Origin of the sequence: Streptomyces sp. NPDC021100 (assembly GCF_044333095.1) — a bacterium.
In the GTDB taxonomy this organism is placed as follows: domain Bacteria; phylum Actinomycetota; class Actinomycetes; order Streptomycetales; family Streptomycetaceae; genus Streptomyces.
Window position 1 is genome coordinate 1 of record NZ_JBIRQH010000016.1, and the last position, 53993, is coordinate 53993.

The 53993-nt window shown below is 71.8% G+C and carries 58 protein-coding genes and 2 pseudogenes (1 of these 60 running past the window's edge); 30 read left to right on the top strand and 30 right to left on the bottom strand.

Translation table 11 applies throughout. The features are described from left to right. On the bottom strand, window positions 1-1091 hold a 1091-nt coding region (locus ACH4PU_RS25350; protein ID WP_398276324.1), incomplete at its 3' end, for an FtsK/SpoIIIE domain-containing protein. Window positions 1092-1093: 2 nt separating this feature from the next. Further along, on the bottom strand, window positions 1094-1423 hold the full coding sequence (locus ACH4PU_RS25355) for a hypothetical protein (protein ID WP_398276327.1): 330 nt from the start codon (window positions 1421-1423) through the stop codon (window positions 1094-1096). Window positions 1424-1748: 325 nt separating this feature from the next. Between ACH4PU_RS25355 and ACH4PU_RS25360 the strand changes: the two genes are divergently transcribed. Next, window positions 1749-2876 carry an XRE family transcriptional regulator gene (locus tag ACH4PU_RS25360; RefSeq protein ID WP_398276330.1) on the top strand — a complete coding sequence of 376 codons (1128 nt, stop codon included), beginning with the start codon at window positions 1749-1751 and terminating at the stop codon, window positions 2874-2876. Here the strand turns inward: ACH4PU_RS25360 and ACH4PU_RS25365 are convergent. After that, the gene (locus ACH4PU_RS25365) at window positions 2860-3654 is read right to left on the bottom strand and encodes an NUDIX domain-containing protein (RefSeq protein WP_398276333.1); all 795 of its coding nucleotides are present in this window, start codon (window positions 3652-3654) and stop codon (window positions 2860-2862) included. The genes ACH4PU_RS25360 and ACH4PU_RS25365 overlap by 17 nt on opposite strands. 93 nt (window positions 3655-3747) lie before the next feature. Then, window positions 3748-4668, bottom strand: coding sequence for a nuclease-related domain-containing protein (locus ACH4PU_RS25370; protein WP_398276336.1), 921 nt, complete (start codon window positions 4666-4668; stop codon window positions 3748-3750). A 780-nt stretch (window positions 4669-5448) separates the two neighbouring features. Between ACH4PU_RS25370 and ACH4PU_RS25375 the strand changes: the two are divergent. Next, window positions 5449-6318, top strand: a pseudogene (locus ACH4PU_RS25375) (IS5 family transposase). 21 nt (window positions 6319-6339) lie between these two features. On the opposite strand, the gene ACH4PU_RS25380 reads toward ACH4PU_RS25375, so the two are convergent. Further along, window positions 6340-6636 (bottom strand): barstar family protein, encoded by a 297-nt coding sequence (locus ACH4PU_RS25380; protein WP_398276339.1) that lies wholly within the window; start codon window positions 6634-6636, stop codon window positions 6340-6342. Between the two features lie 551 nt (window positions 6637-7187). Here ACH4PU_RS25380 and ACH4PU_RS25385 point away from each other — a divergent pair. Continuing rightward, window positions 7188-7994: a DUF6602 domain-containing protein gene (locus ACH4PU_RS25385; protein ID WP_398276342.1), complete on the top strand. Its 807-nt coding sequence runs from the start codon at window positions 7188-7190 to the stop codon at window positions 7992-7994. 82 nt (window positions 7995-8076) lie between these two features. Here the strand turns inward: ACH4PU_RS25385 and ACH4PU_RS25390 are convergent, their stop codons facing one another. Continuing rightward, window positions 8077-9186, bottom strand: coding sequence for a hypothetical protein (locus ACH4PU_RS25390; RefSeq protein ID WP_398276345.1), 1110 nt, complete (start codon window positions 9184-9186; stop codon window positions 8077-8079). A gap of 397 nt (window positions 9187-9583) precedes the next feature. Beyond that, window positions 9584-10423, bottom strand: coding sequence for a S1 family peptidase (locus ACH4PU_RS25395; protein ID WP_398276347.1), 840 nt, complete (start codon window positions 10421-10423; stop codon window positions 9584-9586). Between the two features lie 216 nt (window positions 10424-10639). On the opposite strand from ACH4PU_RS25395, the gene ACH4PU_RS25400 reads away from it, so the two are divergent. Continuing rightward, complete coding sequence (locus ACH4PU_RS25400) at window positions 10640-10828, top strand: hypothetical protein (RefSeq protein WP_398276349.1); 189 nt, start codon at window positions 10640-10642, stop codon at window positions 10826-10828. Between the two features lie 198 nt (window positions 10829-11026). Further along, window positions 11027-11155, top strand: coding sequence for a hypothetical protein (locus tag ACH4PU_RS25405; protein WP_398276352.1), 129 nt, complete (start codon window positions 11027-11029; stop codon window positions 11153-11155). On the opposite strand, the gene ACH4PU_RS25410 is transcribed toward ACH4PU_RS25405, so the two are convergent. Further along, complete coding sequence (locus ACH4PU_RS25410) at window positions 11152-11775, bottom strand: DUF6058 family natural product biosynthesis protein (protein ID WP_398276355.1); 624 nt, start codon at window positions 11773-11775, stop codon at window positions 11152-11154. The genes ACH4PU_RS25405 and ACH4PU_RS25410 overlap by 4 nt on opposite strands. A gap of 405 nt (window positions 11776-12180) precedes the next feature. On the opposite strand from ACH4PU_RS25410, the gene ACH4PU_RS25415 reads away from it, so the two are divergent. From ACH4PU_RS25415 to ACH4PU_RS25445, 7 genes are all read left to right on the top strand, one after another. Beyond that, the gene (locus ACH4PU_RS25415) at window positions 12181-12351 is read left to right on the top strand and encodes a hypothetical protein (RefSeq protein ID WP_398276358.1); all 171 of its coding nucleotides are present in this window, start codon (window positions 12181-12183) and stop codon (window positions 12349-12351) included. Window positions 12352-12389: 38 nt separating this feature from the next. Next, window positions 12390-13088, top strand: coding sequence for a hypothetical protein (locus ACH4PU_RS25420; RefSeq protein WP_398276361.1), 699 nt, complete (start codon window positions 12390-12392; stop codon window positions 13086-13088). Between the two features lie 108 nt (window positions 13089-13196). After that, complete coding sequence (locus tag ACH4PU_RS25425) at window positions 13197-13379, top strand: hypothetical protein (RefSeq protein ID WP_398276364.1); 183 nt, start codon at window positions 13197-13199, stop codon at window positions 13377-13379. Between the two features lie 192 nt (window positions 13380-13571). Continuing rightward, window positions 13572-13796 carry a hypothetical protein gene (locus ACH4PU_RS25430; protein WP_398276367.1) on the top strand — a complete coding sequence of 75 codons (225 nt, stop codon included), beginning with the start codon at window positions 13572-13574 and terminating at the stop codon, window positions 13794-13796. A 257-nt stretch (window positions 13797-14053) separates the two neighbouring features. Continuing rightward, the gene (locus ACH4PU_RS25435) at window positions 14054-14698 is read left to right on the top strand and encodes a hypothetical protein (RefSeq protein WP_398276370.1); all 645 of its coding nucleotides are present in this window, start codon (window positions 14054-14056) and stop codon (window positions 14696-14698) included. Then, a complete protein-coding gene (locus ACH4PU_RS25440) occupies window positions 14698-15108 on the top strand; it encodes a hypothetical protein (protein WP_398276373.1) in 411 nt (136 codons plus the stop codon). The genes ACH4PU_RS25435 and ACH4PU_RS25440 overlap by 1 nt, the downstream gene beginning before the upstream one ends. A gap of 86 nt (window positions 15109-15194) precedes the next feature. Continuing rightward, entirely contained in the window at window positions 15195-16373 is a 1179-nt protein-coding gene (locus ACH4PU_RS25445) for a hypothetical protein (protein WP_398276376.1), read from the top strand. A gap of 75 nt (window positions 16374-16448) precedes the next feature. Here ACH4PU_RS25445 and ACH4PU_RS25450 read toward each other — a convergent pair whose 3' ends face one another. After that, complete coding sequence (locus tag ACH4PU_RS25450; protein ID WP_398276379.1) at window positions 16449-16772, bottom strand: hypothetical protein; 324 nt, start codon at window positions 16770-16772, stop codon at window positions 16449-16451. A 128-nt stretch (window positions 16773-16900) separates the two neighbouring features. Here ACH4PU_RS25450 and ACH4PU_RS25455 point away from each other — a divergent pair, with 128 nt between their 5' ends. Continuing rightward, window positions 16901-17611, top strand: a complete 711-nt coding sequence (locus tag ACH4PU_RS25455; protein ID WP_398276382.1) for a histidine phosphatase family protein — start codon at window positions 16901-16903, stop codon at window positions 17609-17611. A 105-nt stretch (window positions 17612-17716) separates the two neighbouring features. Here the strand turns inward: ACH4PU_RS25455 and ACH4PU_RS25460 are convergent, their stop codons facing one another. Continuing rightward, a complete protein-coding gene (locus ACH4PU_RS25460; RefSeq protein WP_398276385.1) occupies window positions 17717-18946 on the bottom strand; it encodes a serine hydrolase domain-containing protein in 1230 nt (409 codons plus the stop codon). 275 nt (window positions 18947-19221) lie between these two features. Between ACH4PU_RS25460 and ACH4PU_RS25465 the strand changes: the two genes are divergently transcribed. Beyond that, window positions 19222-19647 (top strand): hypothetical protein, encoded by a 426-nt coding sequence (locus ACH4PU_RS25465; RefSeq protein WP_398276388.1) that lies wholly within the window; start codon window positions 19222-19224, stop codon window positions 19645-19647. Between the two features lie 188 nt (window positions 19648-19835). Here ACH4PU_RS25465 and ACH4PU_RS25470 read toward each other — a convergent pair whose 3' ends face one another. Both ACH4PU_RS25470 and ACH4PU_RS25475 read right to left on the bottom strand, forming a co-directional pair. Beyond that, window positions 19836-20054: a hypothetical protein gene (locus ACH4PU_RS25470; RefSeq protein ID WP_398276391.1), complete on the bottom strand. Its 219-nt coding sequence runs from the start codon at window positions 20052-20054 to the stop codon at window positions 19836-19838. Between the two features lie 107 nt (window positions 20055-20161). Then, entirely contained in the window at window positions 20162-21289 is a 1128-nt protein-coding gene (locus ACH4PU_RS25475) for a LysR family transcriptional regulator (RefSeq protein ID WP_398276394.1), read from the bottom strand. Window positions 21290-21666: 377 nt separating this feature from the next. Here ACH4PU_RS25475 and snpA point away from each other — a divergent pair, with 377 nt between their 5' ends. Beyond that, the gene (gene snpA / locus ACH4PU_RS25480) at window positions 21667-22386 is read left to right on the top strand and encodes a snapalysin (protein ID WP_398276397.1); all 720 of its coding nucleotides are present in this window, start codon (window positions 21667-21669) and stop codon (window positions 22384-22386) included. Window positions 22387-22580: 194 nt separating this feature from the next. On the opposite strand, the gene ACH4PU_RS25485 is transcribed toward snpA, so the two are convergent. Both ACH4PU_RS25485 and ACH4PU_RS25490 read right to left on the bottom strand, forming a co-directional pair. Beyond that, window positions 22581-23213, bottom strand: a complete 633-nt coding sequence (locus ACH4PU_RS25485) for a DedA family protein (RefSeq protein ID WP_398276400.1) — start codon at window positions 23211-23213, stop codon at window positions 22581-22583. Window positions 23214-23394: 181 nt separating this feature from the next. Beyond that, the gene (locus ACH4PU_RS25490) at window positions 23395-23865 is read right to left on the bottom strand and encodes a DoxX family protein (protein ID WP_185940634.1); all 471 of its coding nucleotides are present in this window, start codon (window positions 23863-23865) and stop codon (window positions 23395-23397) included. A gap of 539 nt (window positions 23866-24404) precedes the next feature. On the opposite strand from ACH4PU_RS25490, the gene ACH4PU_RS25495 reads away from it, so the two are divergent. Next, the gene (locus ACH4PU_RS25495; RefSeq protein WP_398276404.1) at window positions 24405-24986 is read left to right on the top strand and encodes a TMEM165/GDT1 family protein; all 582 of its coding nucleotides are present in this window, start codon (window positions 24405-24407) and stop codon (window positions 24984-24986) included. 30 nt (window positions 24987-25016) lie between these two features. Here the strand turns inward: ACH4PU_RS25495 and ACH4PU_RS25500 are convergent, their stop codons facing one another. Then, window positions 25017-25406, bottom strand: coding sequence for a DUF6255 family natural product biosynthesis protein (locus ACH4PU_RS25500; protein WP_398276407.1), 390 nt, complete (start codon window positions 25404-25406; stop codon window positions 25017-25019). 455 nt (window positions 25407-25861) lie between these two features. Here ACH4PU_RS25500 and ACH4PU_RS25505 point away from each other — a divergent pair, with 455 nt between their 5' ends. Then, window positions 25862-26191 (top strand): putative quinol monooxygenase, encoded by a 330-nt coding sequence (locus tag ACH4PU_RS25505; protein WP_398276410.1) that lies wholly within the window; start codon window positions 25862-25864, stop codon window positions 26189-26191. Continuing rightward, window positions 26188-27501, top strand: coding sequence for a helix-turn-helix domain-containing protein (locus ACH4PU_RS25510; RefSeq protein WP_398276413.1), 1314 nt, complete (start codon window positions 26188-26190; stop codon window positions 27499-27501). Before ACH4PU_RS25505 ends, ACH4PU_RS25510 begins: the two co-directional genes overlap by 4 nt. An 87-nt stretch (window positions 27502-27588) precedes the next feature. Here the strand turns inward: ACH4PU_RS25510 and ACH4PU_RS25515 are convergent, their stop codons facing one another. Continuing rightward, window positions 27589-27726: a hypothetical protein gene (locus ACH4PU_RS25515; protein ID WP_398276416.1), complete on the bottom strand. Its 138-nt coding sequence runs from the start codon at window positions 27724-27726 to the stop codon at window positions 27589-27591. After that, a pseudogene (locus ACH4PU_RS25520) lies at window positions 27723-27851 on the bottom strand (DUF6255 family natural product biosynthesis protein); the annotation flags it as partial. The pseudogene ACH4PU_RS25520 and the gene ACH4PU_RS25515, both read right to left, overlap by 4 nt. Before the next feature lie 92 nt (window positions 27852-27943). On the opposite strand from ACH4PU_RS25520, the gene ACH4PU_RS25525 reads away from it, so the two are divergent. Then, window positions 27944-28702 (top strand): GntR family transcriptional regulator, encoded by a 759-nt coding sequence (locus ACH4PU_RS25525; protein ID WP_398276419.1) that lies wholly within the window; start codon window positions 27944-27946, stop codon window positions 28700-28702. A gap of 442 nt (window positions 28703-29144) precedes the next feature. Here the strand turns inward: ACH4PU_RS25525 and ACH4PU_RS25530 are convergent, their stop codons facing one another. Further along, window positions 29145-30020 (bottom strand): sigma-70 family RNA polymerase sigma factor, encoded by an 876-nt coding sequence (locus ACH4PU_RS25530; RefSeq protein WP_398276422.1) that lies wholly within the window; start codon window positions 30018-30020, stop codon window positions 29145-29147. Next, complete coding sequence (locus ACH4PU_RS25535) at window positions 30017-30409, bottom strand: VOC family protein (RefSeq protein WP_398276425.1); 393 nt, start codon at window positions 30407-30409, stop codon at window positions 30017-30019. The genes ACH4PU_RS25530 and ACH4PU_RS25535 overlap by 4 nt, the downstream gene beginning before the upstream one ends. Window positions 30410-30758: 349 nt before the next feature. Between ACH4PU_RS25535 and ACH4PU_RS25540 the strand changes: the two genes are divergently transcribed. Further along, on the top strand, window positions 30759-31232 hold the full coding sequence (locus tag ACH4PU_RS25540) for a carboxymuconolactone decarboxylase family protein (RefSeq protein ID WP_398276428.1): 474 nt from the start codon (window positions 30759-30761) through the stop codon (window positions 31230-31232). Window positions 31233-31239: 7 nt separating this feature from the next. On the opposite strand, the gene ACH4PU_RS25545 is transcribed toward ACH4PU_RS25540, so the two are convergent. From ACH4PU_RS25545 to ACH4PU_RS25555, 3 genes are all read right to left on the bottom strand, one after another. Further along, window positions 31240-31917, bottom strand: coding sequence for an HAD-IA family hydrolase (locus ACH4PU_RS25545; protein ID WP_398276431.1), 678 nt, complete (start codon window positions 31915-31917; stop codon window positions 31240-31242). A 234-nt stretch (window positions 31918-32151) separates the two neighbouring features. After that, entirely contained in the window at window positions 32152-32280 is a 129-nt protein-coding gene (locus ACH4PU_RS25550; RefSeq protein ID WP_398276434.1) for a hypothetical protein, read from the bottom strand. Beyond that, window positions 32274-32495 carry a hypothetical protein gene (locus tag ACH4PU_RS25555; RefSeq protein ID WP_398276437.1) on the bottom strand — a complete coding sequence of 74 codons (222 nt, stop codon included), beginning with the start codon at window positions 32493-32495 and terminating at the stop codon, window positions 32274-32276. Before ACH4PU_RS25555 ends, ACH4PU_RS25550 begins: the two co-directional genes overlap by 7 nt. Before the next feature lie 295 nt (window positions 32496-32790). Here ACH4PU_RS25555 and ACH4PU_RS25560 point away from each other — a divergent pair, with 295 nt between their 5' ends. The 3 genes from ACH4PU_RS25560 to ACH4PU_RS25570 all read left to right on the top strand — a co-directional run bounded on the left by ACH4PU_RS25560 (window position 32791) and on the right by ACH4PU_RS25570 (window position 37303). Beyond that, window positions 32791-33330 (top strand): GNAT family N-acetyltransferase, encoded by a 540-nt coding sequence (locus tag ACH4PU_RS25560; protein ID WP_398276440.1) that lies wholly within the window; start codon window positions 32791-32793, stop codon window positions 33328-33330. Window positions 33331-33610: 280 nt separating this feature from the next. Further along, the gene (locus ACH4PU_RS25565; RefSeq protein WP_398276443.1) at window positions 33611-34849 is read left to right on the top strand and encodes an alpha/beta hydrolase family protein; all 1239 of its coding nucleotides are present in this window, start codon (window positions 33611-33613) and stop codon (window positions 34847-34849) included. Between the two features lie 294 nt (window positions 34850-35143). Beyond that, a complete protein-coding gene (locus tag ACH4PU_RS25570) occupies window positions 35144-37303 on the top strand; it encodes an MFS transporter (RefSeq protein ID WP_398276446.1) in 2160 nt (719 codons plus the stop codon). On the opposite strand, the gene ACH4PU_RS25575 is transcribed toward ACH4PU_RS25570, so the two are convergent. Further along, complete coding sequence (locus ACH4PU_RS25575) at window positions 37288-37875, bottom strand: GNAT family N-acetyltransferase (protein WP_398276449.1); 588 nt, start codon at window positions 37873-37875, stop codon at window positions 37288-37290. The two genes, ACH4PU_RS25570 and ACH4PU_RS25575, sit on opposite strands and share 16 nt — an antisense overlap. Before the next feature lie 449 nt (window positions 37876-38324). On the opposite strand from ACH4PU_RS25575, the gene ACH4PU_RS25580 reads away from it, so the two are divergent. Continuing rightward, window positions 38325-40355 (top strand): bifunctional glycosyltransferase 87/phosphatase PAP2 family protein, encoded by a 2031-nt coding sequence (locus tag ACH4PU_RS25580; RefSeq protein ID WP_398276452.1) that lies wholly within the window; start codon window positions 38325-38327, stop codon window positions 40353-40355. A gap of 152 nt (window positions 40356-40507) precedes the next feature. Beyond that, window positions 40508-41200: a nuclear transport factor 2 family protein gene (locus tag ACH4PU_RS25585; RefSeq protein ID WP_398276455.1), complete on the top strand. Its 693-nt coding sequence runs from the start codon at window positions 40508-40510 to the stop codon at window positions 41198-41200. Here the strand turns inward: ACH4PU_RS25585 and ACH4PU_RS25590 are convergent. The 4 genes from ACH4PU_RS25590 to ACH4PU_RS25605 all read right to left on the bottom strand — a co-directional run bounded on the left by ACH4PU_RS25590 (window position 41177) and on the right by ACH4PU_RS25605 (window position 44061). Next, window positions 41177-41890 (bottom strand): hypothetical protein, encoded by a 714-nt coding sequence (locus ACH4PU_RS25590; protein ID WP_398276458.1) that lies wholly within the window; start codon window positions 41888-41890, stop codon window positions 41177-41179. The genes ACH4PU_RS25585 and ACH4PU_RS25590 overlap by 24 nt on opposite strands. After that, window positions 41887-42441, bottom strand: coding sequence for a DUF6114 domain-containing protein (locus ACH4PU_RS25595; RefSeq protein WP_398276461.1), 555 nt, complete (start codon window positions 42439-42441; stop codon window positions 41887-41889). The genes ACH4PU_RS25590 and ACH4PU_RS25595 overlap by 4 nt, the downstream gene beginning before the upstream one ends. Before the next feature lies 1 nt (window position 42442). Continuing rightward, window positions 42443-43075: a DUF6230 family protein gene (locus ACH4PU_RS25600; RefSeq protein ID WP_398276464.1), complete on the bottom strand. Its 633-nt coding sequence runs from the start codon at window positions 43073-43075 to the stop codon at window positions 42443-42445. A 146-nt stretch (window positions 43076-43221) separates the two neighbouring features. Further along, window positions 43222-44061 (bottom strand): LuxR C-terminal-related transcriptional regulator, encoded by an 840-nt coding sequence (locus ACH4PU_RS25605; protein WP_398276467.1) that lies wholly within the window; start codon window positions 44059-44061, stop codon window positions 43222-43224. Between the two features lie 559 nt (window positions 44062-44620). On the opposite strand from ACH4PU_RS25605, the gene ACH4PU_RS25610 reads away from it, so the two are divergent. The 3 genes from ACH4PU_RS25610 (at window position 44621) to ACH4PU_RS25620 (ending at window position 49186) form a co-directional block, all read left to right on the top strand. Continuing rightward, a complete protein-coding gene (locus ACH4PU_RS25610; RefSeq protein ID WP_398276470.1) occupies window positions 44621-48322 on the top strand; it encodes a hypothetical protein in 3702 nt (1233 codons plus the stop codon). A gap of 39 nt (window positions 48323-48361) precedes the next feature. Continuing rightward, entirely contained in the window at window positions 48362-48646 is a 285-nt protein-coding gene (locus tag ACH4PU_RS25615; RefSeq protein WP_398276473.1) for a hypothetical protein, read from the top strand. Between the two features lie 114 nt (window positions 48647-48760). After that, entirely contained in the window at window positions 48761-49186 is a 426-nt protein-coding gene (locus ACH4PU_RS25620; RefSeq protein WP_398276476.1) for an ankyrin repeat domain-containing protein, read from the top strand. 2 nt (window positions 49187-49188) lie between these two features. On the opposite strand, the gene ACH4PU_RS25625 is transcribed toward ACH4PU_RS25620, so the two are convergent. Beyond that, complete coding sequence (locus tag ACH4PU_RS25625) at window positions 49189-50667, bottom strand: MFS transporter (RefSeq protein WP_398276479.1); 1479 nt, start codon at window positions 50665-50667, stop codon at window positions 49189-49191. 132 nt (window positions 50668-50799) lie between these two features. Here ACH4PU_RS25625 and ACH4PU_RS25630 point away from each other — a divergent pair, with 132 nt between their 5' ends. Beyond that, window positions 50800-51798: an Lrp/AsnC family transcriptional regulator gene (locus ACH4PU_RS25630; RefSeq protein ID WP_398276482.1), complete on the top strand. Its 999-nt coding sequence runs from the start codon at window positions 50800-50802 to the stop codon at window positions 51796-51798. 94 nt (window positions 51799-51892) lie between these two features. Here the strand turns inward: ACH4PU_RS25630 and ACH4PU_RS25635 are convergent, their stop codons facing one another. Beyond that, complete coding sequence (locus ACH4PU_RS25635) at window positions 51893-52327, bottom strand: transglycosylase SLT domain-containing protein (RefSeq protein WP_398276485.1); 435 nt, start codon at window positions 52325-52327, stop codon at window positions 51893-51895. Window positions 52328-52569: 242 nt separating this feature from the next. Between ACH4PU_RS25635 and ACH4PU_RS25640 the strand changes: the two genes are divergently transcribed. Continuing rightward, window positions 52570-53082 carry a GNAT family N-acetyltransferase gene (locus tag ACH4PU_RS25640; protein ID WP_398276488.1) on the top strand — a complete coding sequence of 171 codons (513 nt, stop codon included), beginning with the start codon at window positions 52570-52572 and terminating at the stop codon, window positions 53080-53082. A gap of 158 nt (window positions 53083-53240) precedes the next feature. On the opposite strand, the gene ACH4PU_RS25645 is transcribed toward ACH4PU_RS25640, so the two are convergent. Next, window positions 53241-53993, bottom strand: the 3' portion of a protein-coding gene (locus ACH4PU_RS25645) for an ECF transporter S component (RefSeq protein ID WP_398276491.1). The gene runs 231 nt beyond the window's last position; only the last 753 of its 984 coding nucleotides appear in the window; its start codon lies off the right edge, out of view; it ends in the stop codon at window positions 53241-53243.

Consider the following 53993-nt stretch of genomic DNA (forward strand, 5'->3'; position numbering starts at 1 on the left):
GGGGCGACGTCCGCAAGGCCCATTTCGGCGGTCTGCTTGTCGTTGACCCGGTGCACGACCCGGCCGGAGAGCTGAGCGCGCAACATGGTGGCGCCTTTGCCGAGTTCGGACCCGAAGCGCTGTCCGCAGATTTCCAGGTAGATGCCGACCGCGCGGGACATCTGGGCAAGCCTGATCAGTGACGTGACGAGCCGATCCCGGCGTTCCTCGTCCTTCTTGGAGGCGGTCAAGAACAGCTCGGCGACCTCATCGACCAGGACGACGACGGGCACCGGCCGTACCTTCTCCGGCAGCTCCCACAGGTCCACCACGCCGTGTGCGGCGAGGAGATCGAAGCGTTCTTCCATCTCCGCTACCAGCACATTCAGCAGGGCCACTGCTTGGTCGGGGTTCGTGGCCAGGGCCGAAAGCCGCAGGGCGTAGCCGGACTGTTCGACGCCGCGTTTGCAGTCCACACCAACCAGCGCCACCGGCAGCGACGCCAACCCTTTGATCAGGTTGCGTTGAAACATGGACTTGCCCGACAGGTTCGCGCCCAAGGTCAGCCCGTGCGGGACCGTGCGGTAGTCGCGCACGAACGCAGTCCCGTCATCCCGCAGCGCGACCGGGACCACCATGTCCGCCGGCCGGACCTTACGAGGCATCCGGACACGGCGGAGCACGTCGTAGCCAGTCATGCGCAGTTCCACGAAGCCGGGCCGGGTCTCGATCACGTGGACCGAGTGCACGCCCCAAGCGTGGCGCAGCCGTTCCGAGGCCGCCGCCAAGTCCGCCGGTTCCAACCCGGCCGGCAGCCGCAGCGTGACCCGAAGGCCGGTCATCGTGCCGCGCACCCGACGGATGCGGGGCGGTACCTGCTGGACCTCTCGGCGGGCGACGTTGCGGACCATGAACGCCCGCAGACCGGACGGCTGAACCGTCAGCCCGCACACGCCCATCGTGGAGCGGTACGTCCAGATGAACCGGCCCCAGGTGGCCGGCATGCCCACCAGCGACCAGTACACACGAGACGAGCGGGCCTTCGCGTACCCCAGACCACCGGCACCGGCCAAGGCGCCTGAGGCTTCGAGGACCGTGGCTATGTCCGTCATCGTCAGACCGCCGGCGTGACCGCGACCGCGCGGAACGAGATCCCGTGACGCTTCTGACCGTTGAACTCCTTCTCCCAGTCCCGAGCCTTCAGGCCCACCACGGACACCGGTGCACCCGGGGTCAGACCGTCGGGGAGACCGGTCTCCGGAACGGTCACCTGGTACAGGTTCCCCTCCCCCTCGTCCGAGACCAGCAGGCCCACCGTGGACAGGCCGGCGCCGGTCTCCCGGTCCACCGCCCGCTCACCCGTCTGCTTGTTCACCAGCTTCGGAACCGGCGGCGTGGCCACGAACACCACAGCGGTCGAAAGATCAATCTTGAAGGACGGCATGGAGCACTCCTTGAGTCAGCCTCGTTAGAGGCTCAGTGGATTGGAGTTCCAGTGCGTCGCTGCCAGCCCGCTCAGAAACGGACGGCAGACCCGCGCTCTCATCTGGTGCGCACCACTAGGTTGCATCTGGTGCGCACCAGATGTCAAGTGGTCCCGCATAAAGGCCCGACAACTCGCCTTGGTGCGACCCAACTAGCGAAGCGCGTCCATCAACTCCCGTGTAGCCAACAGGGCTTAACGTGCTCAGGGTTAACCCCTGCCGGCCAGCAGCTTTGTGCGGCATCCTTCTGTTGGGGCACGGGTTCCGCATTCGGGGAGGGTGAAGGTGACGAACGGACTCCGAACAGCACGCAACTCCCGTGGATGGTCGCAAGAACGACTGGTTCGAGAGATCGAACGGTACGCGCGCCAGCATGGAGCAGTTGTCGCCTCCACAGCGAGTTTGCGCGTCTACGTCTCGGAGTGGGAGAACGGCAAGCGGCCCATCACTGAGCGGTACGCAAAGGTCCTTCGCGCGCTCCTCGGTGTCACCGATGGTGAGCTGCTCGGCAGAGATCGAGAGTCTTCTGTCACAGCAGACGGCTATGACGAACTAGTGAACCGGATCGACGCGGCCCGCGCTGTGAGCCTCACCATGGTGGAGACATTCGCTGACCAGACAGAGCTACTGCGGACCATGGACCGACAAATGGGTTCAGCAGGTCTGGTCGATGAGATGACCGCTCACCTGGCGAGACTTGAGGACGCTCTCACCTTCGCGGCTCTTCCTGAGACTCGACGCCCCGTCGCCCTGGCACTGGCCGGCGCCGCCACTCTCGCGGCATGGCAAGCCCTGGACTCTGGAGCGGCCGAGAGGGCTTGGCGCGACTACGAGCTCGGCAAGCGCGCCGCGAGGGAGGCCGAAGAGCCGATGTACCTCGCCCATGCCACGGCGGAGCAAGCCTACGTACTTTGTGACGCCGGAAGGCCGGCCGCTGCGGTCCGGCTGGTGAGGGAAGCCCAGCGTCTGGGTGGCACGTCGATGTCACCGCGACTTCGCTCATGGTTGTACGCGGCAGAAGCCGAAATCTGCGCCAGGGCCTCATTACCCGACGATTGCCGCCGGGCTTTGGACAATGCCATACGCCTTCTACCGCCCGGCCAAGAAGCCCGTGACCCAGATATGTTGAGCATTTTCCTTAACCAAGACCATTTGAGTCGATGGCGTGGAAATGCGCTCGCTCTCATCGGTGATGACGATGCGGTAAGCGACTTGTACTCGTCGCTCGACGCCATGGACCCAACCTTCATTCGAGCATCGGCGGGCGTACACTGCGACCTGGCTCACGCTCACCTGGCACGCCAGGAGTACGACCAGGCGAGGGACCACCTTCAGCACGCCAGGTTGCTGGCCAATCAAACCGGGTCAGTACGACAGCGTCGGCGAATCAGTCAGCTCACGAGCGGCTTGTAGAACGCTCAGCATTTCGCCTTGAGGCCAGCACATAGAGCAGTGCAACTAGGGTTCCGGAGCCCATGAGTTCGCCACGAGCCATCAGGCCAGGGATATCTGCAAGCGGGACCCAGGCAACATGACCGGCCTCTTCAAGGTCGGTGGGCTCGCCGACCTTACTTGCCCCATGTGCGACGTAGACCTCATGAGGCGAGTCGACCATTCCAACCATGGGTTGAAACGTGACGACATGCTCGACCCTTTCAGGGCGCCAACCCGTCTCTTCTTCGACCTCTCGCGTCGCAGTCGTGGCCGGCTCTTCTCCAGCATCCACGATGCCACCTGGGAGCTCCCAGCCGAAGCAGTCCGGTACGAAACGATAGCGCCACAACATCAGCACTCGGTCCTGCTCATCCAAGACGGCAGTAATCGCCACGTGATGGAGTCGCACAACGTGATGCTCGAACCGCTCAACGCCCGGTGGCTCTACATCGGCGAGGGTAAGTTTCACCCAACGGTTATCGTAAACGGTCCTTTCGCCATGAATCTGCCAGCGTTCGAGATCGTCGGGCGCCTCTACGGAAACGGACTGATCCGGCACTCGGTACGAGCTCCGCCCTTGTACTGTGATCACTCCCTCGGCAAGGAGCCTCGCCAAGACCTGCCGCAGCGCCGTACGACCGATGTCCAGCTGCTCCGACAACGTCCGCTCCGACGGAAGCTTGTCCCCGGGCGGGTACTTGCCAGTCCGGACCCACTCACGGATTGTGTCGTAGACCCGCTCCGACTTCGGTCCCATTCCCTGAGCACACTCCCCGGTGTCGTCAAACTGGCACGCACCAGCGTAGCCGTCACGACCTACGGACAACAGGGCCCTCACCCAACTCAGCGATCAGCTGCGCAGCCAGACCCGACGATGTCGGGCGACCTCGAAGACTTGCTCCACCTGCGCCGGGGCGAGCCTGCCAGAGAGGGGGCCAAGCGCAGAGACTTCGCGCTCCTGGTAGATGTGAACGGCGTACCGCGTAGCCGATCGGACCAAGGACTCGATATCAACGAAGACAATCATCGGCTCGACCGGAACGGCGAACCCGCAGTACCGTTGCAAAACACTCTGTACGCGCATCGCTTCTGATTCACTTGCCGCAACATACGGCTGAGGCGGGCCACCATTTATCTTGACCACCTTGTCGCCGACCCAAACTATTGCCCCGGGGTGACGCTTAGTGTTGATGCTGAATACCCCACCGGGACCCATTAACAGGTGATCGATATCACCACCACGACCATTCGGAACGCCGTGAAGTACGCGCCACCCGTGTACTCCGAGACGTTCCAGTTCGCGGCCGGCTCGCTGCTCACCGGCAAGGCCCACATAGAACGCATCCCATTCTGAGGTACGCCCACTCACCTTGGACCAAAAACGCTGAATCGGCGACGGACCTCGTACGGCCAGAGCCTCAAGAAGTCCTGCACCAGGAGGGTTGCGAGCCAGGTCGTCCGCAACCGTCATTTTCGGGAGCTTAGGCATCCGGTTGGGCAGGGACCCGGATGGGGCGTCAGACTGAGGTCGTTCTGCTCCAGGATTGGCCCCGGAAGGCTCAACATCTGTCTCCGCTGCTTGGTTCACCGTCACCGAATCTCCAAGGTGTTGCCGAAGGAGCACCAAAGCTTCTACTCGGTACTTCTGCACCTTGATCGTGACGGCTTTCGTTCCTCGGTCAGCCCAGGCAACCGCAGTGCCGTCAGGCAGGTTCACATAGAGCCTGTCCCGGCCGTGACGTTTCCATGGATTTACCGTGAGATCGCTCATGCCCCGCCCCCAGGTGTCCCGTCCCCACAACCATGGGACCAGCCACTCAGTCTCCAGGCAAGACCAACCCTGCCAGGCTCTGAGCCAAGCTGTTACAAGTTTCTCTACCTCATCAAGGCCCGCCGCGCACGGCGCGGCGCGCGGGGCCGCTCGCTCGGGCTCGCCCGGCCTGCCTACGGCGCCGGGCAGCCCGGCGGCGGCCCCGCGCCATTGGTGGTACGGCGGACCGAAAAGGTGAAGGTCAGAACGATGCCTCCGGCGGGGGCGCTCCAACTCCGGGATGGGAGGGGGCGCCGCTTGCGGGTGCCGGTGCATCGTGGCGTGCGTGGGGAGGCTCCCATCCCGCCTACCTTCGACCCAGGACAAGCCGAGCAGACGCGGCCCATGGCGTCCAGGTCGTTCGTACAGTGGCGCGCTCCACCTGGACGCCATGGACCACGCCCGCTCCACATACGTGTGGGTCGAAGGCAGACGGGATGGGAGCCGGGAGAGGTCTGTGGAAGGGAAGCGGGGCCGCCGGGTGCAGGTCGTGTCGTGGCTTCGGTGACATCCACCGCTGACATCAACGTCGGCGGACAACAGCGACTCTCCGCAGGCGAGAGGAGGCTCCTACCGCACAAGAAGAACGGCTGCGGAAGGGTCCCGTTCGAACTTACAAAGCGGATGTCGGCGGTTCAAATCCGTCTGTGCCCACCAGCAGAAACGCCCCGGAGCGAGCACGCTCCGGGGCGTTTGACATCTAGAGCGTGTCTCTTTGGTGGGTTGATCGGTTGATCCGATATGCCTGTCCGGTTAGTGATCATCGATGCGATGTGGGACCGGATCGAGCCGCTGATGCCGGCCGATCCGGTCCGTGGACGAAGGTGGGCCGACCACCGCCGAACCTGGAAGCCATCGCGTGGAAGTACCGCACTTGCTCACCTTGGCGTGACCTGCCGGAGGAACTCGGGTCCTTTCAGACCGCGCACAAACGGCGCACAAACGCCTGATCAGGTGGGCCGTGGACGGCACATGGGAACGAATCCTCGCGGCGATCCTCGCTGTGGCGGATGCCGGTGGCGACGTGGGCTGGACGGTCTCGGTGGACTTCACCGTCTGCCGCGCCCATCAGCATTCGGCCGGAGCCAGGGAAAAAGGGCTTCCGACCGGCCCGAGCCCGAGGAGCACGCGCTTGGACGCTCTCGTGGTGGCTTGAGCACGAAGGTCCACTTGGCAAGCGACAGTCGGGCACGGCCTCTGTCAATGCAGGTCACGGCAGGCCAGGCTGGTGACGCGCTGGCCTTCGAGGCGGTCATGGTCGGAATCCGAATCCCGCGAAGGGGACTCGGCAGGTCAAGAACCCGCCCTGCGGTCGTCCTTGTGGATCGCGCCTACTCCTCCCGCGCGATCCGCGGGCGCCTCCGTCGACGCGGCATCCGTGCGGTCATCCCGCAGCCCGCCGACCAGGTCGGCCACCGCCTGCGGCGAGGCCGCGCCGGTGGCCGGCCCCCCGGCTTCAACGTCGAGGCATACAGGGAGCGCAATGCCGTCGAGCGATGTATCGCCCGACTCAAGCAGTGGCGCGGCCTCGCAATGCGGACGGACACGCTCGCCATCGCCTACCAGGCCGCACTCCACCTTGCTGCCATCCTCATCTGGACCCGGTGCTGAGCAAGGCGCCCGAAGGACTCTTCAGGCCAACCCGTGCACGATGAGACGGTTCTGCTCTCCGTCAAAGATGCTGGCCAGGGCTTCGGCCTCCCGCAGGTTCCCGCCGAAGAGACTCCGCCGGTCGACGTGCACGGTCAGAATGTCGTGGCTGTCGATCACCTCAGAGATGCCCCGGGTCTCGATCGTGTCCGACCACGCATCCAGATTCCGGCCGAACCACTCCGGCAGCCCGCACGGCTCACTCACCGCGTCCCAGAAGTCGTTGAGGGTCTCGATCAGTCGACCACGCAGGTCAACGACCAGCTCGCTATCCGTCATCGCAGCAGACTAACCAGCCCACCCCACGAGGCACTCACCGGTCAAAGAGACAGGCTCTAGCTGGGCGACGCGGAGCCGGCCCGACGGCATGGTGCGCATGCTGGGGCAGAGGACTGTATGGCGCCGGCGGTTCTTCGTGACGTGGTGCTGACGTCGCTGCCGCGCGGGGACCTTGTCGAGGTAGTCCACGGTCCGAGTGCCATCGCCCCCAAGATCGGCTAGTAGGTCACCTGGGAGACCACCGGCACCTCGGCTGATGAGGGGCGCGCGCTGCGCTGCCCGCCCTCAGGGCCTAGCAACGCGTTCTCGGAAGTAGCCCGCGAACCCGGCGTCCAAAGCCGTGTCACAGGCGACAGCGGCGGTGACGGACGAGCGCGACCGACCTAAGATCGCGAAATGCGCGGATATTAGGCCGTGGGCCTGTTCGCAGGGCGGGCGGGAGAGACGTAGGCGCAGGGGCACGTCTCCTAAGCCCAGGCCGGTGGTCCGCGGCAAAGGGTTCAGTGCCGCCAGGGCACTGGCTGCATCAGTATGAGGTTCAGGGGGTCTACATGCACCAAGAGAAGCTCGGAAAGATACTCACATCAGTAGCAAAGAGAATGCGTGCTGACTTCGAGCAGTCGCAGAACTTTAATCATAATGGGGAGGCTGGGACGTCGCGCGAGGTGCTTGTCCAAAACTTTCTATCTGGGTACCTTCCGTCTCATGTCGAAGCTGTCCATAACGCCGAAATAATCGCAACCAATGGCGATGTGTCTCCGCAGGGTGACATCGTTCTCATTGATCGTGGAACGCCTCCGTTCACAAATCTTAAGGGCTTTCGTATTATCCCGAATGAATGCGTTTACGGCGTGGTGGAAGTGAAGACTAAGCTCGACGGTCATCAGCTCGTCGATGCCTGTAATAAAATCAGCCGCATGCGTATGCTCCCTAAAGTGGCATACCGTCCTATACCGGGCGTGATCGCGCGCTCAACTACTGCATACGGAAAAAAGTATAGCTTTTTCCCCACGTCGGGCATGATTTTTGCGTTTGACAGTCTCAACCTGGAAACCGTTGGTAGGCACCTTGTGGAATGGTGTCGAACTCGCAACCCTATTGAGTGGCCGGATAGCGTGTGGGTAGCGGGTAAAGGATATCTCCAGTGGAGAGATCCCCGCCATAATGCCCTGCTCAGATCGCCGAGGGCGGGTGCATCGCTTGTTCAGATTGATGCGATATCGGAGCAGGATGTCCTCCTTCCATGGGCGCTCCATCTCAATGTGCACTTTTCCGATGCTTGGATGAATCCGCTCGACCTGATCCCTTACTCCGGTGCCACGATGTTGGGGAAGGTTTCCAACGTCTGGTCGATATAGCTGACGTAGTTGTTGTTCGAGTGTTGATTTTTCCGTGTCGCCAATCACGCTGCGCGACACGGAAAAATCACCCTACTGCGAATCAGATGACCGCATCCCCAACAAAACGGCCGTCGTCTGACCGGTAGATCAGTCCAACGTCGTACCTATCAAGCAAGTCGTACATATCCGGGTCAGGGGCGGACGGCAAAAGCACGATGCGCTGTGGTTCACCTTGGTGCCCAGGAGATTTGACGTAACGGCTATAGTCAAGAAGTTTCCCGAGTGCCGTGCGCACGTCTTCCCGGGAGCTCGAGCCCTTCGCCTCATAGAGCACATGATCCGTCGCGTCGTATAGATCGGTGCGGAGAGTTGAAGTGAGCCCCTTCACCTTGATCTGGAAGGCACCAGTTTGATGTCCAGCAGCCTCCAAGCGTGCCCTGTATGCCTGAGTCAGTTCGGCCTCGTGGCGGACGGCCACGGTTGCAGCGGTCGCGGCTCGGAGGCTCAGCCTGGCGCTAAAGGCCGCAGGTATGACAAAGGTTCCGCTGGTCTCTGTATTGGGTGCTACTCCTCGGGAAGTTGTCCGCTTGGGTGTCCGTGGTTTGGGTAGTGGCAAGTCTCCGCTCGTCGCTGGGTCTGACTGGAACATGGCAGCTGTAACCATCTGGAACGGCACAAACTCCGCCAAGGTCTCGTCAGCAGGGGGAATCACATCTTGCACGGCGTGCTGTACTTCGCCCTCGGCGCGCAAGCGAAAGACGATGACATTGCGCTCGTTCCCGTCCTCGCCGTGAATTCTGCGCCACACATACGGCTGTGTTCCATCGAGCGCGAACGTTCCCAGGTACCTGTGAGTCTTCGTGTCACTCCCCGGGACCTTGCCGACTCGTGTGAACACCCGCAGAGTCCGCCCCTGCTCTGCATGACGAAGGATCGCTCGGTTTCCTGAACCCGCGATGCCATCGAAGGTCTGGTCGCCAACTTTGCCGGCGCCTGTGTACTCGAAGACGGGCCCCAACTCGTCCTCTTCAGCCAACCATCCGTCGTAGTACCCCAGATGCTCGCCCACATCTGGGTCTGAGTACAAGTTGACGCTTTGCTTGTCATCGGAGGGGCAGATCCCTCCTTGCGGGCTTCCTCCAAATAGGGCGCGGATCTCCGCGCGTGTACGGACATCGCCCGGCTTGATCTCCACAACGCTAGCGGTCATGGCCAGACCTTAGGGCACGCCGCGGGCAGCTCGGTTGGACAGGCCACAAGGTGAACGAACGCAGCGAGAGCAGCCCTGGTGCGGACCCGACGGCTGACGGGTGGTAGTCAGTGCACAGTGAAGCGGTCGAGACCGTGAAGCGTTCCTGAGTGAGCAGCAGATAGCGCAGGCGGGGGGGCACTGCACGGCGCACGGAACCGGCGGGACTCGATGAACGGCTGGCCAAACAGTTGGCAGAGTATGGGTTTTGGCACACCGCGGCTTCGACGGCTTGGACAGCGACGCAGCGCGATCCCGTGGTCGTCACCGGTTTCACAGCCAGCCGGCTAATAGCCCACTGCGGCACAGCGCATTGCCCAGGTCGGAGCAGTCTCCACCCTGGGTCTTCGGTGTTTCCTCACCCCGTGGGCGCCGTCGGCGGAGCGCTGTTGGTCCTCAGGGTTTCGGCGATCCAGCCCGCGTAGGCGGGCGCGTTGGTGTAGAGGCCGGGGCCCCGCGTGCACGGTACGTTCGGGGCGCCGGGGCCCGAGGTGACGCCGATCAGTTCCCAGCGGCCGTGCCGGCCCCGTCGGATCTGCGGTCCGCCGGAGTCGCCGTGGCACGCCATGGCCCGGGGGACGGTGCTGATGGTGCAGAGGCGGGTGCGGTCCGCGTAGCCGGGGGCGCATTCCGACATGGCGCCCCTGCGGGCGTCCAGCTCCTGCAGCCGGTCCGGGAACGCCCATTCGCCCTCGACGGTGGTGCCGAAACCCAGCAGCCGGGTCGGTGTGCCGGGCGGTCCCGGCCGCTTGGCGATCTTGATGGGTCGCTCGGCGACGGGGCGGTCCAGACGTATCAGCGCGATGTCGTTCTTGTTGGCGGCCTTGTCGTCGCCGTTCACGTAGCCGGGGTGGACGAAGGTCCGGTCGATCTTGCGGACGGTGCCGCCGGTCTTGCGGTGGTCGCTGCCGATCCGCACGGTGCCGTTCAGCTTGACGCCCTCGACCCGTACGCAGTGGGCGGCCGTCAGCACCCACTGCCGGTCGATCAGTGACGCCCCGCAGTTCGCGTCGACCAGGCCGGACTCCGGGACCGACATCGGGACGACCGCCATGAACGGATAACTCTCCGTGGCGTCCGATCCGTTGACGATGGCCCCGGCGCTGCCGGTCAGGACGGTGGCGCAGGCCGCGGCGGCGAGAGCGCCGATCGCGGCGGTACGGGCGGTACGGCGGCGCGGCGGCTTGAGGCTGAACACAGAGGCATTCCTTTTTCACCTGGTGGATGCGTGGTGATCCGTGCGCATTCAGGTTCGTTGTCCGGGCGCCGTCCGGCCAGGTGGGTAACGGGCCGGTCGAGGGTGGGGCCGGCCCCCTTCCGTGACGGGGGAGACCCGGAGGGGGGCCGGTGGCGCGTCTTCTGAGGGTCTTCGTCCTCGGGCTCCGGCGAGAGGGCCTTGGCTAGGCTGAGGGGCATGCCTGCCGCCTCGGAGCCGACGTGCCCCGCCGAGGAGATCAACCGCGCCATCCGCGCGTTCCTCGCCGACCGCGAACGCCCCCTGACTCCTGCCGAGCGCCGGGTGTACGAGGAGCTGCGGGCCCGGTGGGTGGACGCGATACGGCGCCGCGGCGGGCCGGCCGACGGCTCGTCCCGGGGCACCTGAGCCCGGCCGCGGGCGTGACGGGCCCGGGAGGGGCCGCTGGTAGCCTGCGGTCTTCGCCGGTCGCCCGGACGGAGTCCCCCCGGCAGGTCGCCACGTTTCCCTCCTGGCGGCAGCTCGCGGCAGCGCCCGACGGTCCGGACCGCGCGTTCGCGGACGGGTCGCGACGAGTTCTTCGAGTTCGAGGTCACCGACCTGCCCATGGGTTCGCACGGCGAATGCCCCGCCACCGACGAGCCGTTGGGCCGGCTCCTCACCGTCGCGCGCCGGCACGTCGGCGACGTGCGCCTGGACGCTCCCGCCTCCTCGCACACCTCCGGGAAGCCCTAGAACGGTGACGCGTCCGCCTCCGCCGGCCGGGGGAAGCGGGCGCGCATCGCGTCGATGCAGGTGTCGCGGGAGGTCGGGCCGCCGAAGCGGAGGCGGTCGTAAGGGGTGAACGCGGGCTCCAGTGCGTCGAGTTCGTCGATCAGGGTGTGGAGGCGTGCCGCCCAGGGGGCGGTTCCGGCGTCGGCGGTTCCGGGGGCGGCGCCGATCGCCGCCGTCAGGTACTCCTTGCGCTGGATGGTGTCCGGGCGCACGGAGTGCAGGCACACGTACCGGCCGCTCAGGTAGGCGTCCCACTCCGCCCGGCCCTCGGCCGGATCGGTCCAGTGGCCGACGAACCACGCCTCCAGCCGGTCCGGCCCGCCGGCCTCCTCGGCAAGGCCGAAGAGGTCCGCCGGTACCATCTCGGCGCCGTCCGACCGCAGGTACGAGGGGAGGGGCAGGCGTCGGGTCAGCATCAGTCCGCGTACCTCGTCCGCGTCCCGGCGGTGTGCCGCGCAGAGCTCGTCCAGGACGGCGAACTGCTCGGTGACGTAGGCGTCGTCCGCGGCCGTCATCGGGTGGTCGCCGTTGACGTCGAGGAAGCGGTCGGCGAGCTGCCGCCGGAGGGTGGGGGTGGGCATGGGCGTCTCCTGGAGGGCCGTCACGGGGTGGGCCGGCCGTGATCGTATGTGAATTCGATTGTGTGTTCGAATGGAGGGGTGGCGCCGGTATCGTTCCGGCCAGGAGGGCTGTGGCGAGAGGGGTGGGCGAGGCGGTGTTCACGGTCGAGGCGGGGGTGACCGGGTTTCGGGGGCGGGAGGAGCCGGCCGTGCCCATCGTCGAACCACGGGAGTGCCGGGTCGCTTGGTACACCGTGACCCGGGTCGGGCGAGCGCGCGTCGGGGAGTTCGTGGCCGCGGCGTATCCGGCCCATTTTCCACCGAGCCACGGCCGACGACAGGGCCGGGCGGCATGTCGCGCTGTTCAACGCCCACTATCCGCTGGTCGCCTTCGCCGACGGGCAGGGCGGGTTTCGCGAGCCGCCCGTGTGGGCCGCCGGGCTCGGGGGTCTGGGGTTCACCCTGCTGAGCGCGGCGCGGCTGTCGGCGCCGCTCACGGAGGCCGACGCTGCCGCCCTGTCCGGCGCCGAGCGGGAGCAGATCGCCTACTGGCGGCCCGAGAACCTCGGGTCGGTGCTGTTCAACCAGTGGGACTGAGCGGCCGGCCCCGGGAGCGGGCCGTTTAGGGTCGGGGGATGGTTTTCGGAAGGACGACGCGGGGCGGGCGGGGCGGGGAGCCGCTGCCGCCGGTTCTCGACTGGCGGGACGTCACCACGTTCACCGTCGGCGGGGTGGAACGGCAGGACGCGAAGGGCGGCCGTACGGTGTTCGGGCCCAAGGCCGTCCGCGTGCCCCGGCGGGAGGGGGCGGGTCGCGTCTTCCCGCCGTGCGCCCTGATCGTCGCCTCCGACGCGGACACCAGTGTGCTGTACGAGGACCGGGAGACGCGGCGCGTACTGTGCACGGTCGGGCGTGAGGGCGGTGGCCGGGCCGGCGGTGACGAGCGGTACGACGAGCGGTGCTACGTGGTACGGGACGCGGCGGGGCGGGAGATCGGGCGCGTCCGGCGCGTGCCGCCGGCGCGGCGGCTGCTGCGGCACACCTGGCGCGTCGAGCAGCCCGGGCACCCCGAGATCGTCGGACGCAACAAGTGGGCCGCTCTCTCCCGGCAGGACGCGGCCCTCCACGCCGCCGGCAGCCTCGTCGGAGGCGTCGTCGACTCGGTGCTCTCCTTCGGCGCCGAGGGCGGTGACGCGCCTCGCCGCGACCGGACGCTGCTCTGGATGGCCGGGGACGAGGAGGTGATGCGGTCGGAGGGGGCCGATTTCCGCGTCAAAGTCCCTTGGGTGGACCGGAGGTTGGCCTTCGCGGCGGCGGCCATCGGTGATCGGTGACCGGTGTCGGTGAGCCGTGTCGGTGAGCGGGATCGGTCGTCGGTGCGGGGCGGCATGCCCAGGCGATATTCGGATGCGGTGGTTCGTGTGCGTTCGTAATCTGGGCGCATGTCCCACACCCGGACCGCAGGTCCCGCATGCCCCGAGGAGATCAACCACGCCATCCGCAGCTTCCTGGCCGCGCGCAGCAGCCGCGCGCTGACCGGCGACGAGCGGCAGGAGTACGCCCGTCTGCGGACCGAGTGGCTCGCGGCCACCCGGGGGCGGGTGCGGTACTGCACGGCGGCGTGACGGCCGGTCCGGGTGCTTTCGGGCGAGGGTGCGTTCGGGGGCGGATGCGGCGAGGGGGCCGGGTACGGCCGCAGGAGCGGTACGGCCGCTGTGCCGGTCCGCGTGCCCCGCTTGATGAGGATTTGATGAGCTTCTCCTGAACTCTCCTCGGATCATGGGCCGTTTGTCAGTGGCCCCCCTTAGCCTGTCGGCATGTCCCTGGTCCCGTCCCGTCCGCCCGCCCAACAACCGGTCCACCAGCCCGCCCACCAGTCCGTCCGCCGGCAGCCGTGCGCCGAGGAGATCAACCGCGCCATCCGCGCCTTTCTGTCGGAGCGCCGGGGACGCGCGCTCACCACCACCGAGCGCCGCGAGTACGAGCAGATGCGCGCGGAGTGGCTGGCCGCCGGTCCGCTGCGGTGGCGGCGCGGACGCTGAACCCGGGCCCGGCCCTGCCCTGCTCGGCCCAGCCCTGCCCCGCTCGTCCCTGCCCGGCCCGGCTTCCGCGGTCGCGGATCACCCATGCGATGTCGCCGGCGCGACAGCCGCCGTCGCGGGTGTGACCCTGGAACCGGTGCCTGGGAGTCGGCGATGCCGGCACGCGACGTGCTCCGACGGTTGCCCCAGAGCTCTCCTCTCGCCCCGGCCATGTCCTCGCGCGGCGGGAGACGTGCGGCGAGAGGAGCCGGAAGGCGATGGCCGAGCCCAGTGAGAAGAACCCTGTGGGGCGCGCTTATCTCGGCGATGTGTTTATGCGCCATCCCTTGACGACGCAGAACCAGGAAGAGCTCGAAATCCTCCGGAAAGCGCGCTCCATCCTGGAGCGGAACCTGTCCAGGCTGAAGAGGAAGCCCAAGGACGGGGACAAGGAGATCTGCCCGGTCGGATTCTCCCTGAACGACGTGCGCTACGAGGGGTTTCCCGCCGGAGAGGACACGGCACGCCAACGCGGATGGCGTGCTTACCTCAACCTGGGCGTACCGCTCATCGAGGAGGAGTGCGGCATCGAGCAGCCTCCCCCCGACGTGATCTCCAAGCAGACGTATGTCAACGCCACCGACCCCGTTCAGTTCACCGCGACGGACACGGTCGAGTTCTCGATCTCGAACACCATCAGCTGGTCGCTTCAAGGGACGGTGCAACTGACCTTCGGAGCGAAGACCTCGGCGGCGGTGCAGGCGCAGTTGCAGAAGAGCATGGCGCTGAACAAGTCCATGAAGTCCACGCTGAAGAACAGCAAGGACAACATCGGCGTCGACAACGAGACCCAGAGCCAGGCGACGAGTACGACGACGGCTTCGGGTTCCCCACGGGCACCGGGGAACTGTCGGCGCAGTTGATGCTCGGGATCACCGCTTCCGTCAGCGGTTCGCTGACCACCGCCTGGAAACACACCTCGTCGGTCACCGTGCCGGTGGGCAGCCGGGTGGACGTCGTGGCCACGATGCGGCGCCAGGTCCGGAGGTTCTCCTACGACATCCCGGTCACCTTCGGCGGCCTGGTCGCCCTGTATTACGAGCAGCCGGTCCCGGTCAGGTGCGTTCCGCCGCAGACGGAGGACGAATACTGCCGGGTCATCGCGTGGCCGCTGGGTGAAGTGGCCGACGCGAAGGACGACTTCGACATGTCCGACCCGGGCAAGAGGTTCATGCAGAAGGGGCTGGCGGAAATCGTCGCCGTCAAGGTCGGGGAACATCGGGTCTTCCAGCCCGAGGAGATCGATATGAAGGACCAGAAGCAGCCTCTTTGATGGGTCCGAGAATTCTCCGGAAGTCTCAGGGAGCCCTCGGAGGAAAGGGAGCCGCGGCGCGCGCCGAGCCGGTCAGGAGGACGGGCATGTCTTTTGGAAACGTCTTCGACAAGGGCGGGGACCAGCACGGTTCCGCCGAGAAGTCCACCGAGAAGCTGCGCGGGAACACCCCCGGTGCCGAGGGCGTCTCAAAGGACGTCCGCGACCTGGAGGAGGAACGCGATCCCTGGCTGGTGCGCCAGACGGCACACGGGGCGTTCGGCGCGATGGAGTTCCTGGACGGCCTCTTCCGGAACGCCGAGGAAGTGGCCGCGGCCCAGCGCAAGGTCTCCGAAGACCCTCAGGCGGTGACCCGTACGGCGGCGTCGAATGTGAAGGCGTGCGGGCCGTTGGAGGTCGAGATCGGTGAGAAAGACATGCCGAAGATGGACGAGCTGTCGAAATACATCGACTACAGGGAGGCTTACGCCCTGATCGCGACGGGCCTGGGATCGTCGGAGGGCCTCGCGGTGGACCCGTCTGAGAACACGGCGTACGTCGCCGACCGGGCCGGGCACAAGCTCTCCGCGGTGGACCTCACCACCGGTGCGCAACGCGTGATCGCCACGGACCTGGGGGACGTCGGCGATGTGAAGGTGGACGGCAAGGGGCACGCGTACGTCACCGACTACGCCGGTGGGCGGCTGCTCGTGGTGAACCTGTCCGACGGTTCGTTCACCCCGGTCACGGGCCTCACCGGCGCGTACGGCGTGGCACTGGACGGGAAGAGCGGCAAGGCGTACGTCGCCGAGTACTCCGAAGGGAAGCTCATCGAGGTGGACTTGGGCACCAAGGACATCCGTCAGGCCGTCACCGGTCTCAACGCGGCCGGCGGCAACATCAACTGCGTTGCTCTGGACGGGAAGGGGAAGGCGTACGTCGGCGGCACCGTCGGCAGCCTGCAGGAGGTCGACCTGGCCGACGGCAGGCACCACGTCCTGGCGAGTCTGCCCGGCACCAATGCCGTGCGCGTGGAACTCGACGGCGCCGGCCGGGCCTACGCCGTCGACCCCGAGCAGAAGGGCCGCCTCCACGAGATCACGCTCGCCGACGGCGGGCACCGCGTGGTGGCCCTCGAACTGGAGTGGTGCAAGGGCCTCGCCCTGGACACCGCCGACGGCCAGATCTACGTCAGCAACCAGCAGGGGCGTCTGTGGCGGATCGGCAAAAGCGCGACCGAGGCCCTGGGCGGCGTCGGCAGGGTGGTCCCGCCGCCCGGGACATGAGGGCGCCGGGGCCATGAGGGCGCCGGGGCCGACCGCTCCTAAGAGGCCGTCCCCGCCGGCGCGTACACCCACGCCTCAGCTCCCGACGCGAGCGGCACCAGGGTGCGCGCGTAGTCGTCGACCTCGTAGTCGTCCGCCGCGGCCGGTTCCGTCGCCGTGATCAGCGGTGCCGTGCCCTCGACCGTGTCGGACGGGGTCGCCCGCCGGCCGGAGGATCGGGTGGTGGGCGGAGCCGCTGAGCACGACGACGTGCGGATCGGTGATCTCCACGGTGGCGAGCCGGTAGCCGGGCAGGGCGTCGGGCACGCCCGTGAGCTCGCGGCCGAAGAGGGAGCGCTGGACCTCGGCCTGGCGCGGCGTGCCGTAGGAGAAGAGGCGGACGGTGGGCTGTTCGATCATGGCCGCAGCATCGGCGGGGGTGATGTGCCGGTGTGACGTGAGGTGTGACTCGGGCGGGGTGGGTACGACCTGGGACGGCGTCCTTCCCCGCCCGGACCGTCCGGCCGTCCCTCCCCAGGAGCCCGCCCGTGGCAGAACCCGCCCTCCCCGCAGCCGCCTTCCCCGTACCCGCCCTCCCCGCCGAGCTGATCGCCGTCCGGCACGGCCAGAGCACGGCCAACGTGCTCTTCGACCGGGCCCGCGCCACCGGCACGCCCGCCGTACTGCCGCCCGGTGCCGACCCCCTCGTACCGCTGACCCCGCTCGGCCGGGAGCAGGCCGCCGGGCTCGGCCGGTGGCTGGCCGGGACGGTTCCGGACGCCGTCGTCGTCTCCCCGTACGTCCGGACCCGGCAGACGTGGGAGGCGATGGCGGACGCGGCCGGACGGCTCGGCTGCCGGTCGCCCCTGCCCCCGCCGGTCCTCGACGAGCGGCTGCGCGACCGGGAGATGGGCGTCTTCGAGGGGCACGACGCGCACGCGATCCGCGACCGCGACCCGGGCGAGGCGCTGCGCCGCGAACGGGCCGGCGAGTGGACGTACCGGCCGCCCGGCGGCGAGTCGCTTCCCGACGTCGCCGCGCGCGTACGGGCCCTGCTGCGGGACCCCGCCGCCGTCCCGCCCGGGCGGCGGGTGCTGCTCGTGGCGCACGACGCCGTCGTCGTGGCGCTGCGCCACGTGCTCGACGGCGAGACGCCGGCCCGGCCGTGGCCGGTGCCGAACGCCTCGGTCTCGCGGTGGATCGCCGACGGCGGGGGCGTGCTGCGGCGGGTGGAGTTCGGGGCGCGGCCGGGCGCGTAGCCGGTGGTGCTCGGCGCTCGGCGCTCGGCGTGTGGCTGGTGGTGCTCGGCGTCCGGCGATGTGCGTCCAGTGGTGCTCAGCGTCCGCCGCGTGGCCGGTGGTTGCTCAGCGTCCGGCGCGTCCGCACAGGGCGTCGTCGGCCAGCTTGCGCGCGGCCTTGTTGAGGCGGACGAGGTCGGGGGTGCCGCCGTCGCTGGTGATGGAGACGGCGACGGAGCGGCGGCCGTCCGGGGTCACGCCGGTGCGGGTGTACGAGCCGAAGCCGTCGCCCTCGTGGTGCCAGTAGCCGCCGCCGCAGGTGAGTGGGGTCCAGCGCACGCCCAGTCCGTACCCGCCGTCCGGCCACTGCGCGAGGTCGTCCGTGTCGCCGGTCCGTGCCACTGTCCGTCGCATCTCCCGGAGTTGGGCGGGCGGCAGCAGTTTGCCGCCGGCCAGGGCGCGGAAGAAGGTGCGGAGGTCGGCGGTGGTGCTGACCACTCCGGAGTCGGCCGTGTGCTGGATGCTGTGGTCGGTGACGTCCGTCATCTTGCCGTCGGGGGTGCGGAGGGTGACGCGGGCGTGCGGGCCGGGGAGGTACGGGTTGGCGCCCGGTATGGAGGTGTCGCGCAGGCCCAGCGGGGCGATGATGCGGTGCTCGACCTGCTCGCGCCAGCCCAGGCCGCCCGCCTTCTCGGCGATCATGCCGGCGAGGAGGTAGTTGGTGTTGGAGTAGGCCCAGCGCGGGTGTGCGTGGTCCGGGGTGAACAGCGGCCGGTGGCGCATGGCGACGGCCACCCATTCCTCGGCGGGCGTCGTGTTGTAGCGGACCTTGTCGAAGCCCTCGCCGAGGGCCCGGCCGAGCTCCGGGTCCCTGACGTAGTCGAACAGGCCGCTCGTCTGCCGGAGCAGATCGCGGACGGTGATCCGCGAACCGTCGTTGCCCTGGCCCTTGACGACGCCGGGGAGCCACTTCTCGACGGTGTCGTCGAGCGACAGCTTGCCCTCGGCGACCAGTTGGAGGACGACGACGGAGGTGAACGTCTTCGTCGTGCTCGCGATCCGGAAGCGGGCGTCCCACGGCGTCGGCGTCGAGCCGCCGCCCGCGCGCGACCGCAGCACGCCGCGGCCCGTGTCCACCTCGGCGAGCACCCGGACGTCCCCGCCCGCCGACCGGAGGGCCCGGACGTCCGCGTCCAGCGTGCCACCGTTCGCCGTACGACCGTTGGGGGCGGCCTGGGCCGGGGTGGCCGGGGTGAGGCCCGTCAGCAGGGCCGCCATCGCGGCGACTGCACCGCCCGCCAGCACGGCCCTGCCGCTCCGACGGCCCCCTCGCCCCTCGTGTCCGCGCACCCGCATGATCCGTTCTCCTCGCACTCGCGTCGTTTCGATGTACCGATCTCATCACCGGGGCCGCGGGCGGGCCATGGGCCTGAACACCGGGGGCGGGGTGTACCTGGCACCACCCCGCCCGGCGCCTCCGCCGCCGCGGACATACCGGTGAACGCCTGGGGTACGGGTGACCTCGGCCGTACCCGTGACCCCGTACGTCCCATGGGTGTTGGTTGCACGAGCGGCCGTTGCCGCGCGAGGAAAGGCCGGCGGGGGCACCGGCGGAAGGGGAGGGGACCGGCATGGCCAGGCGGATCACCGGAGCGGACCGGGTGATCATGGCGCGTTTCACGGCTCAGTGGCCGGACGCCCGGTGTGTGCTGGCGTACACCAGACACGAGTCGACGGCGGTGGTGGCCACCGTGCCGGTGCCGGGTACGTCCCCGGCCGCGGCCTCGCTGTGGGAGCTCGCGGGCCGCCACCTGACGGCCGGCTCCGCCAACGAGACGGAGGTCTACGGGAGATGGCTGCTCGGCGCGGGCTGGAGCATGAGCGTCATGCCGCCGTCCGACGGGCTCGTCGTGCACGGCGAACCCTGGACGCTGGACGTCGCGCGGAGCGCCGCTCTCAAGGAACCGGCGTACGGGTCGGACGGGGTGCACGTGGGGCGGCTGACGTTCGCGAGTTCTGAGGTGATGGAGCGGGTGGAGGGGCTGTTGCTCGGGTGAGTGCGGTGGACGCGGTGGGGATGAGGGGGTGGCGGGCGGCGGCGGTGAGGACGTCCGCCACCGCCCGCCCGGTCCGGCCCGCCGGGGTGACCGTCGTACCCCGGACGGGCGCGGACGCTTCAGGGGCCGTCGGATCACAACGGCCCGTGCCCGCGCGGGCGTTGGTCAGGAGACCGGGACGGTCCCCCTCATCGAGGGGAGCGGGGAGCGGGGGTACGGGAACCTGCCGTGCCCGGTGAAGGTGTGGGAGAACGTTCCCGGGGCGGGGCCGAGCCGGACGAGCCGTCGTCCGCCGTCACCGTGTGATCGGCGCCGCTCTCGTCGTCGGTCCAGATGACCGTCTCGCCGGCGCCGACGGTCGGTTCACCGGGAGGGAAGGCGAAGTCCCGGAGGGAGACGTGGGGCATGGGACGTGCTCCTCGGGTCCGGGCGCGTGGGTCCGCCCGCGTGAGGAGGGGCTGCCCGCCGCCGGGCGTTCCCATCCGGGAATCCGTCCGGACTCACCCGGGCGGCCTCAGGCGGAGAGGTGCCGGCGCTCCTGCGGTGCTCCGGTGGGTGACAGCCGGACGGCCGGCGCGCGGAGGACGGCGTGTGGCGGGTGTGCGGCGGGGGGTGCGGGAGCAGGGTGATCCGCGGGGGGTACGGGGGAGGGGGGCTGCGCGGCGCCGTACGCCTGCGGTGGCCGGATCTCGCCGCGCCGCTCCCGCCATGCGCGGTACGCCGCGCTGCCGCGCGCCAACTCCTCGTAGGCGTGCGCCACATCCTCGTACAGCGCGTCGGTCTGGGTGATGGACAGCGCGCCCGTCCGTGAGACCAGGGACAGCCGGGCCGTGAGGGGATCCCCGAGGAGCGGGCGGACGACCGTGCCGTCGGTCGGCTCGGCGGTGGGCTGGCAGAGGCGGACGGCCTCGCCGGACGCGACGAGGTCGGCGGCGGTGGCGGTGTCGCGGACCTGGAGCAGCCGGGGGTTGAGGCCGGCCGTCGAGAGGGCGCGGCGGAGGGCGGCGCAGTCGTGGTCGGCGGTCGGGTCGACGATCCAGGAGTCGTCGGCCAGATCGGGCAGCGCCACGCACGCGAGCGCGGCGACGGGGTGTCCGGCGGCCAGCGCGACGAACCGGGGCTCGCAGTCGACGACGACGCGCCGCTCCAGGCCCGGCGGCAGGTGCAGCGGGAAGCCGGCCGGCTCCTGGACGAGGGCGACGTCGAGCTGGTTGGTGGCGAGCAGCTGGATCAGAGCGGCCGACGAGACCTCTATGTGGATCGTGGTGTCCGTGCCCGGGAGCCGGCGGTGGACGCGGCGCAGCCACGCGGCCACGGTCGGCCCGCCCACGCTGCCGAGGCGCAGGCAGAGGCCGCCCATGCCGCAGGCGGCGTCCCGCGCGGCCAGCACGAGGGCGGTCATCTCGGCCACGATCGGGCGGGCGCGGGACAGCACGGAATGGCCGAGGGGCGTGGGGCGGCTGCCCGTCTGCCCGCGGGTGAACAGCACCCCGCCGATCGCTCCCTCGATGCGCCTGAGCTGGGTGGTGAGCGAGGGCTGGGTCATGCCCAGCTGTAATGCGGCCTTCCGTACGCTCCCGGTGTCGGCTATGGCGCACAGCGCACGGAGGTGCCTGACCTCAAGCTCCACGGTCCGGAGCATAACCGCGCCCCCTTGGCCACACCAGGCACATTCTCGGGCAGGTGTGTGAACGGCTCGTCAACCGCGCGCCGGTGTACGGGTGGTGGTGCGGGGCGCGAGGAGTGGTGCGGGAGGGACTGCTGCTGCGCCTGGGGTTGAAGCGGAACGGCGCGCTCGGGACGGCTCGCGGTGGGGCGGGCGTGTGGAGGGCGACCGGTGGGTGACCGGGGGGAGCGGCCTGGGTGATTGGCCGGAGCTATCGCCGATTGGCATCATCCCGGCCGCCGATCGCTCGGCAGACACTCTGCGGGACCAGACACTTCACCGGTTCGTCATCCGGCCGTGCGTCCCACCCGCACGGTCCGCGGCGGCGTACCGCAGGAAATGGAGTCCCCCACATGAACCACTCCATGCAGCGTTCCCCGAAGCGCTCCGTACAGCGCTCCGCCCTGGTCGCCGCGGCGGCCCTCGGTCTCGCCGTCGCCGCCACCACGGCGGCCGTCCCGGCGACCGCTGCCACCCAGGTGTCCCAGGCGTCCCCGTCGGGGCAGGCGGGGCAGGGCATGACGAGATCGTCGTACGTCGGCTCGGCCCAGGAAGAGGCCAACAACAAGGCGTTCTTCCAGGCCGTCATGAAGTCGGCGAAGGCCAAGCAGGCGGCGTCGCCCGGGCTGCGCACGGTCACGGTGACGTACGACGCGAGCCAGGCGCCCAGCTTCGCCGACGAGATAGCGCAGAGCGCACAGATATGGAACGGATCCGTCCGGAACGTCCGCCTCCAGTCGGGCTCCAACGCGGACTTCCGGTACTACGAGGGCGACGACTCGCGCGGCTCGTACGCCAGCACCGACGGCCACGGCCGCGGCTACGTCTTCCTCGACTACCAGCAGAACCAGCAGTACGACTCGGTGCGCGTCACCGCCCACGAGACCGGGCACGTCCTCGGCCTGCCGGACCACTACTCGGGCCCGTGCAGCGAGCTGATGTCCGGCGGCGGCCCCGGCCCGTCCTGCACCAACCGCTACCCGAACGCCAACGAGCGCAGCCGCGTGGACTCGCTGTGGCGCAACGGGCTGTCCGCCTTCGACAAGCAGGGCGCGCTGAAGAAGGTCTACTGACGGGCCGACGGGCAGCCGTAGGGGGTCCGGCCCCGAGGGGACGTGCCCGACGGGCGTCCCCTCAGGCCGGCCCCGCCCCCCCCCGGGGGACGGCCCTGACGGACCACGCGGAACGCCGAACGGCCCGGTCCCTGGTGAGGGACCGGGCCGTTCGTTCCGTCCGGTGCGGGGATCCGTGAGCGGCGCTCCGGTCGTCAGCCGGCCTCCGCCGCCGCCGGCTCCGGCTCGTGCGGGCGCCGGACGAGGAAGGCCGCGCCCGCGCCGGCGAGGAACAGGGCGAAGACGGAGACGGCCGTGCCGATCCACGTCGCACCGAGCCACTGGCCCCCGAAGTACCCCAGGAACACGCTGTACAGCGCCCACGTCACGCCCGCGAGGGCGGACCAGGGCAGGAACTCCCGGACCCTGCGGTGCATGACGCCCGCGCCCAGGCTGACGACCGAGCGGCCGGCGGGGGCGAACCGGGCGACGACGACGAGCGCGCCGCCGCCGCGCAGCAGCGCGGTGCCGAGCCGTTCCTGGGCGGCCGTGAGGCGGCGCGAGCGGGCGATGGCGCGGTCGAAGCGGTCACCGCCGCGCCAGGCGACGCGGTACGCGACCAGGTCGCCGACGACCGAGGCCGTCGCGGCGCACGCCACCAGGGCGAACATCTCGGGAAGGGCCGTGTGACCGTGGGTCCCCACGGCGGAGCCGGCCGCCGCGGTGGCCGCGGTGATCACGAGGACTCCGCTCGGCAGCACCGGCAGGAAGACGTCGAGCAGCACCGATAGCGCGACGATCACGTATATCCATGGGGTGTCGGCCAACGCCCCCAACTGATCCAGCACGTCCGATCTCCTGTTACGGTCCCCCGCCGCGATGTCGCAGGGGAGCGGCAGGAGCGGCCTTCACAACCGTACAGAGTACGCCTGGGACTCCTGAGGCAAGCGAAGGGGGGCGCGCGATGCAGTACGTATCACGTGCCCCCCGACGAGGTCTCCCGGGGCTCAGGGCCCCGTTCTCACGCGCTCAGCGGCGGGAGTACAGCCGGCTGACGGCGAGGGCGCCCGGGCCCGTGAAGACGAGCAGCAGGAAGGCCCAGCAGAACATCGCCGCGGCCTCGCCGCCGTTCTGGATGGGCCACAGCGCCACCTTCTGGTGCATGTCGAAGTAGGCGTAGGCCATGGAACCGGAGGCGATCAGCGCCGCGCCGCGGGTGCCGATGCCGAGCATCACCAGGACGCCGCAGACGAGCTGGATGACGGCCGCGTACCAGCCGGGCCAGGTGCCGGCCTCGATGGTGCCGCCGTGGGTGCCGGCCGCGCCGCCGAGGACGCCGAAGAGCGAGGCCGCGCCGTGGCAGGCGAACAGCAGGCCGACGACGATGCGGAACAGCGAGAGGACGTACGGCCGGGCCGCGTCCAGGCGCTCCACGAGCGGTGCGGAGCCGCGGGACGCGGGGGCCGGGCGGGGGGCGGCCTGAGTGGGTGTGGGGGGCATGGGACTGCTCCTCGTGGCGGGGACGGATACGACGAGAGGTCCAAAGGTTAGGTACCCCTAACGATACTTGCAAGTTCAAGTTCTTCTTTCGCTTCGAGCGCTTCCGTCGTGCGCCGGGCGTTACGGCGGTCCGCCGGTGCCACCCGGAAACCCGGGCCGTCCGGCGACCGGTCGCACGGCCCCCCTGATGACAGCGTGCGACTTCCGGCGCGCCACCGAAAGTGGAACGCGTGCTCGACCCGGCCGGTCCGGTCGTTTACGGCCCGTCCCACCCGTCTCCGCGGAAACGGGGACGACGGCAGGCACTCCTGTCCCGTACCCTGAGGGGAGCAGAAGGGGAGTAGCTCTTCGCCGGACCGTCGACATACTGCTGGGCCCCAGGCCCGGCCGGCGCCCGGAGGCCGTACCCGCGAGGGTGCCGGCCAGCGAGACCTTCGGCCGCAGTGTCCATGACGCTGCCGTGCCGAAGCGACCCCTGAATCCCCCGGGACCCAGGGCAGGGCCCTTCCGGTGCGGCAGCCCCACCGAAGAGGAAACCTGTGATCAGCCTCACCGTCACCGCTCTGGTCTTCGGCGTGATCTTCCTGGCCGAGCTGCCGGACAAGACCGCCCTGGCCTCGCTCATGCTCGGCACCCGCTACCGCGCCTCGTACGTCTTCGCGGGCGTCGCGGCCGCCTTCGTCGTCCACGTCGCCCTGGCGATCGCCGCGGGCAGCCTGCTCACCCTCCTTCCGCACCGCCTGCTCCAGGCGATCGTCGGCGCGGCCTTCCTGATCGGCGCGGCGATGCTGCTGTTCCAGAAGGAGGAGGACGACGAGGAGGTCAGGAAGCCCGCCGACCAGTCCTTCTGGAAGGTGTCCGGCGCCGGCTTCATGCTGATCCTCGCCGCCGAGTTCGGCGACCTCACCCAGATCATGACCGCCAACCTGGCGGCCCGCTACGACGACCCGGTCTCGGTCGGTCTCGGCGCGGTCCTGGGCCTGTGGGCCGTGGCGGGCCTGGGCATCGTGGGCGGCCGGACCCTGATGCGGTATGTGCCCCTGACGCTGATCACGCGCGTGGCGGCGCTGGTCATGCTGGCGCTGGCCGGTTTCAGCCTGTACGAGGCGGCGGTGGGGTAGGAGGGAGCCCGCACCCGCCGCCCGCCCCCCTCACGGCCGCCGCTCGGCGCTCCAGCGGTTCGCCTCGCGCACCCGCCTGAGCAGGTCCGCGCGGCGGTCGGGGGCGGGGCCGGTGGGGCGAACAGGACCGGTGGGGTGGACGTGTCCAGTGGGGCCGACAGGTCCATTGGGGTGGGCGGGGCCGTGCGGTGCGATCGTCATGCGGCCCCGGCATCGGGCGGTCGGCCCGAACAGCCCCGTCGGTGCCGGGAGTTCCAGCGCGAGGGCGAGGGCCCGGTAGTCGTCCACCCTGCGCGTTCCGCACGCGCCGCAGGTCCGTATGCCGTCCGCCGTCGTCCATGCGGAGGCGGGGTGGCCGCAGGAACGGTGCGGGAGGCGTGGGCCGTTCACCGGGGGCACGGATGTCCGAACCGCGGTCATGAGCCGGCCGTCAGGAGGCGAGGGCCCATCTCGTCGGTGAGCGGCTCGACGCACCGGAAGTGCCGAGCGGCGAAAGGCCGGGCCGCTGCGGCACTCGGGCCGATATTCTGAGGACGCATCGAATCTCCTGCTGTTTCCAGGGGGTGGGTGTCGGCCTCGGCGGGGCTCGCCCGGTGGTTCCAGCACCGGTGAGCGGATATCCGCCGGGGCCTTTTCCCGTGTCCGTTTCGCGTATTCCGTCGTGGGTGCGCGCCCGTCGGCGCGTGTCCATGAAGTGCCTTTGCGGGCAAGCGGATTGACGGTCTCGCTGCGGCAATCCGACGCGCCCGGCAGTGTGACCGCGACGCTACTCGTAGTGTTTCTGCGAGTCAAGAAAAGCTGCGACCATTCCGTACCGCCCGGAGCTCTGCGATTCTTTGGTGCGACACGAGGGGAGAGCGCTTATGGCTGCGGGTATGACCGCGGGTTTCGGCCTGGTCGTCCGGTTCACCTTGCGTGGCGCGGAGGCCGCGGACGGCTTCGACGCGCTGGTCGCGCGGACGGTCGAGGGCATCCGACGGCATGAACCGGGGACGCTCGTGTACGCGACGCACCGCGTGCCGGACGAGCCCGACGTGCGCGTCTTCTACGAGCTGTACGCCGACCGCGCAGCCTTCGACGACCACGAACGGCAGCCGCACGTCCGGCACTTCCTCGCCGAACGCGAGAAATACGTCCTCGACACCGACGTCACGTTTCTCGAGCGCTTCGACGGAGAACGCCCGCACGGACACGGCGGGGTGTGAGCGAGACGGTGGCCGACGTGGGAGACGGGATCCGCGGACATCTCGGAGGCACGGAAGAACGCGACGCGGAACGACGGACGTTCGGCGCCCGCGTGGCGGCACTGCGGGCGCGGCGCGGGCTGACGCAAAAGGAGTTGGCGGCCCGCCTCGGCCGCACCACGAGCTGGCTCTCGCAGGTCGAGCGCGGGATCCAGCCCGTCAACCGGCTCGACGTGCTCCACCGGCTGGCCGACGGACTCGGCGTATCCGTCGCCGAGTTGCGCCCGGACGCGCCCCCGCCCGCGGAGCCGGTGGAGGGCCCCCTGGGGGACGACCCCCTGAACCGGGCCAGACTCCTGCTCTCCGGGCATCCCGCGCTCGGGGCGCTCCTGCCCCGCCCGCCCGCGTCCCCGTCGCCGGGCGACCCGCCGCTCGCCGGCGTCCGGGAGGACGTCGAGCGCGTATGGTCGCTCGCCCACGGAGACCGGTACGCCGAACTGGGCGCGGCGCTGAACTCGCTGCTGCCGAGCCTCGAACGGCTGGCGCGTACCGCCGGGAAGCGCGAGCGGGCCATGGCGTACGGTCTCCTCGCTCGCACCTACCAGGCGCTCTCGGCCGCCTTCACCCGGCGGAACGAGGCGGACGCCGCCTGGGTGGCCGCCGACCGCTCCATCGCGGCGGCGGAGATGTCCGGGCACGTCCTCGACGTCTTCGCCGGCACCTACCGGCTGGCCCACGCCTGTCTACGGTTCCGGCGGTACGAGCAGGCGGAGCACGTCGCGCGGGCCGCCGTGGACGCGCTCGGCGGGTCCGGTGAGTCCGGCGGCGAGGCGGCGCCCGCGCCGGAGGAACTGTCGCTGCTGGGCTCGTTCCACCTGGTGCTCGCCCTGGTCCACGCCCGGCGCGGCGACCGTCCGGCCGCCCGCCGGGAAACGGAACGCGCCCGGTCCGTCGCGCGCCGCCTCGACGGCGACAGGAACGACTTCAACCTGGAGTTCGGCCCCACCAACGTCGAGATCCAGGCGGTGGCCGTCGCCGTGGAGCTGGGGGACGCGGGCGAAGCGCTGGACACCGGGGCGAGGGTGGACGCGAGCGCTCTGTCCGCCGAGCGACGGGCGCGGCTGGCCCTCGAACTGGGCAGGGCGCACGCCCAGCTCAGGCATGTCACCGACGCGGTGGAGTGCTTCCTGGCGGCGGAGCACCTGGCCCCCGAGATGGTCCGCGGCCATGAGACCGCGCGGTCCGCGATCCGCGACCTGACGCTCGTCGCCGGGCGCTCGGCCCCGCCCGGGCTACGGGAGTTGGCGGAACGGGCGGGTGCGACGGGTTGACCCGCCGCCGGATGTCGGCCCTTCGGAGCCCGGCGGTGGCTCGGGCCGGTCCCGGCCGTGTGCCGTCCCGTACGTGCCGCCCGCCTCTCACGGTCGCCGTTCGGCGCTCCAGCGGTTCGCTTCGCGCACCCGCCTGAGCAGGTCGGCGCGGCGGCCGGGGATGGGGCCGGTGGGGTCGGCGAGGCCGCCGGAGCTGCCACCGTCGCGGCGCGTCGTGAGCGTCACGTCGCCCGGCATCGGGCGGTCGTCCCGAACAGGCCTGTCGGCTCTGGGAGTTCGAGCGCGAGCGCCCGGTAGTCGTCCACCCTGCGCGTCCCGCACGCGCCGCACGACCACTTGCCGTCCGCCGCCGATGCCCATGCGGGGGCGGGGAACTTCTCTTTCCCGAAGCCGCCGGACCCGGCCCTCTACGCTGTCCGTTGGAGAAAGAGGTGATCCCCCCATGGCAGATCAGGGCGCCCGCCGACTGCCCAAGTACCAGCGCATCGCCGCCGCGCTGCGACAGGCCATCCAAGACGGCGAATACGGGCCGGGCGACCGGCTGCCGGGCGAGAACGATCTGATGGCCGCCTACCAGGTCGCGCGCATGACGGCACGGCAGGCCCTCGGCGTTCTGCAGACCGAAGGCATCGTGGAAGCCCGGAAGGGCGCGGGCGTCTTCGTCCGCTCGTCCCGTCCGGTCCGGCGGAGGGGCATTCCGCGTCTCAGCTCCGCCGACTGGGAGTCCGGCCGGTCCATATGGTCGGGGGAGATCGAGGACCGCGCGCTCGTCGTGGACCGGCTCGAGGTCGCGCAGCTTCCGGCGCCCGTGCCCGTGGCCGAACTGCTGGGGGTGTCCGAAGGTGAGCCTGTCCGCGTCCGCAGTCGCCGGTATGTCCTCGATGGCAAGCCGGTGCTTTTCTCGGTCTCGTATCTCCCGGCGGAACTGGTGGCCGGTACGTCCATCGAACGAGAGGACACCGGGCCCGGTGGCACATATGCCCGTCTCACGGAACTCGGTCACCGACCGGTCAGATTCCGGGAGGAGATCCGCAGCCGTATGCCCTCCGGTGAGGAGGCGGAGCGCCTCGATCTCGCGCCCGGCACCCCGGTGGTCCTGATTTGCCGGACCGCGTTCACCGGGGAGGGGAGGGCTGTCGAGGTCAACGAGATGACACTCGATTCCGCCTCCTACGTTCTCGAGTACGAGTTCGACGGGTAGAACGGCCAAGGCCGGCTTCGCGGCGGCTCCGGGTCCCGCTCATCGCGCTCGCCCGGCCCGGCGGTTCCCCGGACCGTGGCGCCCTGCCTGTCTTCGGCGGCGGTCGTCCGCTCGGCCTCACGGGGGAGGGCGGACGGGCCGACGACAGCGATCCGCGTACCCCCGTCGGGGGGGGTGACCTCGAAATAATGGGCGCCCTCATGGGCGGAGGGCTGGGCCGAGCTCGTCAACCGGGCGTAATGACGGCCGGGTGACGGGTGATGAGTCGCGGCTCGCACGTGTCGATCGCGCTCGTCGCCGGGCGCTCCGCCCCGCCGGGCTACGGGAGTCGGCGGAACGGGCGGGAGCGGCGGGTTGAGCCGGCCGCGACGCCTGCGGCGGCCCCCCGGTCCTCCGGTGCCGGAGCCCGGCGGCGCGTCGGGCCGGCCCTGTCGGCGGCCGCTCAGGCCGGGGCGGGCAGGCGGATCGAGGCGAGCTTGGCCGGGTCGACGACGATGCGGATGCCGCTGATCCGGCCGTCGGTGACGGTGAAGGCGATAACGGAGAGCGGGGTCCCGTCGGCGCGCCAGGTCATATGGCCGGGGACGCCGTCGACCAGCACCGGCCGGTGGCGGACGGCCTCGCCGGAGGCCGTGCGGGCGCCGGCGGCGACCTCGGTGGCGCCGAGGACGACGACCACGCCGTCGGGGGTGTCGACGGTCAGCTTCACGTTCGGGTCGAGGATGCGCAGGAGCGCCGCGAAGTCGCCGCCGAGCGCGGCGGCGCGGAACGCCTCGACGACCTCGCGGTGCTCGCGGCCGGGGCCCGCCGCCCGGTCCGTGGCGTGGACCTTGCGGCGGGCGCGGCTGGCGGTCACCTTGGCGGCGTCGGCGGATTTGCCCAGGATGTGGCCGATGTCGCGGAACGGGACCGCGAACATGTCGTGGAGGACGAACGCCAGACGCTCGCTCGGAGAGAGCGAGTCGAGCACGACGAGCAGGGCGAGGCCGACCGAATCGGCCAGCGCCGCCTGCTCGTCCGGCGCGGGGGTGTCGGCGGGCGTCACCACGAGGTCCGCGCACTCCTGCCCGTAGGCGGTCTCGGGGCGGGCCCGGCGGGATCTCAGGAGGTCCAGGCTGATGCGGCCGACCACGGTGGTCAGCCAGCCCGCCAGGTTGCCGATGGCCGCCTCGTCCTGGCCGGCGAGGCGCATCCAGGCTTCCTGGACCACGTCCTCGGCGTCGGCGTGCGAGCCCAGCACGCGGTACGCGACGGCGCGCAGCCGGTCGCGCTGGGCCTCGAACGCCTCGGCCAGGAGACGGGACGGGTGGGCGGTCACGGCTTCCGCTGCTGGCGGAGCGAGATCCGGTTGCCGTCCGGGTCCACCGCCTCGGCGCGGACCCCGAACGGGTAGTCCTCGGGCGCGTCCTTCTCGAAGACGACGCCGCGCCGGCGCATGGCCTCGAAGTCCTTGTGCAGGTCGTCGGATTCGAGGATCAGCGGGCCGGGCGCGGGGTGTCCGTCCCTCTCGCCGGGCTGTCCCGCGGCCGACGCGTGCGGCCACAGGACGATCTGCACCGGGCTGTCGGGAACGCCGACGGTCAGGAAGCGTCCGTCGGGTCCGGAGAAGTCGATTCGCTTCTCCAGGCCGAGCCCGTCGGTGTAGAAGGCCAGCGCGCGGTCCTGGTCGGTGACGTAGACCGTCGCGTACATGAGGTTGGTCAGCATCGGGTTCTCGATTCACTCGTCGGTGAGACGGCCGTTCGGATTTTTCGGCCGCCGCCCCTATGACGAGTGCCGGTCGGAGAAGGTGACAGGGCCGGCCCGCCGGTCGTCCTGGGGCCGGAGGGGTGGTCCCGGCCTCGCGTCGTATGGGCACCTCCGGGCGGCACGGAGAAGACGACGACCCGGTCCGTCCGTCCCGGCCCGTCCCCGTCCGTGCTGTGCCTCCCGCGCTTTTCGTCCGGCGCACCAGCGGAGACGGTGAGACGGGCGTCACTCGCGGAGCCGTCACACCGCGGCGCGGTGTCCCGTCTGAGAGGCGACAGCGAAACAGCGATGTGACCAGGGAGTCCACATGAACGCGCGTCTGAACCTCTTCGGTGACCCGCAGGCCGCCGAGATCGTGAAGCACCTCGTCGCGGCGGGCAAGGTCGTGACGGACTCGGGGCTGCCGGCCGCGACGCAGGAGCTGGTGAAGATCCGCGCCAGCCAGATCAACGGCTGCGGTTTCTGCCTCGACATGCACGTCAAGGAGGCCGCCCACGCGGGCGAGACCGCGACCCGGCTGCACCTGGTCGCGGCCTGGCGGGAGGCCACGGTCTTCACCGACGCCGAGCGGGCCGCCCTGGAGCTGGCGGAGCAGGGCACCCGCATCGCCGACGCGGCCGGCGGGGTCCCCGACGAGGTGTGGGCGAACGCCGCCAAGCACTACGACGAGCGGCAGCTCGCCGGCCTGGTGTTCCTCATCGGCCTCATCAACGCCTTCAACCGCATGAACGTCATCGTCCAGCAGCCCGCCGGGGACTACCGGCCCGGGCAGTTCGCCTGACGGTCCGTCAGTTGCCGTCCGCGGCGGTGAGGTGGAGGGTCAGGCCGCCGTCCGCCGCGGCCTCCACGCGGACCCCGGTGAGGTCCGGGACGTGTGCGTCCGGAGCGTGGGCCCCCGCGCGGGGGCCCACGCCGACCACGCGCATGCCGGCCGCGCGGCCGGCCGCGATGCCCGCGCCCGAGTCCTCGAAGACGACGCACTCGTGCGGGGCGAAGCCCAGTTCGGCGGCGGCCTTGAGGAAGCCCTCGGGGTCGGGCTTGCTGGCGCCGACGTTTTCGGCGGTGACGCGGACGGCGGGCATCGGCAGCCCGGCGGCGGCCATGCGGGCCTCGGCGAGGGGCCGGTCCGCGGAGGTGACGAGGGCGTGCGGGAGCCCGGCGAGGGCGCTCATGAACGCGGGGGCGCCGGCGACCGGGACCACGCCGTCCATGTCGGCGGTCTCGGCCTCCAGCATGCGCCGGTTGTCCTCGTGGTTGAGCTCCATGGGGCGGTCGGGGAGCAGGGCGGCCATGGTGGCCCAGCCCTGGCGGCCGTGGACCACCTTCAGGGCCTCGTCCGCGTCCAGCCCGTGCTCCTCGGCCCAGCGGCGCCAGCAGCGCTCGACGACCACGTCGGAGTTGACGATGGTGCCATCCATGTCAAGGAGTACGGCCTTGATCGCACCAATGGACTCGGACCTGGGCATGCTGTGCTCCTGCGGGGGTGGGGCGGGCGTCGCCGGCTCGCCCCCGGGCGAGCGGCTCCGCTTTGTTCCTCCACGATACAAAACAGGGAGAGGCGCGCCAAGAGCGCGCCTCGGCCGTGCCCCCGGCCGCTCAGGCGTGCGCGCTCGGGCGGGTGCGGTGGCGGCGGTGGTACGCGACCACGGCGGCGGCGGTGAGCGGACCCCAGCCGAGCAGCGGCGCGTTGCAGAGCCGCATCAGGAGAAGCCAGGGCCGTACGGGTCGGCGTCGCCGCCGGCCACGCCCATGAGGAGCTGCGCGGCCGGCAGCACCGTGAAGATCAGGGTCAGCAGCGCGGCGCCGGTGCCCGCGACGGCCGTCACCACGGCCGGGCGGACCGCCCGCCGCCGAACGCCTGCACCCACCGCGGCACGCGTTCGCCCCGCGGGCGCGTCAGTCCGACGGTGAGGAGCGTGACCGCCTCGGCCGGCAGGCTCAGCCCCAGCAGCGTGGGGGTTCCCCAGCCGGGCACCTGGAGCCGGTCGCGCAGCACATCGGCCTCGTAGCCGACGGGACCCCCACGGCCGGCGCCGCCCGCCACAGGCTCGACGGGAGCACGCAGAGCGCGGCGACCCGGACGGCGCGGCGGGACGCCGGCAGGGTGGTGGCGGGACGCGCCGGAGCGAACGGGTGGGCGGCGTGCGGCGGGGAGCGGAGGGTGCGGTGAGGGCCATGGGCTTCATGCTGTCCCGCGAGCGGGGAGTGGTGGCTCCGCCCGGAGGAGGGTCCGGCTCCGCCGGGAGGGTGGAGGCGGCGCTCGGGCAGGGGGAGCGGAGCGCGCAGTGGTGTGGTGAAAGTCGCTGGTTGTGGGGTACGGGCTGTGCTTCCATGCCGCGATGGAGAGCGAGAGTGTGTTCGACGCGGATGTCCCTGTGCGCGTACGGCGACGGGTGGACCGCGACCTCGGCGCCTGTGTGCGGGTGCTGGCGGAGACCCACGAGCACGACGGCTATCCGGTGGACTGGCCCGAGTCTCCCCGGACTTGGCTGACGCCGGAGTCGCTCGTCGCCTCGTGGGTCGCGGAGGCGGACGGGCGTGTTGTCGGGCACGTCGGTCTCTCCCGGAGCGGCGCGGGGGACGTGGCGCCCGGGCTGTGGAGCGCTCGTGCCGGGGTGGGCACCGGCGCGACCGCCGTGGTCGGCCGGCTGTTCGTCGCTCCTTCGGCGCGCGGCCGCGGGGTCGGCGCGCTGCTGATGGCGCGGGCCGTCGGGGAAGCGCGGGAACGCGGGGCGCATCCGGTCCTCGATGTGGTGGCCACCGACGTCGCGGCGGCGGCGTTGTACGAGCGGCTCGGCTGGCAGTTGCTCGCCACGGTCGAACAGGAGTGGGGGCCGGGGCGGAAGGTGGCCATCCGGTGTTATGCGGCGGGGACGTGAGGGGGGTGCCCGCCCTGTGTCCGGGGTGCGGTCGTGCGTCAAGGCCGCTGTGGTCCGACGGCGCGGTCGTCGCGTAGGGGGTGAACGACCTGACGGGGGGCGCCCCTGTGGAGTGCCCCTCGCGTGCGCAGGCCGCGAACGCCCGCCGCACCCCCGCCGATTGGTGGCCCTTACATCGTTCATGGGGCTGACGAGCCGTCAGCCGGTACGGCCCGTAAGGGCCGCGCCGTCCTCCCCCGGGGCGATGCCCGTGCCCCAGGGGATTTCTACCGTGGCGGACATGTCCAAGAATCCCGCACGTCGTTCCGTACAACGTCCTGCTCGCAACGGGCGCGGCCGCAGGAGCGCGGTCGCCGCCGCGGCCTTGCTCGGCGCGCTCGCCGCCGCCCAGATACCCGCCGTCGCCGCCGCGGCCCCGGCCGCCACCGGCGCCCAAGCAGCCCGGGCCGGAGCGGCCGCGCCCGAGGTGCCCGCCCCCACCGTCCGGCAGGCGATCGGGGAGAAGACCCTCCGTCTCGTCGACGAGGCCCGGACGGACCCCTGGAAGCCGTCCGCGGGGAAGCGCGAACTGATGGTCTCGGTCTGGTATCCGGCGCGGTCCGGCCGCGGCTCCACGGCGCCGTACGTCTCGCCGGCGCTCTCCGAGGCGCTGTACGGCAACGCCAAGCTGAGCACCGTCCGCACCCACGCCGTCGTCGACGCCGCGCCGGCGGCCGGCGGGGCCCGGCCGCTCGTCGTGCTCTCGCCGGGGTTCGGGCAGAGCCGGGCGTCCCTCACCTCCGTCGCCGAGGAACTGGCGAGCCGCGGCTTCGTGGTGGCCGGGGTGGACCACACCTACGAGGCGGCCGTCGAGTTCCCGGGCGGCCGGATCGAGCAGTGTGCCGTCTGCGGCCCTGAGCAGCGCGACAACGCGGCGGTGGTGCGCAACCGCGCCAAGGACCTCCGCTTCGTCCTCGACCGGCTCACCGCGAACTCCCCGGCCGTGCCCGGCCTGCGGATCGACCGCGCCCGGATCGGTGTCGCCGGGCACTCCATCGGCGGCGCGAGCGCCGTCGAGGCGGCCGGGCAGGACGCGCGGGTGGCCGCCGCCGCCAACATGGACGGCGACTTCTTCACCGAGCCGCCCGCCGGCGGCGTCAAGAAGCCGGTGCTGCTGCTCGGCGCGGCCCGCGCGGGCGACCTCGGCGGGCCCATGGACACCTGGAGCCCCGCCTGGAAGGGCCTGACCGGCTGGAAGCGCTGGCTGGACGTGGGCAAGGGCGGCCATATGACCTTCACGGACATGCACTGGCTCGCGGATCAGGTCGGTCTGCCGGAGGGGGTGCCTCCGGAGGACGCGACGGGTGCGTTCGGCACGCTCCCCGGCGACCGCGCCAACGCGCTCACCCGCGCGTACCTCGTCGCCTTCTTCGACAGGCAGCTCCGCGACGCGCCCGGGAAGCTGCTCGACGGCCCGTCGGCGGAGTTCCCGGAGGTGGCGTTCCTGAAGCAGGAGGAGGGCGGCGTCCCGGCCGAGTGAGGAGCGGCCCCCAGGGGGCGGCGGGGAGGGGCGCGGGAGAACAAGCGGTTCCGCCCGCCGGTCAGGGAGTGCGGGCGGAACCACTTTGTTTCCCAAAGATACAAAAAGTCCCGCCATTCGCGCCAACGCCCCAGGTCAGCGGGGTCGCGAGGGGTCCGTGGGACGGCTGTGACGGTGTATCCCGGCGGGCCCCGGACGGCCATCCGGACGACGATGGGAAGGCGACGCGCCGGAACCGGTCCGCACCACGGAAACCGGTCCGACCCCGGACCCCGTCCCCGAGGAGGCGCTGCCATGTCCCAGGAGACCCCGGGCACCCCGGGCGTACCGGGCACCCCGAGCAGTCCGGGCGTGCCGGGCGCACCGGCCGCACCGGACGCCTCGATCACCCCGCCGGACGCCTCGGGGGCCGCGCCGCCCCCGGCGCCCGCCTCCGGCGACGAGCATCCCGCCCGTACCGTCCGGCTCGCGATCGGGGCCCTGCTGCTGGGCATGCTGCTCGCGGCGCTCGACCAGACGATCGTGTCCACCGCCCTGCCCACCATCGTCAGCGACCTCGGCGGCCTGGCGCACCTGTCCTGGGTGGTCACCGCCTACATGCTCGCCTCCACGGCGGCCACCCCGCTGTGGGGCAAGCTCGGCGACCAGTACGGCCGGAAGAAGCTGTTCCAGACCGCCATCGTGATCTTCCTGGTCGGCTCGGTGCTGTGCGGCATCGCGCGGAACATGCCCGAGCTGATCGCCTTCCGGGCCGTCCAGGGCCTGGGCGGCGGCGGCCTCATGGTGCTGTCGATGGCGATCGTCGGCGACATCGTCCCGCCCCGCGAACGCGGCCGCTACCAGGGCCTGTTCGGGGCGGTCTTCGGCGGGACGAGCGTGCTGGGACCGCTGCTCGGCGGGCTGTTCGTCGACCACCTCAGCTGGCGCTGGGTGTTCTACATCAACGTCCCCGTGGGCATCGTCGCACTCGCCGTCATCGCGGCCGTCCTGCACATCCCCGTCCGCCGCACCCCGCACCGCATCGACTACCTCGGCACGTTCCTCATCGCGGGTGTGGCCACCTGCCTGGTGCTGATGACCTCGCTGGGCGGGGTCAGCTACCCCTGGTCGTCCTGGCAGATCATCGGGCTCGGGGTGCTCGGCGTGCTGCTGCTGGTGACGTTCGTCCTCGTCGAGCGGCGGGCCGCCGAACCGGTGCTGCCCCTGGGGCTGTTCCGGAACCACACCTTCACGCTCTGCTCGGTGATCGGCTTCGTCGTCGGCTTCGCGATGTTCGGCTCGATGACCTACCTGCCGACGTTCCTCCAGGTCGTGCACGGCGTCACGCCGACGCTCTCCGGCGTCCACATGCTGCCCATGGTCCTGGGCATGCTGATCTCGTCCACCGGCTCCGGACAGATCGTCAGCCGCACCGGCCGCTACAAGGTCTTCCCGATCGCCGGCACCGCCGTGATGTGCGTCGGCCTGCTGCTCCTGCACCAGTTCCAGCCGGCCACCAGCACCACCGTGATGAGCCTCTGCTTCTTCGTGTTCGGCTTCGGGCTGGGCCTGGTGATGCAGGTGCTCGTGCTCATCGTGCAGAACTCCGTCGCCTACGAGAACCTCGGCGTCGCCACCTCCGGCGCCACCTTCTTCCGGTCGATCGGCGCGTCGTTCGGCGTCTCGGTCTTCGGCACGATCTTCAGCAACAAGCTCGCCCCGCGCGTCACCGACGCCCTCGCCGGCGTCCCGCTGCCGCCCGGGCTCAACCCCGGCACGCTCACCGCCGACCCGCGCGCCGTCGACCGGCTGCCCGCCGCCGCCAGGGGCGGCGTCCTCGCCGCGTACTCCGACTCCATCACCGACGTCTTCCTCTACGCCGTCCCCGCCGGGATCGCCGCCTTCGTCCTCGCCTGGTTCCTGCGCGAGGAACCGCTGCGCGCCGGGGTCACCGCCCCCGACCACAGCGAGGTCGTCTCCAGCAACCCCGTCGAACGCTCCTCGCACGACGAGGTCGCCCGCGCCCTGTCACTGCTCGGCAGCCGCGAGGGCCGGAAGCGGATCTACGAGCGCATCACCGAACGCGCCGGGCTCGACCTGCACCCCGCCGCGAGCTGGCTGCTGCTGCGCACCCGGCGGCACGGACACGCCGAGCCGGCCGCCCTCGCCGAACGCGTCGACGTCCCGCTGCGCGTCGTCACCGACGCCGTCCGGCAGCTCGAATCGGGCCGGCTGGTACGGCGCGAGGGGCTCCGGATCTTCCTCACCGACGCGGGCCGGGACCAGGCCGACCTGCTGTTCCGGGTACGGGAGGAGTCGCTCGCGGAGTTGCTCGGCGACTGGTGGACCCCGGACCGGCCGACGGACCTCGACGCGCTCGTCCACGAGCTCTGCGCCGAACTGTGCGGATCGGACGCGGAACAGCCGCACGACGGGGAGCGGCGGCACGACCTGGCCGATCACCGGCATCCGTGAGGGCCGTCGGCGGGAGTGCCGTCGCTCCGGCCGCCGCCCAGCTCCTTCCCCAGCCACACTTCCGTGTAAGGGCCGTGTACGTACGGCTCGATGGCCGTGTAGCCGTGCCGGGCGTACAGCGTCCGGGCCTCTGTCAGGTCGCGGCGCGTCTCCAGCACCACCCGCTCCGCACCCCAGCCGCGCGCGGCCTCCTCCACGGCGGCGAGCAGCGCGGCCCCCACTCCGCCGCCGCGCCGCGCGGGGTGGACGAACATCCGCTTGAGCTCGGCGGTACGGGCGTCGAGCCGCCGCACTCCGGCGCAGCCCGCCGGTTCGTCCCCGAGGCGGGCGAGGAGGAAGACACCGTCGGGCGGGACGAGATCGTCGCTGGGGTCCTCGGCGAGGTGCCGCTCGATCTCCTCGGGGGCGGTGGTGCGGCCGTGGCGCAACAGATACCAGCGGTCCGCGACGTCGGTCAGGTACGCGCGGAGGACGAGCGCCGCCTCGGGGGAGGCGACGGGGTGGGGGGTGACGGTGAGGGGGCCCTCCGCGGCTGTGCCGGCGCCGCCCGGGGTCTGTCGCGTGGTCGTCATGGACGGGAGCGTGGCACCCGGGCCGCGTGTGGCGCTCGGGGTTTTCCGGGGCGGGGTGCGCCCCGGTCCGTACGCCAGGTCCCGTGTGCCCCGGTCCGCACCCCGGGTCCCGTGTCCCCCGGTCCGTACCCCAAGACCCGTACCCCCGACGGGATCACCGGCCGGGCGACGTCAGGGTGCACCCGTACGGGCGAGGCTCGGCCCGGAGTGCGGGCTCTGTCCCCCGTTCCGCACCCTTCCCACCCTCCTCCCGCACCCCGCCTCGACGTCCCGCCGTCCGGAATGACCGGGCTTGCGGGCAAAGCGCCCCCTAGGGGGACGCATTCCGGCCACGTTCGGCAACCATGAGGTGACCTGGGGGCGACCTGCGGCTGTTCGGCAGGACTCAGTAAGGTCTCAAAGAGCCGGACGAGGGTGACCGAGCTGGGCGACCGGAGGAGCGGCAAGGCGTGGTGGAAGCAGAGCGGAGCGGGGCGGGCGACCCGCCGCGGACGGGTTCGCGGACCGTCGTGGCGCTGGGAGCCCTCTGGCTGATCGCCGGGGTGCTGGCCGTGCGCCAGGCGGCGGTGGTGCTGCGGAGACCGCCCGACCGCCGGTTCACGGACCTGGCCGCGTGGATAGGGGAGCACGGCGTCCTGCGGACGCGCGGTTCGTTCTACGAGGACGACCGCTTCACCGGCACCCCGGTCGGCGGCCTGGTGCTCAGACCGCTGACGAACGCCGCCGAGCGCAGCCTCGGCATCGGCTGGACGCTCGCGACGCTGCTGCTCGTCGTCGCCGTCGCGCTGGTCGCCGCCCGCGCGCTCCCCGGGCCGCTCTCCCGCCGTACCGCCCTGCTGGCCGCCCCCGTCGCGGTGAGCGTGACCGTGCTGTCGCTGCCGGTCCGCAGCACCTTCAGCCTCGGCCAGACCAGCATCATCCCCGTCCTGCTCGTCCTCCTGGCCTGCTGCGTACCGCGGTTCGCCCGGGGATCCGGGCGGGCGAGCGGCGTCCTCGTCGGCGTCGCGGCGGCGCTGCAGCCGGCCGTCCTCCTCTTCGCCCCGCTGCTGTGGCTGACCGGCCGCCGCCGCGCGGCCGTCACCGGCGGCGCGACGTTCGCCGCCGCCACCGCCCTGGCGTGGGCGGCGGCGCCCGACGACTCCTGGACGTACTGGGTCCACCACATCGCCGGCGCCGGCCTCGGCGACAAGCCCGACGGGCTGACCAACCAGTCGCTGCACGGCCTGCTGCTCCGCCTCGGCCTGCACGGGCCCGCGGAGATCGCGCTGTACGGGGTGCTGGCCGTCGCCGTCGCCGTGCTCGGCCTGCGCCGGGCCGCGCACTACGCGCGCGACGGGCAGCCGCTGCTCGCCACGGCCATCACCGGGTGCGTCGCGGTCGCCGTCTCGCCCACCGCCTGGCAGCACCAGCAGCTGTGGATCCTGCTGGCCATCGCCGGGCGCGTCGGCAAGCGGCGCGCGGACCGGATGGTGTGGCCCGTGCTCGTCGTGCTCGTCATGACGCTGAACCACACGATCATCGTCCCGGACAACCCCGTCCTCGTCCCGGTCGGCGACAACGCGCCGCTGCTCGCCGCGCTCGCCGCCGCCTGCGCCGTGCCGTTCCTCACCCGCACCTCACCGATGTGGGAGCGGCCGGCGCCGACGCCGGTCGCCGAGCCGCAGCGGGGCCGGTTCGCGTGGGTGCCGCTGCTGCGGTTCTGGAAGCGGCCGCTCGACCGGCCCAATCTGCTGCTGGAGTTGATGCTGATACGGGTGGGCTACTTCGTCTACTCGTACATCCGCGCCAGCGCCCCCGAGGAACGGGGCCTCGCGGAGTCGCACGGCCGGCAGATCATCGGTGCCGAGGAGTTCCTGCACATCGACTTCGAGCATGGCTTCAACCACTTCGTGGCGGGCATCGGCTGGCTCACGGACACCATGAACTACTACTACGGCACCTTCCACTTCCTGGTGCCGCTGTCCCTGCTGGCCTTCCTGTACGTGCGCCGCCCGGCCACCTACCGGTGGGCACGCACGGCCCTGGCCCTGGCCACGCTGCTGGCGCTGGTCGGCTTCTGGGCGTACCCGCTGGCACCGCCGCGCCTGATGCCGGGCCGCGGCTTCATCGACACGGCGAACGGCCCGCAGGACCTGTCCAACCCCGACTTCGGCGCGCTCACCGACCTGTCCAACCAGTACGCGGCGATGCCCTCGCTGCACATCGGCTGGTCGCTGTGGTGCGGTGTCATGATCGCGGTCGTGGCGCCGAAGCTGTGGATGAAGGCGCTGGGGATGGTCTACCCGATGATGACCTTCCTGGTGATCATCGGCACGGCCAACCACTACGTCCTCGACGCGTGCGGCGGCGCGCTGGTGGTGGCGAGCGGGTTCGGCATCCAGTACGCGCTGACCGGTCCCGGCCGCACGGCCCTGGCCCGGATCCCTGCGGCCCGCAGCGGGAGCGACGCACCGGAACCGGCGCCGGCGGCGCGGGTCTGACGGGTGGCTGCGGGGCTCGTCCGCTCCCGCCCCGGGCGTCGGACGTCGACCCGCTCCCGCTTCGGGCGAGGGCTCGTCCTCTCCCGTCCCGGGCGCGGGTCGACGTCCGACGGCCGCCAGTGGTCCGGCGCCGGCCGGACGATGCTGGTGGCATGACGACATCCACGACGGCTACTACGGACGGTGCGGCGGCCACGGGGGCCACGCCGGCTACGGCGGTCCCGCAGGCCACGGAGGCCACGGCGGTCCCACAGGTCATGGAGGCCATGGGGGCCACGAGCGCCACGAGCGCCACGCAGGCCCCGGCGCCGGCGTCCCCGGCCGACCCCCTGTCCGTCCTCAAGGGCATGTACGAGGCCGAGGCCCGCTACCTCGCCGCCGGCGGCCCCGGTGCCGCCTCCTTCGACCTCCTCGCCCCCTACTTCGCCCCCGACGTGGTGCTGCACCAGGCCGATTCCCTGCCGTACGGCGGGACCTGGCACCGGCACGACGGCATGGCCCGGTTCTTCCTGGCGATGAGCCTGGCCTGGGAGCGGTTCGACATCCTCGGCCAGCGGTTCCTCGGCGTCGAGGGCGAGACGGTCGTCGTCCACAGCCGCGTCCGCGCCCGGGCCCGCGCGACCGGGCGGGAGCTGGAGTTCCCGATCATCCAGACGATCGAGGTGCGGGACGGGCGGATCGCCCGCGTCCGGCCCTTCTACTGGGACACCGCCGCGATCGCCGAGGCGTGCGCGGAACCGGCCCCCGCCCGCCGACGGGGGCGCGGCGGGCGGGGGAGCGCGACGGGTCCGGCCGTCACCGGTCCCGGCGGGGAGCGGGCGTCACTCGCCGACGAGGACGCGTGACGCCGGGTCGGTGACGTCCGTGACGTCGTAGACCGCGCTGAACGCGGACGTCTTGGCGGCCGTCGGGCAGCCGAAGCCGCCCTCGACCTTCACCGGCGCCGGGGCGTTGGTGAGGGTGATCTGCGACGGGTTGTCGGCGTCGCCGTTGGTGAACACGGCCGGCAGGGTCGCCGGTCCGGTGGGCGCCGCCGTGACGGTGCAGGACGCCAGGCCGGTCGTGGTGAGCTTGAAGCCCGCGGCGGGCATGCCCAGGGTGGCGACGATCGGGTCGCCGTTCTGCATGGCGACGGTCCAGGTGCCGGAGGTCTCCACGGCCGCCTTGACGCCGGGCATGCTCGTCGTGCAGCCGGTGAACGAGGGCGGGTTGATGTCGTTGCTCACGGGGCCGGACGCGTTGTGGTTGCCGGGGGCGTCGGGGATGCGGTTGTTGGCGCTGCCGTCCGAGGGCGCGGAGCTGGAGACCGTACACGTGACGGTGACGGAACCGGCCTTGAACGTCGCCTTCCCGTTGAGCGTCGCGGTGAAGGAGTGGCCTGCGGGGGTGACGGTGGTGGACGCCGCGTCGGCGGCCGAGGCCGTCCCGGCCGTGGCGGTTCCGGCGCCGGTGAGGGCGAGCGCGGCGGCCAGGGATAAGCCGGCCCCGGCGGCGAACAGGGTGCGGGTGCGGGGACGGGGGAGCGGTGCGGTCATTGCGGCTCCTTCGGGGGGAGGGGTGGTGCGTGGGGGACTTTGCGGAGGGGGACGCGTGGGGGTGCGGCGGGTGGGGCGGGTGGGACCGCAGGGGGAGCCGGGGACGCCGCCGGACCCTCCGGCAGCGGCTCGACGGGCTCGACGGGTTCGTCCTCCGGTCCGTCCGGCGGCGGTTGCTGTGGCTGGTGTGGCTGCCAGGCGAAGACCATGCTGCCGCCGATGACCCCGAGCAGGGTCCCCAGCAGGAACCCGCCGAGGTTGGAGAGGACCAGTGCGGCCGCGGCGCACATGACGGTGACGATCCCGGCGAACATCCGGTAGGAGGGGGCGAACCAGGCGCTCAGCCCCATCATGATCATCACCAGTCCCATCAGGATCGACAGGATGCCGGTGACCCCCTGGACCAGCATGATCTTCAGCGGCCCCAGCGGAATGGCGCAGATCTCGGCCCCCGCGAGGGTGCTGAGCAGACCGCCCCAGAAGGGGCGGCCCTTGCGCCACGTCCGCCAGGCCGGCCAGGGATGACGGCGTGCCTCGGTGCCGGACGTCACGTCAGAAGCACTCCGACTTGCCCTTGTGGAGTTTGAGACTCAGCCCGGAGAGTTTGAACTTGGCGGCGGTCGTGGCGTACGCCACCTGTTTGACGTCCTTGATGGTGACCTTGTCGGCCTGCTGTGCGAAAAGGTCCTGCATGCCCTGTGCCGTGGCCGGGCCCTTGTCCAGGGTGGAGGCGTCGCGGCCGATCTCGATGTTGTCGAAGTCGGCGTCGCCTTCGAGCTGGGTGACGTCCAGGACCAGGTCCTTGGCCTCCACCGGCTTGTTCGGGTCGTTGCCGGCCGAGATGTTCAGCGAGAAGGTCCCGACGATGGGGATGTTCGTCACCACGGACTGGCACAGCCCGTTGATCTTCGCCTTCTTCAGGGCGGTCACGGCCACGGGGAAGGGGTGGTCCTCGCCGTTGCGCAGGTTGTAGTCGAGGCCGCCGTACTGCGCGAACCCCTCGCCCGTCATGGTCTTCGCCGAGACCTTGAACTCCTGCCCCGACACCGCGAACGAGGCGGCCAGCGCGCCCTGCGAGAGCGCCACGGCCAGCGCGCCCGTGACCGCGAACCCGGGGACGGCCAGTACGGCGAATTTCCGCCACCTGACCCGGCCCGTCACCTGTCTTCCCTGTGCGTCCTTCATGCTGCGTGTCCCCTCCGTGGGCGGTGCGACAACGCTGCCGGAGTGTCGTGCGTGCCCGTGCCGGCCGCGATGTCCGCGTGGTGGCAGAGGTGCGAGGTGCGTTTAGGGGTGTGCGTGGTGCACTTGGTGTATCCGGTTCCCATGGTTCACGTGCTGCACGTGACCTGAGGAGGCGTCCGCCGCGCCCAGGCGCGACACGGCGGACGCGCGGGGGACGAACCCGCCGTCCCGCAAGGTGTACCCGAGAGTAAGTCCGCCGCCGGGCACTGACAAGGGCCCGGGTGCACGCCGATTCCGGTCGGTGGTAAGGCAGTCGGCGGCCCGTCCCGGCCGGCGGAGGGGTCCGTGCCGGCCGCGAGGACGGCGGCCTGGACCCGGTTGGCGACGCCGAGCTTGCCGAGGACCGCTTTGACGTAATCCTTGACGGTGGCCGTGCTGATGCTCAGCCGTTCGCCGATCTCGGCGTTGGTCAGCCCCTGCCCGAGCAGTTCCAGCGTCTGCCGCTCGCGTACCGACAGCCGGTACAGCCCCCGGGCGCCGTCCCGGGCCGGTGCGGACGCCGGGTGGTGGCGGCACAGGCGGCGCACCAGGGGCGCGGACAGGCAGCCGGCCCCCGTGGCCAGGGCCCGGACCGAGCGGACCAGTTCCTCCGGTGCGGTGTCCCGGAGCAGGAACCCGGTGGCGCCCAGCCGGAGGGACTCCGCGATGTGGTGATCGCTGTCGAGCGCCGTCAGGACCGCCACGTGCGGCGGCGCTTCCAGGGCCCGCAGCCGCCGCAGTACGGCGAGCCCCTTGGCCGCCGGAGGCCGTACGCCGAGCAGGACGACGTCGGGGCGGCACCCCTCCGCCGTCCGCGGCCCCTCGGCGACCGGGCAGACGGCCGCCACGGAGATGCCGTGGGCGGTCTCCAGGACCAGCCGCATCCCGGTGCTCAGCAGCGCCTCGTCGTCGGCGATCAGCACCCTCACCGTGCTCGGTGTCCCCATCGGTGCGAAATATCCCACCGTTCCCCACCCCTCACACGCTGACCGGGGCCGATGCCCCGGATCTTGGGCCGAGGGTAACGCCGGGGAGCGGCGGAACCCGAGACTCCACAGGTCCCCCGGGACGGAGTGCGACGGAAGATCCGTTCTGCCGAACTCCGCCCGTTCTCCGTCGGGTTGATCCCTCCTTCGGGGGGTCCTGCCCCCTCGTCGGGAGGTACCGGCGGGTCCATGGTCCAGGCCACGATGCGACTGCCCCGTCCGTTCCCGGCGTTCGCCGAAGTCCCCCGACGTTCCCCGGTGTTCCCCGGTGTTCCCCGGTGTTCCACGACGTTCCGCGATCGCGCCGCCGGGCGCGCGCGGCGGACTCCACGGTCGGCGCCGGCGGGAGCGAGCGTCTCCCGCCTCCGGACGGAGGCGCTCGGTGATCCGTTCTCGTGCGGTGCACGACCAGGAGAGGGCAGGAATGCACAGATCCAGACAGAGGGCAGACGGAACCCGAAAGGGCGGCGTAACGCGGCGTGCCCTGCCGGCCGTTCTGAAGGGCGTCGCACTCGCCACGGTGGCGTCGCTGACGTTCACCACGGCCGCCGAGGCGACGCCCTTCCGCGGGCCGGTGGTGCCACGGAAACCGGCGGTCCGGGCCGACGGCGGTACCGACGACGCGGCCGGGCTCGGCTACGACACCCGCAACGACCGTTGCCTCGCCGGTCAGTTGCTCAACTGGGGCGAGGTGGAGACGAAGACGGTCGCCGGCTCCCTCCTCGACGGCCCCGAGGCCAAGCTGCGCGAGGCCGTCGACGGCGGCCTCTGGTCGTACGGCGGCCCGCTGGGCGACGCCAAGGGGCGGGACGAGAAGGCGACGCGGGCCTATCTGGAGGCGTGGAACACCCGGTACAAGGACTGGGAGAACACGCTGGAGCCGCTGAACCAGTACTGGCACGCGCCCGAGAAGCTGTGGCACGCGCCGGAGTTCGGCGAACCGATACGCCAGTACCTGATCCACGACATCCCCTTCCGCTACCGCCACCCGGAAGCGACCGACGCGGCGAAGGAGCAGGCGCAGAAGGTCGCGGAGACGGCGGACGAGCAGGACCGCAACGTCTTCCGGATGCTCGGGGCCACCCACGGGCCGGGGGACATCCGCTCGTTCATCGAGCGCGGCGGCTACCCCAAGGCGGCCCCGGAGACCGGCACCGTCGAGTTCCGCACGGAGGTCGAGGCCGTCAAGGCGCGGTGGGCCGGCTGCGACGTGAACACGCCGTTCGACCCGTACCACGTCCTCGGGCCGGTGATCCGGGCCGCCCACGCCGAGTGGCAGGCCGAGCTGGCCGGGCAGGCGAAGGCGCGTACCGCCGTCGTCACCGCGCAGACCGCCGCCGTGCGCCACCTGCGCACCGCCACGGACGCGATGGTCAAGGCGTCCGGCCAGGCGTGGGTGGCGGACGCCGTCCTGCAGTGGCAGAAGTACCAGAACGACGAGCGCAAGGCCGGCCGGAAGGTCCCCGACGCCTCGGTGTTCCGGCAGGCGGACGCCGTGCTGAAGGACGCCAGGAGCCAGGCCGACGCCGAGGCCAGGCGCGCCGAGCAGGCCGCCACGGCGGCCAAGGGCGAGGGTGCCAAGGTCGCCGCGGCCCAGGACGAGGCAGCCAAGGCGGCCGACGCCATCGGCGCGCCGCGTGGCCGGGGCCTGGAGTACGCGCAGCAGGCCGCGCAGGTCGCCCGGGCCTCCGTCGCCGCCACGGAGGCGGCGGCGAAGTCCGCCAGGACCGCCTCGCACGCCACCAACGCCACGGTCAAGGACAGCAAGACGCTGGCGGCGCTCGCCGAGACCCAGGCGCACGCCGTCCAGGCCGAGTACCACCGGGCGGCGGCCCAGGAGGCGGCGGCCCAGACCAAGGCGGCCGCGGACTCGGCCGGCCGGCAGGCCGCCGAGGCCAAGGGCGCGATGGAGAAGGCCGAGGCCGCCAAGGAGACGGCGGAGAAGGCCGAGACGACGGCCCGCGACGCGGCGAAGGACGCGTCCGAGAAGCGGGCCGTCGCCGAACGCGAGCGGGACAACGCCAAGAAGTACCGCGCCGACGCGGACGCCCAGCGGAACCGCGCGGCGGAGGCCGACAAGCGGGCCCAGGAGCAGAAGTCGCGGGCGGCGGAGGCGCTGGGGCGCGCGCAGGGCCTGGGAAGCACCGTCGACGAGAAGGCGCGCATCGCGGAGGCCGCCGAGGAGAAGGCGTCCGCGGCGCGCCGGCAGGCCGAGGACGCCGAGCGCAGGAAGAGTGCGGCGGAGTCCCGGGTCAAGGCCCTGGAAGCGGCCGCCGCGGCGGCCGAGGGAACCGGGGCGGCCGGCGAGGCGCGGAGTGCCGCGAACGAGGCCAAGGCCGAGGCCGCGGCGGCGACGGACGCCGCCTCGAAGGCGCGCGGGGCGGCCGATGACGCGACGTCCGCGGCGGTCGCGGCGCGTGCGGACGCGGTCAAGGCCAACGGCGCGGCCGTTCGGGCCCGGGCGGCGTCCGACGCCGCCGCCTCCGACGCGGCCACCACCCGGTCCGCGCTCGCCACCGCACACGCCGCGGCGGCGGAGGCCATTGAGGCGTCCGAGCAGGCGGCGAAGAACGTCCGCACCGCCGAGAAGGAGGCCAAGAAGGCCGCCGAGGCCGCGGACACGGCCCGCAAGGAGGCCGAGGCGGCACGCTCGGAGGCCCGGAAGGCCGACGCCACCAGTGCCGAGGCCGTCGGGCACGCCCACGCCACCGCGCAGGCCGCGGCGGCCGCCCGGGACTCGGCGGCCGAGGTGGCCCGGCCGGCGGCCGTGGCCATCGGGCTCGGCGGCCCGTACCAGGAGAAGGACGCCTCGGCGGGGCTCTCGGTGATCGTCGGACAGACGTCCAAGACGCTCGCCGAGCAGCAGGCCGCCGCCGCGCAGGCGAAGGCGGACGAGGCGGCGCGTACTGCCAAGGAGGCCAAGGAACTCGCCGCGAAGGCGGACCGGGACGCCAAGGCCGCGGCCGAGGCGGCGGCAGCGGCGGCGGACGACGCGGCGCGGGCCGCCCGGTACGTCGCGGAGGCCCGCGGCCACGCGGCCCGGGCCAAGGCGGCGGCCGAGGCCGCGCAACGGGCCGAGGCCAACACCAACCGCTACAACGAGCAGGCGCACAAGGACGCCTACCTCGCCGACGCGGCGGCGGGTACGGCCGAGGCGGAGGCCGCCGCGGCCCGGAACAGCGCCGACGAGGCCGAGAAGGACGCGGGCAGCGCCCGGAAGGCGGCCGGCTCGGCCGAACGCGATGCGTCGGCCGCGCGGGACTCGGCCGCGAAGTCGGACCGCAACGCCACATCGGCCGAGCAGGCCGCCGAGCACGCCAGGGACGAGGCCGGCCGGGCGGACCAGGCGGCCACCCGGGCCGAGGCGGAGGAGCGGGCTCGCCAGGAAGCGGCCCGCAAGAAGGCGATGGAGACCGGCAGCACCGGCGTCTCCGGAGGGGGCGGTCCCGACCTGGGGACCGATGACGAATCGGTGCTCCTCCGCGTCTGCGGCCGGACCTGCCTCGACGAGTACCGCGGGGCGCAGAAGGCCGCCTCCATGAGCGTCGTCGACTGGGTCAAGGAGAACGGAGGCGAGATCCTCCTCGAGGTGCTCGGCGTCAACAACGTCAAGCGCTGCTTCGGCGAAGGGGACGTCGAGAGCTGCCTGTGGGCACTGGTCGACGCGGCGGGCTGGCTCACGGTCATCGCCAAGATCAAGCCCATCGGCACGGCGATCTTCCGGGTCGCCACGGGGATCTCCGCGTTCTTCGAGAAGGCGCAGTGGGGCAAGCGCACCACGGACCGGCTGCGGAAACTCATCGAGCGGGGCCGGAAGAACCCCGACCGGAAGCCGCCTGCCTGCGTCGTTCCCTCGGCACGGCTCGGATACGCGGCCGGACACCGGGCGACCGTGGCCGCACAGTCGGCCGACTGCATGCCGCCCGGCCTGACCGATGCGAGCGAGGAGTACGTCCGGTCCAAGCACTTCCCCGGCGGCTCGCAGGTCAACCGTACGAAGGGCCTGTTCCACGAGGGCGTCGACCTGGACGAGTTGGCCGACTACGCGGCGGGGGTCCCCGCACGGGTCAACGACCGCGGGAACTTCGAGCGGATGGTGAACTTCGGTAAGCCGGTGGGCGAGACGTCGGCGAAGGACGGGGCGAGAGAGACCTCTTGGTTCATGCTCGTCCAGGACAGGTTCGGCGCTGTCATCACCATGTATCCGATTCCGCCCGCGTAGGCCCCGCTCCGACGACCAGGAGGTACGAGAACCGTGGGAATGGCCGTATTCATCGAGAACCAGCTCCACGAGCGGGTCGGTGAGGTCCTGGATGATCCGGACGAATCCTTTATGCGGGTCTGCGAGGCGGGCCCCCGCCGGTCCGTGCGCCATGCGGTGGACCGGCACGGGGACACCATGCTCAATGCCTTCCAGTTGGCGCTCCTCCTGGAAGAACTCCGTGAGTTGCCCGCCGATCTGCGGACGGAGACGGTCCGCGCTGTGGAGGAGGCCGCCGAAGTGGCCATCCGAAGGCACGGATACCTCTTCTTCTCCGGCGACTGATCCCTGTCCGGCGGCTGAGCCGGGGAGACGCGGGCGCGGCACCCGGCCGCGTCGCCGTCTCCCGCCGGCGGGAATCCGGTGGCCGGGAGACGGCGTCCTTCCTAGCCTTCCGGCGTGAACAGACGACGGCGGAAGAAACTCGCGCGCGGGCTCGTGGCGGCCGTGATGTGCGAGGAGGGCGCGCGGGCCCGGGCGCTGCTCCGGGCCGGGGCCGACCCCGGCACGGCCGACGCCGGCGGGATGACGGCCCTGTACGCGGCCGCCGTCAACGGTCACGCGGAGCTCGTCCGCCTCCTGCTGGAGGCCGGGGCCGGGCCCGACGCGGAGAGCGCCGGGGCCGGCTCCGAGGGGACGCCGCTGTGTGCCGCCGCGTGCTGGGGGCACGTCGGGACCGTGCGGCTGCTTCTGGCGCACGGCGCCGACCCCGGTCTGCGGGAGGAGCGTGGTACGGGCCTCGCGCCGCTGGACTGGGCGCTGCACGGGGGGCACGAGGAGACCGTTCGGGCCCTGATCGCGGCGGGGGCGCGGCCCCGGGCGTAGGGTCACCGGCCGCGGCCGGCGGGCGCCCGTCCCCGTCCCGCCGTCATCGCGAACGCCGCCACCGCCGTGACCGCGATCAGTCCCGCTCCCGTGGCGAAGGCCAGCCGGGCGGCCGCCGGGGTCGCGGACGGGGAGTCGTGGCGGGTGTGGAAGAAGAGCGTGCCGAGCAGGGCGACGCCGAGGGTTCCGCCCAATTGCTGGACGGAGTTGAGGAGGCCGGCCGCCGAACCGGTCTCCTGGGGGCGGACGTCGGCGAGCGCGGCGGAGAAGTAGGGGACGGTGAAGGTGCCGAAGCCGAGGCCCATGACGGCGAAGGCGCCCAGGAGCGGCCAGGGGTAGGCACCGGCGGCGGTGAGGTGGTAGACGGCCGTCGCGGCCAGGGTGCCCGCCGCCGCCACCGCGAGACCGGCGAACATCAGCCGCGGCCCGTACCGCGGCACCAGCCGCGCCCCGGCGAACCAGGAGGACGCCGCGAGACCGGCGGACCACGGGAGCACGGTGAGGCCCGCGGTGAGCGTCCCGGTGCCCGGGCCGAGCTGGAGGTGCAGGACCGCGACCATCATGAGCCCGGTCGTCACCGAGAAGAACAGTGCCGAGGTCAGCAACGCGGCCGGGAACGAGCGGTCGCGGAACAGCCCGGGTTCGACCAGCGGGCTCCGGCCGGCACGGGAGCGGTGGCGCTGCTGGACGACGAAGAGGGTCAGGACGGCGAGACCGGCCGCGAGGGAGGCCCAGGAGCGGACGGTCGGCCCGGCCGCGTCCGCCTCGATGAGCGGATGGACGATCAGCCCGGTCCCCAGCGCGGCGAGGACGGTCCCCACGACGTCCGGGCGGGGAGGACGGGGCGCCCGGTCCTCGGGCAGCAGCCGGGTGGCCAGCAGTACGGCGACGGACGGCGGGACGTTGATCAGGAACACCGCTCGCCACGACGTCCCCAGCAGGTCGGCGTGGGTCAGCAGCCCGCCCAGGACGGGACCGCAGACGGCGGCCAGGCCCATCACCGGACCGATCGTGCCCATGGCCCGGCCCACCTCGGGGCCGCGGAACATCGCCCGGATCAGGCCGACGGTCTGCGGGATCACCGCCGCGGCCGCCGCGCCCTGCACCGCCCGCGCGGCGATCAGCGTTCCCGCCGAGGGGGCCAGCGCGCACAGCACCGACGCGAGCGCGAAGCCCGCCACCCCGAGCCGGAGGACGCGCCGGCGGCCCACGGCGTCCCCGAGCCGGCCGCCGGTGATCAGCAGGAGCGCGAAGGGGAGGGTGTAGGCCGCGCTGAACCACTGCACCGTGCCGACCGGGCCGCCCAGCCGCTCGTGGATGACGGGGGCGGCGACGTGGACCACGGTCGCGTCCAGGAGGTTCATCGCCTCGGCGGTGAGCAGGACGGCGAGGGCGGCCCAGCGCCGGGGGTGTTCCGGGGCGGCGGTCGAAGGGGCCGAAGGGACGGAAGACGGCGGCGAAGGGGTGGTCAGGTCGGTCATCAAGGACTCCATGGCGATCCGGCGATCGGCTGGAAGACGGGGTGATCGGTCGGGGCCGAGCCTGCGGGCCCGTTCGCCGTGCTTCCATGAAGCGGCCGGGAACCGTCGATTTCGTCCATGCAAGGGGCTGAGGTGAAGGAACCGATCACCCTCGACTGGCTCGACCGTGCCGTGATCCACGCCCTGCATGTCGACGGCAGGGCACCGTTCGCCCGGATCGCCACGGTCGTCGGGAGCTCCCCGCAGACGGTCGCCCGGCGGTACCAGCGGCTGCGCTCCCTCGTCGGCCTGCGTGTGGTGGGCCTCCCGGTGCCCGACCGCACACGCAGGCAGCAGTGGCTGGTCCGGCTGACCGCGGCCCCGGGGGCGGCGCAGGGCGTGGCCCGCGCGCTGGCCGCCCGGCCCGACACCTCGTTCGTGCGGCTCGCCTCCGGCGGTACGGAGATCATCGCGGTGGTCTCGTCGCCGTCGGACGCGTCCGGGGCGGCGGACCCGCACCGGCTGCTGCTGCGGGACGTCCCGCGCACGGCCGGGGTCACCGCCGTCTCCGCGTACTGCGTGCTCCACACGTACTTCGGCGGCCCGACGGCCTGGCGCGGCCGGGCCGGGACGCTGACCGGGGAGCAGGAGGCGGCCCTCCGGGCGGCCGTCCCCGTCCCCGCGCCCGAGGACGAGGGTGAGCCCGTGTCCCTCTCCACCGGCGACCGCAGACTGCTGGCGGCCCTCGCCTCGGACGGCCGGGCCGGGTACGCCGAGCTCGCGGCGGCGACCGGATGGTCGGCGGCCACCGCGGCCCGGCGCGTCGCGGACCTCCGGGCCCGCGGCGCGCTCTTCCTCGACGTGGACATGGACGACGCGGCGCTGGGCGTCACGGCCAGGGCGCTGCTGTGGCTGTCCGTCCCGCCCGCCCGGCTGGACGGGGTGGCCCGGATCCTCGCCGGCCACGAGGAGGTGGCCTTCGTCGGCTCCACGACCGGCCCCGCCAACCTCGTCGCCAACGTCCTGTGCCCGGACCCGCCGGCCCTGCACCGCTACCTCACGCGGCGGCTCGCCCTGGACGCGGTCACCGGACTGGAGAGCACGCCCGTGCTGCGCACGGTCAAGGGCGTCGGGGCCGTGCGGCCCTGGTGAGGGCGGGACCGCACGCGAAACGGCGGCGGCCGCCCGTTCCCGTCGGGGAAGGGCGGCCGCCGCCGTTCAGTGCCGTTCTGCCGGGGCGGGCCGGTCAGTACGACTGGTGGGCCTGCCAGTAGGACCAGGCGCCGCAGGGGCTGCCGTAGCGGTCCTTCATGTAGTCCAGGCCCCACTTGATCTGGGTGGCGGGGTTGGTCTGCCAGTCGGCGCCGGCCGAGGCCATCTTCGAGGCCGGGAGGGCCTGGACGAGGCCGTAGGCACCGCTGGAGGCGTTGGTGGCGGTGGGGTTCCAGCCGCTCTCATGCTCGACGATCTTGCTGAAGCACTGGAACTGGCCCTCATCCTTGATCATCTGCCGGGCGGTCTCCTGCACGGCGGCCCCCTGGGTGGCGGCCTTCGGCGCGGCGGTCGCGGCCTGGGCCGGACCGGAGGCGAGGACGGCACCCGCGGCGGCCAGGGCCACGGCGGCACCGGCGCCGGCGGTCAGCTTGCGGGAGGCGAGGCGGCTGATGGTCGAGAACGTCACGGAGGAGAACCTTCCGTCGGGGGCAGGACAGCGCCGCCGGACCGTGCGGTCCCTGGCGGCCCGACCAACCTGCGGGACGGTTCCGGGGCGGTGCAACGAGCGCTGATTACTAGGCCGGGGCGGAGGCGGGCGGGAGCGCTCGCCGCCCGGGGGCGTGGAGTTGACGGAGTCCGCTACGAAAGGGCGTCGTTTGTGGCTCGGGTCACGTGGGGGCCCTCACGGGTTTGTAATACTCGGGTAGCGTGAACACGTCTTACGTCATACGGCGGGCCGAGGTATCCGACGCGCGTGCGCTCACCCGGCTGGTGCGGTCCTCCCGCGCGTACGGCGGCCGGTACGCGCCGATGGTCGAGCGGTACACGGTCGGCCCGGACTACGTCCTCGCGCACGAGGTCCACGTCGCCGCGGCCGAGGACCCCTCCGCCGGCCCCGGCGGGCTGCTGGGCTTCTACGCGCTGCTCCTCGATCCGCACGAGCTGGACCTGATGTTCGTCGCCGACTCGGCGCAGGGGCGCGGCGTGGGCCGGGCCCTGGTGACCCATATGAAGGAACGGGCCCGGGCCGCCGGGCTGACCTGGGTGCGGGTCGTCTCGCACCCGCCGGCCGAGGGCTTCTACCGGTCGGTGGGGGCCGTGCCCATGGGCACGTTGCCCGCGAGGCCGCCGGGGGTCGCGTGGGAGCGCCCGGAGCTGGTGTTCCCGCTCGGTCTGTCCGCGGCGGAGGCGGTGGCCGTGGCGGAGGCGGCCACGGCGTGACGGGGGTGATGGGGGTGGCCGCGGTGTGACGGGGGTGATGGGGGGCCACGGCGTGACGAGGTAGCCACGGTGTGACGGGGTGGCCACGGGGGGACGGGGTGGCCACGTGACGGCGCCGCCCGCCCGCCGCCACGGCCGCCGCCCGCCCGTCGTCCGCCCTACGCGCCGCCGCCCGGTCCCCGCGCGGGACCGCTCTCCGGCGCCGGCTCTTCGGACGCCGCCGCTCCCTCGGTCGTCACCGCCCGTTCGGATGCCACCGGCACCTCGGATGCCACCGGCACCTCGGATGCCACCGGCACCTCGGAAGTCACCGGTGCCTCGAACGCCACCGGTGCTTCGAACGCGGCCCGGCGGGTCGCCCGCCGCAGCGCCTTGAGCACCGCCGGGCCGAGGAGGAGCGTCGCGGCCAGGGTGACCGCCGCGCGCGGCAGGTCCCAGCCCAGGGACGTGGTCAGGCAGTACGCGGCGAAGCGGGCCAGATTGTCGCCCAGCGGGTCGCCCGGGACGAAGGAGACGCCCGTGCCGAGACCGGCGATGTACGGCCAGCCCTGGAGGTTCATGACCGTGCCGTAGCCGACCGACGCCACCGCGCCGTACGCCGCCAGCATCAGCAGCTCGTGGCGGCCCCGCAGCCGGTCGGCGCCCGGCAGCAGGCCCGCACCCAGGGACACCCAGCCCATGGCCAGCATCTGGAACGGCATCCACGGCCCGACCCCGCCGGTCAGCAGCGCCGACGCGAACATCGACAGCGCCCCGAGGACGAATCCGAAGCCCGGCCCCAGCACCCGCCCCGCCAGCACCATCAGGAAGAACATCGGCTCGATCCCGGCCGTCCCCGCCCCCAGCGGGCGCAGCGCCGCGCCCGCCGCCGCGAGGACGCCGAGCATGGCGACGGCCTTGGCGTCCAGGCC

What these genes read in the sequence shown, in the direction of transcription:
- ACH4PU_RS25355 (WP_398276327.1), bottom strand. Translation starts at nt 1,423, where the DNA reads ATGCCGTCCTTCAAGATTGATCTTTCGACCGCTGTGGTGTTCGTGGCC.
- ACH4PU_RS25365 (WP_398276333.1), bottom strand. Translation starts at nt 3,654, where the DNA reads ATGGGACCGAAGTCGGAGCGGGTCTACGACACAATCCGTGAGTGGGTC.
- ACH4PU_RS25370 (WP_398276336.1), bottom strand. Translation starts at nt 4,668, where the DNA reads ATGAGCGATCTCACGGTAAATCCATGGAAACGTCACGGCCGGGACAGG.
- ACH4PU_RS25380 (WP_398276339.1), bottom strand. Translation starts at nt 6,636, where the DNA reads ATGACGGATAGCGAGCTGGTCGTTGACCTGCGTGGTCGACTGATCGAG.
- ACH4PU_RS25385 (WP_398276342.1), top strand. Translation starts at nt 7,188, where the DNA reads ATGCACCAAGAGAAGCTCGGAAAGATACTCACATCAGTAGCAAAGAGA.
- ACH4PU_RS25390 (WP_398276345.1), bottom strand. Translation starts at nt 9,186, where the DNA reads ATGACCGCTAGCGTTGTGGAGATCAAGCCGGGCGATGTCCGTACACGC.
- ACH4PU_RS25400 (WP_398276349.1), top strand. Translation starts at nt 10,640, where the DNA reads ATGCCTGCCGCCTCGGAGCCGACGTGCCCCGCCGAGGAGATCAACCGC.
- ACH4PU_RS25405 (WP_398276352.1), top strand. Translation starts at nt 11,027, where the DNA reads ATGGGTTCGCACGGCGAATGCCCCGCCACCGACGAGCCGTTGGGCCGG.
- ACH4PU_RS25410 (WP_398276355.1), bottom strand. Translation starts at nt 11,775, where the DNA reads ATGCCCACCCCCACCCTCCGGCGGCAGCTCGCCGACCGCTTCCTCGAC.
- ACH4PU_RS25420 (WP_398276361.1), top strand. Translation starts at nt 12,390, where the DNA reads ATGGTTTTCGGAAGGACGACGCGGGGCGGGCGGGGCGGGGAGCCGCTG.
- ACH4PU_RS25425 (WP_398276364.1), top strand. Translation starts at nt 13,197, where the DNA reads ATGTCCCACACCCGGACCGCAGGTCCCGCATGCCCCGAGGAGATCAAC.
- ACH4PU_RS25430 (WP_398276367.1), top strand. Translation starts at nt 13,572, where the DNA reads ATGTCCCTGGTCCCGTCCCGTCCGCCCGCCCAACAACCGGTCCACCAG.
- ACH4PU_RS25435 (WP_398276370.1), top strand. Translation starts at nt 14,054, where the DNA reads ATGGCCGAGCCCAGTGAGAAGAACCCTGTGGGGCGCGCTTATCTCGGC.
- ACH4PU_RS25440 (WP_398276373.1), top strand. Translation starts at nt 14,698, where the DNA reads ATGCTCGGGATCACCGCTTCCGTCAGCGGTTCGCTGACCACCGCCTGG.
- ACH4PU_RS25445 (WP_398276376.1), top strand. Translation starts at nt 15,195, where the DNA reads ATGTCTTTTGGAAACGTCTTCGACAAGGGCGGGGACCAGCACGGTTCC.
- ACH4PU_RS25450 (WP_398276379.1), bottom strand. Translation starts at nt 16,772, where the DNA reads ATGATCGAACAGCCCACCGTCCGCCTCTTCTCCTACGGCACGCCGCGC.
- ACH4PU_RS25460 (WP_398276385.1), bottom strand. Translation starts at nt 18,946, where the DNA reads ATGCGGGTGCGCGGACACGAGGGGCGAGGGGGCCGTCGGAGCGGCAGG.
- ACH4PU_RS25465 (WP_398276388.1), top strand. Translation starts at nt 19,222, where the DNA reads ATGGCCAGGCGGATCACCGGAGCGGACCGGGTGATCATGGCGCGTTTC.
- ACH4PU_RS25470 (WP_398276391.1), bottom strand. Translation starts at nt 20,054, where the DNA reads ATGCCCCACGTCTCCCTCCGGGACTTCGCCTTCCCTCCCGGTGAACCG.
- ACH4PU_RS25475 (WP_398276394.1), bottom strand. Translation starts at nt 21,289, where the DNA reads ATGCTCCGGACCGTGGAGCTTGAGGTCAGGCACCTCCGTGCGCTGTGC.
- snpA (WP_398276397.1), top strand. Translation starts at nt 21,667, where the DNA reads ATGAACCACTCCATGCAGCGTTCCCCGAAGCGCTCCGTACAGCGCTCC.
- ACH4PU_RS25490 (WP_185940634.1), bottom strand. Translation starts at nt 23,865, where the DNA reads ATGCCCCCCACACCCACTCAGGCCGCCCCCCGCCCGGCCCCCGCGTCC.
- ACH4PU_RS25500 (WP_398276407.1), bottom strand. Translation starts at nt 25,406, where the DNA reads ATGACCGCGGTTCGGACATCCGTGCCCCCGGTGAACGGCCCACGCCTC.
- ACH4PU_RS25505 (WP_398276410.1), top strand. Translation starts at nt 25,862, where the DNA reads ATGACCGCGGGTTTCGGCCTGGTCGTCCGGTTCACCTTGCGTGGCGCG.
- ACH4PU_RS25525 (WP_398276419.1), top strand. Translation starts at nt 27,944, where the DNA reads ATGGCAGATCAGGGCGCCCGCCGACTGCCCAAGTACCAGCGCATCGCC.
- ACH4PU_RS25535 (WP_398276425.1), bottom strand. Translation starts at nt 30,409, where the DNA reads ATGCTGACCAACCTCATGTACGCGACGGTCTACGTCACCGACCAGGAC.
- ACH4PU_RS25540 (WP_398276428.1), top strand. Translation starts at nt 30,759, where the DNA reads ATGAACGCGCGTCTGAACCTCTTCGGTGACCCGCAGGCCGCCGAGATC.
- ACH4PU_RS25545 (WP_398276431.1), bottom strand. Translation starts at nt 31,917, where the DNA reads ATGCCCAGGTCCGAGTCCATTGGTGCGATCAAGGCCGTACTCCTTGAC.
- ACH4PU_RS25560 (WP_398276440.1), top strand. Translation starts at nt 32,791, where the DNA reads ATGGAGAGCGAGAGTGTGTTCGACGCGGATGTCCCTGTGCGCGTACGG.
- ACH4PU_RS25565 (WP_398276443.1), top strand. Translation starts at nt 33,611, where the DNA reads ATGTCCAAGAATCCCGCACGTCGTTCCGTACAACGTCCTGCTCGCAAC.
- ACH4PU_RS25570 (WP_398276446.1), top strand. Translation starts at nt 35,144, where the DNA reads ATGTCCCAGGAGACCCCGGGCACCCCGGGCGTACCGGGCACCCCGAGC.
- ACH4PU_RS25575 (WP_398276449.1), bottom strand. Translation starts at nt 37,875, where the DNA reads ATGACGACCACGCGACAGACCCCGGGCGGCGCCGGCACAGCCGCGGAG.
- ACH4PU_RS25585 (WP_398276455.1), top strand. Translation starts at nt 40,508, where the DNA reads ATGACGACATCCACGACGGCTACTACGGACGGTGCGGCGGCCACGGGG.
- ACH4PU_RS25590 (WP_398276458.1), bottom strand. Translation starts at nt 41,890, where the DNA reads ATGACCGCACCGCTCCCCCGTCCCCGCACCCGCACCCTGTTCGCCGCC.
- ACH4PU_RS25600 (WP_398276464.1), bottom strand. Translation starts at nt 43,075, where the DNA reads ATGAAGGACGCACAGGGAAGACAGGTGACGGGCCGGGTCAGGTGGCGG.
- ACH4PU_RS25605 (WP_398276467.1), bottom strand. Translation starts at nt 44,061, where the DNA reads ATGGGGACACCGAGCACGGTGAGGGTGCTGATCGCCGACGACGAGGCG.
- ACH4PU_RS25615 (WP_398276473.1), top strand. Translation starts at nt 48,362, where the DNA reads ATGGCCGTATTCATCGAGAACCAGCTCCACGAGCGGGTCGGTGAGGTC.
- ACH4PU_RS25625 (WP_398276479.1), bottom strand. Translation starts at nt 50,667, where the DNA reads ATGACCGACCTGACCACCCCTTCGCCGCCGTCTTCCGTCCCTTCGGCC.